This window comes from Metabacillus bambusae, from assembly GCF_017497975.1.
Lineage (GTDB): Bacteria > Bacillota > Bacilli > Bacillales > Bacillaceae > Metabacillus > Metabacillus bambusae.
On record NZ_JAGDEL010000008.1, the window covers coordinates 57,672 to 115,342 of the forward strand.

The window sequence follows — 57,671 nt, forward strand, 5'->3', positions numbered from 1 at the left end:
CACTTAAGTAATAGATGGAGCTTTGAACAGCCATCTTACCCTATATATTGCTTTACTTAATAAAAGTGTTACAGGCAATATCGTAAATGTTAAGCCAGGGAATAAGTGAAAAAGTATCATTCTCAAAGTTTATCCCTCCACATTGAAGTTTTTGGTGGAATACACCATTTTTAGTTTCTCATCGACCTAATATTTTATGTATTATAACTTTTATATGCCATGAAGAAAAAGAAGCATTGCTCGCTACAAATCAAAAGGAACAAGTGCGTAGTTTATCGTAAGTGATTTTTGAAGAGGGTAAATCTCAGAAAGGGTTTATCCTTTTTAGAATTGATGAGGGGGGATAATAGAGGTTAAATAACTGCAATAAGTGGTTCAATTCACGAGATCAGTGGTTCAATAGACAGAAAAAGTGGTTCAATCCACGAGACAGTGGTTCAATAGACAGAAAAAGTGGTTCAATCCAGTAGATCAGTGGTTAAATACTATAGAGATATTGATGAAAACGAACAATATCTCTATGTTTTCTTTCACTTCTCCCTTTTGTCCATTTCCAGTAATCATAATTCCTGTTAAGTTAGGATTTATTCCATCGCTCGTAATCGGCTGTGATAAGCTCAACAGATTTATTCAAAGTTAAAAGCTACAAAAAGTTGGTATTCGTAAATGGGGGGATGATCTTTCTTACCTTCATTTTCGCATCAGATAATTTTGTAGAACATTTATACCACGGGAAAGTCGTACTAAAATCGATCTTTCCACTATTTGAATTTATCATTCCATTTCTATTGGTGATGGTCGTTTTGATTCAACGTATTTTACGTCAACAATAATACATCTTAAATCGTAACATCTGCATTAATTGTAGGTGTTTTTATCTATGTGTTAGATTCGATTTCCTTAACCATATAGATGTATTTATTTCAATATATTTATTCATCAACATATTATTGACAAAAAATTTATAATTTTGAGATAATTATGTAAGCGGTTATAACTTAATAGTTAAGTAATGATTGATGTAAAATAAATTAACTTTAAGTTGTACATTATTAGTAATAAAAGTATAAAAATGGTCAAAATCCTAGAAAAATACTAAAAAGGGCGGAAATTACATGCTGATAAAAGAATACTTCATAAACCTTTCTATTATTGCTTTCTTAGTTAGTTTAGCCATTTTCTTTAGAGTATTCATTTTCCATAAAAATGTTAGGTTTTATCATTTGCTTGGAGGAGTTTATGCAGGCATTATTGCGGTTATCTCCATGTTTTTTCACTTTGAACATATGGGATTAATTTGTGATCTTCGTGTAGTACCGCTTATCCTTTCGTTTATTTACTTTGGCCGAACTGCTGGATGGATTACGTTCATGTTTATTGCTATTATGCGGATTTTTTATCTTGGTGATGATTGGGAACCATCTGTGATTGCTTTCTTGGGAATGTCTGTTGTATACACATTTTTAAAGACATATCTTAAAAATCTACATCCATTCAAAAGTTCAATTCTCAACCTAGTTGTTTATGCTGTATTGATTCAGATCGTTTTTTGGTTCACACCCACCTCCATTGTTTTTATCTTTGATGTTCAACTTATTATCTTAATGTTTATGGGACTATTAATTGGTTTATTTCTTATTGAATCTCATCAGAAACTGTATCACTTAACACAAGACTTATTTAGAACGAATCAAGCATTAGTAGAATCCAAACAGGAGCTGAAGGACACTGTACATGAACTCCAAGGGGGGATTTTTAAATACAAAAAAAGGAATGGTCGTTTTTTATTCACATTACTTGATGGCCAGTTTTATGATCGAATTGGCTGGAACTCTGAAGATGTAATAGAGAAAGATTTACAAGCTGTATGCCCTCCTTTACTATTTTCTGAAATATCAGAAAATTTTCAGCTGGCATGGGAAGGAAAAGAGGTCTCATTTGAGTTACCTTGGCCAGATAATGAAACAATGATTTTTATTTCACTCAGGCCGATTAAAAGGGAAGAGAAAGTGTTAGAAGTAGTTGGGTCTATTGTAGATATAACGGAAAGAAAAAAGATGGAAGAGGAATTACTAACAACGAAACAACGACTGGAATCTTTCATCAATGATAACATAGATTCTATCTATATTATTGATTTAGAAGGACAGGTTTTACAGGTTAATAAATCCTTTGAAAGGATATTTGGCTGGTCAGAACAGGAAATTTTAGGTCAGAAACTCCCTACGATTCCAAAGGATTTACTAAATGAGGCTCAACATCTTTATCAAAAGGTTGTTTCTGGAGAATCAATTACTGAAGTAGAAACCGTAAGAAAAAGAAAAGATGAGAGACTAATCGATATAAGCTTAACGTTATCACCTATTCAAGATACCAAGGGAAATGTGGTAGCGATCTCATCGATTAGCAGAGACATTTCAAAAAGAAAACAAACTGAAAGAGAACTTCATAGATTACATCAACAATTGCAAGAAAGTGAGATGAAATACCGTGCTTTAATTGAACAGGCATCTGATGCAGTATACTTAATTGAGTTGGATGAGGAACAATTTCCAACTAGATTTATTGAAGTAAACCCTGTTGGAAGTGCAAGGTTTGAGTCTAGTAGGGAGGAAATACTTTCGAGGCCATTTACCGATACTGTATCAGCAAATTCTCGAATGCTTATGAAGATTGTAGAGAATATAAGAAATGGTAAACAGTGTTTTACTTTACAGGATGAATATATATTTAAAACTGGTAAAAAAATAACGACTGAATTTAGTGTCCGTGTTTTTAAGTTGGGTGAAAAGGAAGTTTTTCTTGCCATCTCTAGAGATATCACTGAGAGGTTAAAAACAGAAGAATTATTACGAAAGTCAGAAAAGCTTGCAGTTGTAGGGCATTTAGCCACTGCAATTGCTCATGAAATTCGAAATCCACTTACGACAATTAAAGGATTTGTAAAATTACTCCAAAACAACTTAAATGAAGAAAACCAATACTACGTTGAGTTCATATCAAAAGAAATTGAACAAATTGAAGTTGTTACAAACGAATTTATGGCAGTTGCTAAACCGGAGGCTGTAAAGGTTCAACTAAATGATCTTCAATTGTTATTAAATCAAGCGATCGTACTGCTTCAACCTCAAGTACTAATGAATAATATTGAGATTAAAATAGAGATTAAAACTGATATTCAATTTATATATTGTGAAGGTATCCAATTAAAACAGGTATTTATTAATATCTTGAAAAATGCAATTGAATCAATGCCAACAGGCGGAGAAGTTACCATTGAAATCAATGAAGTAGACAATAACCGGTTAAGTATTCGTTTTATCGATCAAGGGTGTGGAATTCCGAAAGAACGTATCCCATTTCTTGGAGAACCATTTTATAGTATTAAGGAAGTGGGAATTGGTTTAGGGTTAATGTCCTGTTATAAAATTGTAGAAACACATCAAGGAACGATAGGGATCGAAAGTGAAGTAGAAAAAGGTACAATTGTAGAAATTATTCTTCCGAGCTATTATAGTCAAGCTCATGAGGGTGATCCAAGTTATTATACAGAAGTTAATTGAGTTAATAGAAGGATTCAAACTATTGGGCTGAAATGAAGGTAAGTTTACTTCCATTAAAAAGAAATAAATAAATAAATTACTACTTCCATACTTGATAATAAAGGTAAGAGGGTTCGAAATAGTAAGAAAAATCAAACAAAGGGAGGTATAAAATGCTTACATTTGTATTGGTAGTTTTAACTTTATTCATTGTACCTGGGCCTGCAGTAATGCTTACCCTTGCTCAAAGTGTTAAGGGAGGAAGAAAGAATGGGATTTTTACTGGGATAGGAATTGCTGTAGGAGATCTTATTCACACATTTGCTTCAGCACTAGGGCTTTCAGCAATTTTAATGACATCAGCTCTTGCTTTTGACTTGATAAAGTATTTGGGTGTTGCCTACTTATTGTATCTTGGGGTCCGTGCCTTTTTAGAAAAAACATCACTGCTTACGATTCCGTCAGTAGAGCAGTGTACGAATCCAACTCGTTCTTTTACACAAGCAGTCTTGACTGAGGTTCTTAATCCAAAAACGGCATTATTCTTTCTATCCTTCTTACCCCAATTTGTACATCCTGAACAAGGGTCGGTGATTTCGCAACTATTCATTTTAGGTTTAACATTTGTTGCGTTAAGTATTGCGTATACTACGTTATTAGCATTTATTGCTGGTACTGTGAGTAAATGGCTTTCTAAAAACAAAATGATTGCTAATTGGCAAGGGAAAGTGATTGCATGTGTTTACTTTGGTTTAGGTATCCATATGGCTCTGCAACATCAGAAATAATCCTACAACAAGGCTGCTTATGGCAGCTTGTTTTTATTAAAATCGATTTCCATAGTCAGTGCATGAGAAAAAAGATAGAGTGTTTTAAAAAGCAAAATAAGAGCAATAATATAGGAGGGTAAAAGTATGCGTATATTTCTTATACCAGTTTCAAAAAACACAATACCCTATTAATAGAATGGAAAATGTCTTTTGAAGGCATCGAAAAGTGGTGATGAAAATGGGTTTTTGGGACAAATTATTCAAGGGGAATTCAATCGATAAGGAGACAAATCAAATGACAAATGTGAAATTAGCGGTGATTTACTACAGTGCTAGTGGGACAAATTATCAATTAGCACAGTGGGCAGAAGCGGGAGCGAAAGAAGTTGGAGCTGAGGTAAAAGTATTAAAGGTACCAGAAACAGCTCCACAAGCAGCTATTGACTCGAATCCAGCATGGAAAGCACATGTTGAAGCTACAAGTAATGTACCTGAAGTAAAATTAGACGATTTAGAATGGGCTGACGCAATCATATTCAGTGTGCCAACTAGATTTGGTAATATGCCTTCACAAATGAAAGCATTCCTAGATACTACAGGTGGCCTCTGGTTTAACGGCAAGCTTGCAAATAAAGCAGTTAGTGCCATGTCTTCAGCACAAAACTCTCATGGTGGACAAGAAGCAACGATTTTATCATTATATACATCAATGTATCATTGGGGCGCAATTGTAGCAGCTCCTGGTTATACTGACCCAGTAATTTTTGGCTCTGGTGGAAATCCATACGGAACAAGTGTAACAGTTGATCAAAATGGAAAAATGATTGAAGATGTCGAAGGTGCAGTTAAACATCAGGCAAAACGTACTGTTACAGTCGCAGAGTGGATTAAAAAAGCGAATCAATAATCACTTTGTAAAGAGCTAACTCGGATAGATGACCGGTTAGCTTTTTTTTTTGTCTTTTTTATACCTTTGTGGTTTATTGAATATAGGATTAAACGATATAATAAAACTGTGTAAGAGTAAAAAGAAAAGTGAGGTGGAATAAAATGAATGCGCTTTCTAGAATGCTAGAAAATAAAATCATTGCTATCATTCGAGGAGCTAATCCAAATGATGTAATAAGAATCTCGCAGGCCCTTAATGATGGTGGTATAAAATTGATTGAAATTACGATGAATTCGCCAAATGCCTTATCAGTTATTAAGCAGGTATCAAGTGAACTTGGTGACAAAGTTTTAATTGGGGCAGGGACAGTACTAGACGCTGAAACCGCTAGAAGTGCCATCCTAGCAGGAGCAACGTTTATTTTATCACCTACTGTTGACATTGAAACAATTAAACTAACAAAAAGATATGGTGTAGTAAGTATTCCTGGGGCTTTTACGCCTACTGAAATTCTATCAGCCTATGAGAAGGGTGCAGATATTATAAAAGTATTTCCGGCAACTTTAGGACCTAATTACATAAAGGATATTTTAGGTCCACTCCCACAAATTCCACTTTTACCAACAGGTGGTATAGATCTAGAAAATCTCAACCAATTTATTGAAGCAGGAGCAGTTGGGTGTGGAATCGGTAGTGCATTAGTTAATACAAAACATGAAATAACAGAAGAATATTTACAACAACTAACGAAAAAAGCGAGCCAATTTGTATCAGCTATTAAATCTGATTACTAATTAGGAGAGGTTAAAATGAAAATTACAGGCTATGAATTATTTCAAGTGCCACCTCGTTGGTTATTTTTAAAGATTATGACAGATGAAGGAATTGTTGGGTGGGGAGAACCTGTTATCGAAGGAAGAGCGGAAACGGTGGGAACCGCTGTAAAAGAGCTTATGGAAAATTTAATAGGAAAAGATCCTCATAGAATCGAAGATCATTGGAACATGATGTATCGATCAGGTTTTTATCGTGGTGGTCCAATTTTAATGAGTGCAATAGCGGGAATTGATCAGGCTCTATGGGATATAAAAGGGAAGTATTTTAATGCACCAATCTATGAATTATTAGGTGGAGCATGCAGAGATTCCATACGTGTTTATTCATGGATTGGTGGCGATCGTCCAATCGATGTAGGCTTGGCTGCACAAGAAGCAGTTGAGGCCGGATTTACTGCTGTTAAAATGAATGGAACAGAGGAACTTCAAATAATCGATTCTTACGAGAAGATTGATCAGGCTATCGAACGGATTGCCGCTGTTCGAGAAGCAGTCGGACAATATATTGGAATTGGTATTGATTTTCATGGGCGTGTACATAAGCCGATGGCGAAACTATTAGCAAAAGAGTTAGAAGCATTTCGACCGATGTTTATAGAAGAACCGGTACTTTCTGACAATAATGAAGCACTAAGAGAAATAGCTAAAGCCACAAGTATCCCGATTGCAACAGGAGAAAGAATGTTTTCTAGATGGGAATATAAGAGTCTATTAAAAGATGGCTATGTTGATATTATTCAACCGGATTTATCCCATGCAGGCGGTATTACCGAATGCAAAAAAATCATCTCAATGGCAGAGGCATTTGATGTTGCAGCAGCTCCCCATTGTCCTTTAGGACCAATCGCGTTAGCTGCATGCTTACAAGTTGATGCAACTTGTCATAATGCATTTATACAGGAGCAAAGTCTTGGTATTCATTACAATCAGGGAAGTGACCTTTTAGATTATATTGTAGATAAAAATGTATTTGACTATAATGATGGGTATGTAAAGATCCCAAATGGACCTGGATTAGGCATTGAAATTGATGAGGAACATGTAAGGAAGCTTGCAAACGTGGGACATAATTGGAGAAATCCAATTTGGAGACATAGAGATGGAAGTATTGCCGAATGGTGAAAAGTGAGAGAAAACATTCTTAACTAAAATGATTTATTAGCTTTCGTTATTTCCCGTATGATCCCCAGAGGTTGATAATGTCTTTGTTTTAATATAATCAAGCTTATTTGATAGGCCGCTCTTGTTCTTAAATGGCGGCCTTAACGTAATCCTGCACCTTATATATGGCATTTATAGAGCATTTTTGAGCTTGATTTTATGATTAGATATAGTCCAGGTATCTAAAATGAAAGTTTATTAATTTAGAATTTTATAAATTATCCTTGCGATCGCTTTCATCTTAATGTAAGATACATTTATAAGAGATCCGAAACGTTTTGGAGGAAGTTCAAATATGACTACAATCAAGGATATTGCCAAAACTGCTGGCGTTTCTGTCACAACAGTATCTAGAGCATTAAACGGTTATTCAGATGTTAATGAGAAAACGAGACAAAAGATTATCAATATAGCTGAAGATCTAAAATATAGTCCAAATACTCTTGCTAGAGGACTAGTAATGAACAGATCAAAAACAATTGGATTGCTTGTTTCTGGTATGGATCGATCAAGTGTAAAAGATAATTTTACATATCAAGTTCTTTCAGGGGTAAATGAATGTATTTCTGAACGCGGCTATGATTTAGTTTTATTTAGTACTACGTCGACTAAACAACGAGAAAAAACATACTCGCAGCTTTGTAGAGAACGTCGAGTTGATGGTGCAATTCTTTCTGGAATAAAAATTGACGATCCGTACTTAAATGAGGTTGTTGAGAGTAATATTCCGTGTGTCCTCATTGATATACCTATTCAATCAGAAACTGTTGGCTTTGTCACAACAGATAATGTATTAGGAGCAAAAAAGGCTGTTAGACATTTAATTGAACAAGGACATAAAAACATTGCAATCATAAATGGACATGACCAAGCATTCGTTAGTAAACAAAGGTTAAAAGGGTATAAAGAAGCTCTTGAAGCAGCAAATTTGCCTGTTAAAGAATATTGGATTGTCAGCGGTGAATTTTCAGAGGATAGGGCCCAAGAAAAATCATTGGAATTACTAAAACAATTTCCAGAGATTACAGCCATATTTTGTGCTAGTGATTTAATGGCACTAGGGGTGCTAAAAGCTGCAAAAATATTGGGACTTGAGGTACCATCAAAATTATCTGTTATAGGATATGACAATATTTTACTTGCATCATACTCAACACCAACATTAACTACTATTGCTCAAGATATCATTGAACTTGGCTATCAAGCATCCCATTTATTAATTGATATGCTTGAAGGAGAATCAAATTCTCGAGAATGTATACTGGATACGGAGTTAATTATTCGTGAATCAACTGATAGTAAACAAAGGTCCTTAATTAAAGAATAAGATAAAACCGAACGTTAATCTAAAGTTCGTTTTATTCAATCTAAAATCCGAAACGTTTTGGAAAGTGGAGATATTATGTGGGGGATTTTTTAGGCGAAATCCGAAACGTTTTGGAAACCAAAAAATCATTAAAAGAATATTTTTAAAATCCGAAACGTTTTGGGTAAAGAGGAGGAACAACATTGGAATATCGTGTAATTAAAGAAAATGATTTATTTTTACTAACAGATGATAAAGGGAACATCCCTGAAAATCACTCTTATGGTTTAGGTCTATACAAAAAGGATACACGTTTTTTAAGTAAACTTGATTTAAGAATAAACGGGGAAGAGCCGATTTTATTATCATCAGATGCTTCAGTAAACTATATGGCAAGTATCTTGCTGACAAACCCCCATATGGAAAAAGACGGAGAGCTCATTTTATGGCGAGAATCAGTAGAAATTCAAAGAACTCGATTTATCTATGATGAGCTATTATACGAGACTATTAAAGTGAAAAACTATTTTCCAAAACCAGTTCAATTTGAACTAAGTGTTTATATGGATGTTGATTTCTCAGATATGTTTATCGTTCGTGGGTTCCAAAATGGTGAGATTGGGAAACGGACAGGTGAACGAATTGATGGAAACTCAATTGCCTTTCAATATGCTGGGGCAGATTATGTCAATCGTTCAACAATCGTAACTTGGGATACGGAAGCAAAATCCATAAGCCAAAATGGGGTGGTTACATTTGAATTTGAATTAAACCATGCAGAAGAGAAAGAGGTCACATTAATCATTCAACCACAAATTGGCGAATCTAAAAATCGTAGGATACTAAGTAAAAAGACTGCTCTAGAAAACCTAAAAACTTCTTATACTTCATGGGAAAAGGAAACGACCACAGTTAAAACTGATTTTGCACCTTTACAAAAGTTAGTTGATCGAGGTATTTCAGATTTAAGAGTACTCTTAACTGACATAGGACATGGAAGTTTTCCTGTTGCAGGATTACCGTGGTTTGGAGTGCCATTTGGACGTGATAGTTTAATAGCAGCTCTCCAAATGCTTGCTTTCAATCCAGAGGTAGCAAAAGGTACGCTCTTAACATTGGCACAATACCAAGGTAAGAATGTAGATCCTTGGCGTGATGAACAACCAGGGAAAATAATGCATGAAATTCGTTATGGAGAATTGTCAACAACAAACCAAATTCCGTTTACACCATATTACGGAACAATTGATGCAACCCCATTATTCCTTATTCTTTTAACTGAGTATGTGAAGTGGACTGGAGATTTTGATATCGTAACAAGACTTGAGGAAAATATTAATGCAGCACTAAAGTGGATTGATGAATTCGGTGATCGAGATGGTGACCTCTTTGTTGAATATCATCAAGAAGCAAGTAAAGGATTTGCAAACCAAGGTTGGAAAGACTCAGGTGATTCGATTGTTCACAGAGATGGTGATTATGCAGACTCTCCAATTGCTTTATCAGAAGTCCAAGGCTATGTCTATCAAGCAAAAATAGGAATTGCTTCAATTTTTGAACAGCTACATAGACACAAACAAGCATCGAAACTTCGTAGTCAGGCCGAACAACTAAAGAAGCGTTTTGATGAAGCATTTTGGATGCGGGATGTGAATTTTTATGCGATTGCACTTGATAGGGATAAAAAACAGGTTGGAACTGTCACATCAAATCCGGGACATGTTTTATTTTCAGGAATGTTAGACATGGATAAGATGGAAGCTGTTACAGATATGCTTATATCGCCTAAGATGTTTTCTGGTTATGGAATCCGAACAATGGGTGAAGGTGAAGCAGGCTATAATCCTATGAGTTATCATGACGGAAGTATATGGCCCCATGATAACAGTATGATATTACTTGGAATGAGCAAAGCAAGACGTCAGGATGCTGTGAATACTGTTATTAACGGATTAATTCAAGCTGCAAGTTATTTTGAATATGATCGATTACCAGAACTGTTTTGTGGATATGACCAATCAATTGGGAAAGCAGTTAAATATCCAGTGGCTTGTTCTCCCCAAGCTTGGGCTGCAGGAACACCACTTGTCTTTATCCAAACAATACTTGGCTTATTTCCAAATAGCTTACAAAAAGAAATTTATCTAGCACCACATCTTCTAGATGAGATGAATGAATTGTTAGTTGAAAATATCACCATTGGAGATGGTCATTTATCAATATACATTTCTCGTATTGAAAATGGATTGAAAATAGGGGTTTTAAAAAACACAACAGGTTATGAACTTATTTCAAATTAGCGTGATCTCGAAGGGACTCCCCTTCTTACATAGATCAAGAAAAGTAGATTAAAGGGGGAAATCAATATGAAATCAAAAAAGTTTTTAGCAACGCTTAGTCTGACAACTATGTTATTTGGTAGTATTTTAGTTGGTTGTAGCGGCGGTGAAAAGGAAACAGATAAAGGTGACAATAAAACAGACAGTGGGGAAAAGGTAGAAGTAACACTTGCTGGATGGGGGGGGAATCCAACGGAAGAAAAACTGTTAAAGCAAACGCTTGAAGATTTTGAATCACTTCATCCAAACATTGATGTAAAGCTTGAAGTGATTACAGAGCAATATATGGATGTTATTAAAACCCGGTTAATTGGTGGAGAAGGTCCTGATGTATTTTATTTAGATGCCTTTGAAGCTCCAGCACTTATTGAAACAGGTGTTATTCAACCATTAGATGAATACGTGACAGAAGAATTTGATGTTAAAGATTTTGAAAAGCCATTACTAGAGGCTTTCCAAGTTGATGGAAAAACGTATGGTTTCCCTAAAGACTATTCAACTCTTGCGTTATTTTACAATAAGAAAATGCTAGATGAGGCTGGTATAGAAGTACCTACAACAATTGAAGATTTCCGAGAGGCAGCAAAAACATTAACTAAAAATGATAAATACGGATTCGGTGTAGCTCCAGAGCTTGCTCGTATGTATTGGTTAGCGCAATCTAATGGTGGAGATGTTGTAAAAGACGATAAAGCGAATTTTGCATCAAAAGAAGTTGTAGATGGACTTCAACCAATCATTGAGATGCATAATGTTGACAAATCTGCTGTAGAGCCTAAAGAAGTTGGAGTAACTTGGGGTGGTGAAATCTTCGGTCAAGAAAAAGCAGCCATGGTTATAGAAGGAAACTGGGCAATTCCATTCTTAGCTGATACGTTCCCAGATGTTGAGTATGGTACAGCAGAGCTTCCAACAGTTAATGGGAAAAAATCAACTATGGCTTATACCGTTGCATATGTAATGAATGCTGCAACAGAAAAGAAAGAAGCATCTTGGGAACTACTTTCTTACCTAACAGGTAAAGAAGGAATGGAAACTTGGACAAGTAAAGGATATGCACTTCCAACACGTAAATCTGTTGCAGAAAAGCTAGGATTCAATAACGATGAATTGCGTGGAGCACTTGTAGACGGAGCTCCTTATGCAACGGTTTGGGCTGAAGGACCAAACCTTCCAATCATCACAAATAACTTTAATAACCAATTTATGAGTGCTTTCTTAGGAGATCGCCCTCTTGAAGAAGCGTTAAAAGAAGCACAAAAACAAGCGAATAACGAGATTAGTAACTAATCCTAAAATGGAGCTATAGGAGGGGGAGGCATAATTAGACTTCCCCCCAATACTATAGAATTCTTTCGGTCGAAGTCCAATTGTAACTTTCACAGAAAGAGTTCTAGTAGTAAACTGGAACATTGTATTTCCAAAGGGGAGTTGAAGTAAGAATGAAGAGCAAATTTTCTAGAAAAGCTCTACGGGAAGCTGGGCAAGGGTATTTTTTTATGTCACCAGCACTCTTGGTACTACTATTATTTATTCTAGGTCCCATCCTTTATATTGTGTTTCTTTCCTTTCATAAAGTTCAGCTTTTAGGAACGACTAGTTATGATTTTGTGGCTTTTGAAAACTTTAAGAGAATGTTAGATGATATGAGGGCACAAAGAGCATTATGGAATACGCTCAAGTATGTTGTGATTGTTGTGCCATGTCAAACATTACTTGCATTAGTATTAGCTGCAACCTTAAATACCGGATTAAAAGGACAAACTTTCTTCAGAATCGTTTATTTCTTACCAACATTAACATCCTCTGCCGTATTAACGTTAATTTTTATGTGGATGTATAACAAAGACGGGTTAATTAATAATGTCCTAGACTTTATTGGATTGCCTACATATAATTTTTTAGGTGACCCAACTATCGCACTAAATGCGATTATGATTATGAATATATGGTCGACTGCTCCATTCTTTATGGTTATTTATTTAGCTGCACTTCAAGATATCCCGGATTCTCTTTATGAAGCTGCGGAACTTGATGGAGCAACCGTATGGCAGAAGTTTTGGAAAATTACCGTACCTAACTTAAGACCTGTTACATCGTTTGTAGCAATTATGGGATTGATTGGAACATTCCAATTATTTGATCAATCGTATATTTTTTCAGCAGGATCAGGTGGTCCAGATAATTCAACTTTAACTGTTGTGTTATTAATCTATCAATATGCTTTTAAAAGTCTCGGAGATATGGGATATGCAGCTGCTCTTGCCTTTTTACTAGCTATCGTCATATTAGTAGCAACGTTATTGCAACGTAAGTTTTCAAAAGAAGAGTCCCTGTACTAAGCAGCAAAAGGAGGAAACGGACATGAAAAAGAAATTTGGCATTGGAAGAGGCATCCTTTATGCGATTTTGGTTATTTATGCGATAACAACATTAGTACCTTTTTTATGGGCACTATCTTCTTCATTCAAAACATTGCAGGAAATCGTAAGTGGTTCGATGAACATTTTTCCGGAGAATTTTACACTAGATAATTACAAGCAAATTTTTATCGAACAGGAGCTATTTCCACGTTGGATGCTTAATAGCATTATAATAGCAACTGTTGGTACAGTCTTAAATTTATTATTTAATTCAATGGCAGGATATGCTCTTGCACGTTTAAGCTTTCCTGGAAAAAAAGCGTTATTCATCATCGTATTAGCAGTCTTAATGATCCCTGCCCAAGTAACAATGATCCCTAACTATCTTATTTTAAAAGAATTTGGATGGTTAAACTCTTATCAAGGGATGATTGTGCCATCCATGATCAACGCAACTTTTATATTTATGATGCGTCAGTTTTTTATTAACTTCCCGAAAGAATTGGAGGAAGCAGCAGAAATTGATGGACTTAGTCGTTTAGGTACATTTTTTCGAGTTGTATTACCACTTGCAAAACCAGCATTAGCAGCACAATCAATTTTCGTATTCATGGGATTTTGGAATGACTTCATGCGTCCGCTAATTATAATGACAGATATCGAAATGTTTACACTGCCACTTGGCCTTAACACGTTTAAAGGACAATTTGTAAGCTATTGGAATTATATTATGGCTGCATCAATGGTCTTTACATTACCAGTCCTATTGATCTATGGATTCTTTAATAGATATTTTATTAAAGGAATTTCATTTACTGGAGGAAAATAAGTAACCTACTGAAAAAACGAGGCTGACTCAAAGGTCTGCCTCGTTTTATTTTGTTCTTTTTTAATTACAGTAAGTGATATTAAACATTTAAAAACTTCACACAAACCGGTTCAGGCACTGAAACATCAGACTGTATCAATGTTAGCTTCCCTGTTTCTTTATCTCTAGAGAATAAAACAAGATTGCTACTTTCCTGATTTGAAGCCACAATGAAGCTTTCTGATGGATCTAATACAAAGTCACGAGGCCAGTTGCCTTCAGTTGAAGTATACTCAACAAATGTAAGTTCACCATTTTCCTGATTAACACTGAATACAGCAATGCTGTCGTGTCCTCGATTTCCGGCATAGACGAAACGACCATCAGAAGAAATATGAATGGCACTTCCTTGACTATTATCAGTGAAATCTGCAGGAATTGTAGGTATGTATTGTAATTCCGTGAATATTCCAGTTTCAGCATTATAGCTTAGTGTGATAACTTCATTACTAAGCTCTGTCATAACATATGCAAACTTTCCATTTGGATGGAAGGTAATATGTCTTGGACCACTACCAGCTTTTACTAATAAGCTGTGAGCTTCTTCTAATTTTCCATTTTCATTTTTATATGTAATGACTTTATCAATCCCTAAGTCAACAGCAATTACATATTTCTCATCAGGTGTAAATCCTGAGAAATGAGTATGTGGTTTTTCTTGTCTTTCATGTGGACCTTTTCCTGTGTGTTCCATATTTGAAACAGCTGGATTTACTGTGCCATCTTCATCTACTAAGTAAGACTCGATCGTTCCCTTGTGATAGTTTGCAGTTACAACTTGGCGGTTTTCACTGTTAACACTCACATGGCATGGTGATGCACCTTCGCTGACTTGACTATTTACCTTGGAAAGCTCACCAGTTTGGGTGTTAATTGTGTATGAAGCGACACCCCCCTCATTACCTTCTTTCACAACTGCATAGAGAGTTTTGTTATCGTTGCTTACGTTTACGTATGTAGGGTTGTCCAATTCAGCAACTGCTTTTACATCACCTAGCTGAGAAGCTTCTGTATCTAATGTAAAGCTGTAAACCCCTTTACTCTCACCTTTTGTGTATGTACCGATATATCCAATTAATTTTGTCAAAATATTTTTACTCCTTCCAGATTTGATACCATACATTATATCGTTTGTTTGTGAGAATCTACAACATTTTGATATATCTATTTCTAATTAATGCTAATATAATATGTTTATATGATGTGAAAAAAAGGAGAAGAGTAGATGCTAAGGCGTTTTTATTCGTATTACATACCTCATAAAAGGCTTTTTATTATTGATTTTAGTAGTGCTATTATCGTTGCCCTTTTAGAATTAGCATTTCCACTTGCTGTGCAATGGTTTATTGATGCCCTACTTCCGAGTGAAGATTGGGGAGCAATTGTTTCAGTAAGTATTGGGTTATTGCTACTGTATATTATAAGTACATTTTTACAATTTATCGTGAACTATTGGGGCCATAAGCTTGGTATTAACATTGAAACCGATATGAGGAGACAGTTGTTTCAGCATGTGCAAAAGCAATCTTTTAAGTTTTTTGATAATACAAAAACCGGAAATATTATGAGTCGTGTTACAAATGACCTTATGGATATTGGTGAGCTTGCCCACCATGGGCCTGAGGATTTATTTATTTCAATCATGACATTCTTCGGTGCATTTTGGATCATGTTCACCATTAATGCAAAGCTTGCATTAGTGGCGCTTGTAATATTACCATTCCTTGGCTGGCTCATCGTGGTAAGTAATATGAAAATGAATCGCGCTTGGAAAAACATGTATAGTGAAATAGCAGATGTGAACTCTCGGGTAGAGGATAGTGTGTCAGGGGTTCGCGTAGTGCAATCATTTACAAACGAACATTTTGAAAATAACCTTTTTCAGGCAAATAACCAAAAATTTCGTAAAGCAAAGCTTGCTGGATATAAGGTTATGTCCTTTAGCCTATCTGGTATTTATATGATGACGCGATTTGTCACTTTAGCAGTGCTAGTAGTTGGAGCCTGGTTAAGTTATACGGGCCAGCTTTCATATGGAGAACTGGTTGGATTTGTTTTATATATAAACGTATTATTTAAACCGATTGATAAAATTAGTGCATTAATGGAGCTTTACCCGAAAGGAATGGCTGGCTTCAAGCGCTTTACTGAGTTGATGGATATGGATCCAGATGTTGTAGATGTTAAGGATGCTGTCGAAGTTTCCTCACTTCGAGGTGACATTAAATTTGAGGATGTGTCATTTGGTTATGATGAGCATAAACGAGTGTTAGAAGGGATCGATTTAACGATTTCTTCAGGGGAAACAATTGCCTTTGTTGGACCATCAGGTGCTGGGAAAACAACAATTTGTTCACTTATTCCTCGCTTTTACGATGTTGAGGGTGGTTCCATAAAAATTGACGGGATCGATATTCGTAACATGACGAAGCATTCCCTACGCTCACAAATAGGGATTGTACAACAAGATGTTTTTCTATTTACAGGAACGCTTAGAGAAAATATAGCCTATGGCAAATTACATGCAACACAAGAAGAAATAGAAGTAGCCGCAAAACGAGCTCATTTAGAAAGTTTTATTGAATCACTTCCATTTGGCTATGAAACACAAATTGGTGAAAGAGGACTAAAACTTTCAGGAGGTCAAAAGCAACGAATAGCAATTGCGAGAATGTTTTTGAAAAATCCACCAATATTAATATTAGATGAAGCAACCTCAGCTCTTGATACAGAGACTGAACTAATTATTCAAAAAGCATTAACCGAGCTTTCAAAAAATCGGACAACACTCGTGATTGCACATCGCTTAGCAACGATTCGCAACGCTGATCGCATTGTTGTCGTGACAGAGAACGGGATTGCTGAAGAAGGAAATCATGATGAATTAATTGAACAAGATGGGATTTTTGCGAATTTACATCGGGTGCAGTATCAGAGGTAGGTAACTCAAATGAGAAATTAACAAAAGCAGCAGTGGATATCATCCTACTGCTGCTTTTGTTTAACGTTTAGGAAATTATAAAATTCTTGAACTGTGGATAAGCGCACGACATCCAGCTCCAGCGCCTAGCCCCTCTAGGGTCTAGCTAATTTAGAATTGAAGGCAAAGAACGCCTTCTATTCTAAATCATCTTATTTGCCTTAGGCTGATCAAGGCGCTTGCGCTTTTGTTCTTAGGATAGAGGGAAATATTTAGTATCATTTTTTGAAAGGTAAAAAAGGTGTAGTCAGTTAGAAAATCTATGCTCTTTTTAGTCCTCTGAATTTTAGGTGACCATGAGGTTGTCCACCTTCTATCTTTATTGAGCAACTAAACTCAAGAAATAGTTTGACACCATTCTTTTTCTTATGTATCTTATTTAAGTATGTTTTTTTTTAGGAGGAAAGAATGGATATTCAGAATACACAACAAGTAAAAGTAACAACAGCAGATCCATCAGCATTAGGACTATTTGGACTAGCGATGGTGACTTTTGTGGCATCTTCGCAAAAGTTAGGGTTAACAGAAGGTCTTTCATTTATCTTACCTTGGGCGTTCTTTTTAGGTGGGATTGCACAATTGTTTGCTTGTGTTCAAGATGCTAAGCATAACAATATCTTTGGAACAACAGCCTTTGGGGCTTTTGGGTTATTTTGGTTTGGAGTTGGAATGTCTTGGTTAATCCAGTTAGGTTTTTTTGGTGAAAAACTAGCTGCAGATGCGGACCCGAAGCAACTTGGTGTTGCGTTTATAGGGTATTTAATTTTTAGTATCTATATGACTATCGGTGCGATGGAAACGCATAAAGTACTATTTTTTATTTTTGTCTTTATTGATTTTTTATTTATTGGTTTATCGCTAAGTACATTTGGAATTATGCACGAAGAGACACATATGCTAGCAGCTGTCTCTGAGTTTATTATTGCTTTACTTTCGTTTTATGGTTCTGCTGCAGTTGTGTTAAATACACACTTTGGCCAGGTGGTTCTGCCAGTAGGAAAACCGTTTGGTATTTATAAAAAGTAAGAAGAGTAGAATCGTTTTGATAAGGTTAGATGCATTTTTATCAAAGGGAATTACACTTCGGTTTTCGAAAAAGCCCCGTTTCTGAGCAATCAGAAATGGGGCTTTTTTATCGGTCAGCTAGGAGCCGCAGCTAGAAACAGAGTGCTCCATTTCATACGTCGCTAAACGGGATCTTGCGCTTTTGTACTTCATTAACCTTTCTCATCTTCCAGGTTTACCCAGGTTTGAGACCATTTTTCGATGTCTCTTAAAAGTGGTTCTAAGGATAATCCTTTTTCAGTTAAAGAATATTCAATTCGAACTGGAGTTTCAGGGTAAACTTCCCTACTCACAATCCCTTGATTCTCCAAGTCCTTTAATCGATCTGAAAGAACTCTTCCTGTAATTCCAATAGAAGTTTCGATGGTAGAGAAACGCTGTGGGCCATTAAGAAGTTGGTAAATTACTAGTCCAGTCCATCTCTGGCTTAATATACCCATTGCTCTTTCAAACCTTGGACAGATTAGAGATTTATTCATATTTCATCACTCCTATAAAAGATATTATACCAAATTATAAAAAATTATGTAGTTATGAATTATAAATTGGTTACTTGACATAAGTTGTTTACTAAAATATAATCACTTACATAAAGTAACTGATTTATTAATATAGTAAAGTATATAGATAAAGTAATTTACAAAAGGTATATAGGGAATATTGATGCCCAAGTAAGGATTGTGTAAAAAATATCCGTTAAAGTAAATCAAGCACCAATAAGTAGTTTGGAGGAATAATCCTATGTTAGCCAAAACAGACTTAAAGAAATCAGGATTCGAAATAGGTGTTTATACACTTGGCGATATAGGTCCTGATCCGCATACAGGAAAAGTCATTCATGCACAACAACGATTACAGGAAATAATAGCAGCGGCAAAGCTCGCTGATGAAGCAGGTCTAGATGTGTTTGGTGTTGGTGAGCATCATCGTTTAGACTATGCTGTATCTGCAACCCCTGTTGTCTTAGCTGCAATCGCCCAAGTAACAAAACAAATTAAGCTCACAAGTGCAACTACTGTTTTAAGTACAGTAGATCCGGTAAGATTGTTTGAAGACTTTGCTACATTGGATTTGCTGTCAAACGGACGTTCAGAAATAATCGCTGGTCGTGGAGCGTTTCTAGAATCCTTTCCACTTTTCGGGTATAACCTTGAAGACTATGACGACCTTTTCTTAGAAAATATTGAACTATTTCAAAAGCTCAACCAAAACGCTAAGATCTCTTGGACCGGTAATTATCGTTCAACACTACAAAATGCTGAAATTGCCCCACGTCCTTCTCAAGAACAACTTCCAATATGGGTTGGGGTTGGCGGTACACCTGAAAGTGCAGCAAGAGCTGGCAGTTTAGGGACTGGAATGGCACTTGCAATTTTAGGAGGAAATCCTTCACGATTTAAACCACTTGTTGACATCTATCGAAAAGCTGGCACCGAAGCAGGTCATAACTTAAATGAACTCAAAATCGCTGTCACAGGTCATGGGTATATCGCTAAAACTACTCAACAAGCAAAAGATGAGTTCTATCCTTATTATTCAAATTATAAACAATATGTTAACGGTCAGCTAGGTGGCAGTACGACAAAGATGTCTCGCACTGATTTTGAAGGAATGTCAAGCTCTGAAACAGCATTATTCGTAGGCAGTCCACAACAAATTATTGAAAAGATCCTCCATCAATACGAATTGTTTGGTCATCATCGCTTTATTGCACAGATTGATATTGGTGCTATACCATTTCATAAAGTTGCAGAAGGGATCGAGCTTTTAGCAACAGAGATAGCTCCAGTCGTACGAAGGGAAACGAGTAAGTAATGCTCATTTTTAACATAATGAGGATGACTCAGTAGGGAATGTCCCCGCTAAGTCATCCTCGTTTATATTTAGTATTCATCAATTGATAAACGGCTAATTTACATAGTAATAAAAGTGGAACCTTCTTATCAGACACACTCATCAGAAAACAACAAACTAGTGGATAACTTCAAACCAACTACCCTGGAGACTTGAAAAAAATTTTCAATATAAAAAATGAAAGAGATTCTTTGTTTGTTCGAGTGAAATTATACTTAAAAATTAAAAATCTATCTAATTATGCATTTATTAAGTATATATATTAGTTTTGCATAAAAGAAAATAATATTAATATACTTATTATTGTATACTTATGAATATTTATACATGATAATGTCGAGTTGAATCATCTCCCTATCGTAAGATACAATTGTGGCAACTAGCAAAGGGGGAGAATCTCAGATGAAAAAGCATATTTCAATAATTGGAGTTCCAATGGATTTAGGACAATCAAGACGTGGGGTAGATATGGGACCTAGTGCGATTCGATATGCTGGTGTTGTTGAGCGTTTAGAAAAGCTAGATTACGAGATTCATGATAAAGGTGATATAGAGATTGGTAGACCAGGTAAAGAGGAAGAAGATTCTGATGGGAATTTAAAATATTTGAAAGCGGTATCAAAAGCTAGTGAAGAGCTTGCCGTTGCTGTTAATAAAGTTGTAGAGTCTGGATCATTTCCACTTATTCTTGGTGGCGATCATAGCATTGCGATTGGGACACTTGCTGGAGTATCAAAGCATTACAAAAACCTCGGTGTGATCTGGTATGATGCCCATGGAGATTTAAATACTTGTGAAACATCACCTTCAGGCAATATTCATGGGATGCCACTAGCTGTAAGTATAGGTGTAGGGCATTCTGAATTAACTAATATTGCGAATTACATTCCAAAGGTAAAACCAGAAAACATCGTCATAATTGGAGCTCGCTCATTAGACGAGGGAGAAAAAGAGCTGATTCGTGAAAAAGGAATCAAGGTGTATACTATGCATGAAATTGATCGACTCGGTATGACGAAGGTGATGGAGGAATCTGTTGCTTATTTAAAGGATAAAACAGATGGCGTTCATTTATCTCTTGATTTAGATGGGCTTGATCCAAGTGATGCTCCGGGTGTTGGGACTCCTGTGTTAGGTGGGATTAGTTATCGAGAAAGCCATTTAGCAATGGAAATCCTTGAGGAATCAAAACTTATTACGTCCGCTGAATTTGTAGAGGTTAATCCAATTTTAGATGAAAGAAATAAAACAGCTACTGTTGCAGTCGCGTTAATGGGATCACTTTTTGGGGAAAAGTTATTATAGTAAATTGATAGAGGTTTTTGATTGAGTTTAGTCAGCCTATTTGAAAATGCATATATAACAATAATAAGGAGGTTGAAAGATGAATAATGAATCAGCAAAAGTGATTAACCAAACTGAAAAATACGGTGCAAAGAATTATCATCCACTCCCAATTGTGATCTCAAAAGCAGAAGGGATTTGGGTGGAGGATCCTGAAGGCAATACGTATTTGGATATGTTAAGTGCATATTCAGCGGTTAATCAAGGACATCGCCATCCGAAGATTATTCAGGCCCTTAAAAGTCAAGCAGATCGAGTAACCCTCACATCACGTGCTTTTCATAATGATCAGTTAGGACCATGGTACGAAAAAATTGCCCAAATTACGAAAAAAGACATGGCATTACCGATGAATACAGGTGCAGAGGCAGTTGAAACGGCGATCAAAGCGGTTAGACGTTGGGGCTACCAAGTAAAAGGAATTCCTGACAATCAAGCAGAAATTATTGCCTGTGTTGGCAACTTTCATGGTCGAACAATGACAGCAGTTTCACTGTCATCAGATGAAGAATATCGCAAAGGATTCGGTCCTATGCTACCTGGAATAAAATTGATTCCATATGGTGATATTGAAGCATTAAAATCAGCTATTACACCACAAACTGCTGGATTTCTTATTGAACCAATTCAAGGTGAAGCAGGTATTTTGCTTCCACCTAAAGGGTTCCTAAAAGAAGCGTATGATTTATGTAAAGCAAATCAAGTTCTTTTCGTTGCCGATGAAATCCAAGCAGGACTTGGTCGATCGGGAAAAATGTTTGCTTGTGATTGGGAGGATGTCATTCCTGATATGTATATTTTAGGAAAAGCACTTGGTGGCGGTGTGTTCCCAATTTCATGTGTTGTCGCAAATCGTGATATTTTAGGCGTTTTTAATCCAGGATCACATGGTTCAACTTTTGGCGGGAATCCACTTGCATGTGCAGTATCAATTGCTTCACTAGAAGTAATTGAAGAGGAAAATCTTGTAGAACGTTCATTGAAACTAGGTGAGTATTTTGTTGAACGCTTAAAACAAATCAAAAATCCAATCATTAAAGATATTAGAGGGAGAGGCTTATTTATTGGTGTTGAGCTTACCGAAGCTGCAAGACCTTATTGCGAAAGGCTGAAGGAAAACGGATTATTGTGTAAGGAAACACATGACACTGTCATTCGATTTGCCCCACCCCTCGTTATTACAGAAACAGAATTGGACTGGGCAATGGAACGGATTAAACGCGTTTTATCATAATTGCAAAACTTGATGAAGGGGAAACTACGACTCTTTAAAATAATGAAAAAGTTCAGTTGAGAGGCCATACACAATGTGTGTGGTCTTTTTCCATTTATATTAGAATCCCTTTACCAATTAACGATTCAGAATACCCACTTCCTAGATCATTTGAACCAATCTTTTTAAAATAGATGTTCTTTTTCTTAGGCACTTGTAATTAATTTCACAGGATGTAATTGACTTTGATAATCATTATCAACTATGATGACGTTATGAAATTAATTGAAAATCATTATCAATTAAAAATTAGATGTGATTTTTCAAATGATCATAAAGGAGTGAACATTATGGAAGCAATTATACCGACTCAATCAAAGAATCAAACGTTACTGGATGTGCAAGAGAGAAGAGAATCTAATGCAAGGTCGTATCCAAGAAGATTGCCTTTAGCCATTAAACGCGCAGAAGGTGTTTATATTACCGATATGGATGGTAAGAGCTATATTGATTGCCTTGCTGGTGCAGGCACACTGGCTTTAGGGCATAACCATCCTGTTGTTCGTGAAGCAATTGAAGATGTTCTTCATTCTTATTTACCGTTACACACACTTGATTTAACAACACCAGTAAAGGAAGCCTTTGTGGATGAAATATTCGACTCATTGCCACAAGCTTTTGCCGAAAAAGCAAAAATTCAATTTTGCGGCCCGACCGGTGGTGATGCGATCGAAGCAGCTTTAAAACTAGTGAAAACAGCAACTGGTAATCGAGCTATTTTATCCTTTCAGGGTGGATATCATGGGTCAACTCATGGGACCTTGAGTATTAGCGGAACAATAGGTCCGAAAAAGAAAATCCATGCACTTGTTCCAGATACACACTTTCTTCCATACCCCTATGAATATCGTTGTCCATTCGGAATTGGAAAGGAAGGACATCAAATAAGTAGTACATATATTGAGAATTTACTAGATGATCCTGAAAGCGGAATTGTATCTCCGGCAGCGATCATAGTTGAAGTTGTTCAAGGTGAAGGTGGATCAATACCTGCTCCAGTTGAGTGGTTAAAAGAGCTTCGCCGAATCACAAAAGAAAGAAAGATACCGTTAATCATTGATGAGGTACAAACAGGAATTGGTCGTACAGGCAAAATGTTTGCCTTTGAGCATGCGGGAATTGAACCAGATGTTCTTGTCTTATCAAAAGCTGTTGGAGGCAGTCTTCCACTTTCAGTTATGCTATATGACCGCAGTCTTGATCAATGGGAACCAGGTGCACATATTGGAACCTTTAGAGGAAATCAAATGGCTATGGCTACTGGACGTGCAACATTACGTTATGTGAAAGAAAATCAACTACCTAATCATGTAGAAAAAATCGGTTCATACTTAAAGAAACAATTACATTCTTTGCAAAGGGAGATGTCGTCAATAGGTGATATAAGAGGTCGAGGACTCATGCTTGGGATTGAAATTATCAACCCGAACAAACATTCAAATCACCTTGGAAGCTTTCCAGCATATCCGGAACTTGCGAGCATGATTCAACAAGAATGCTTTAAGAGGGGCCTGATTTTAGAGGTTGGTGGTCGATTTAGTACAGTTATTCGCTTACTACCTCCACTCATTATAACGAAAGAGCAAGTCGATGATGTCCTGCAACGTTTCAATGAAGCGATTAAGAGCGCAGAAACTCAACTAGGATTGCGTTTAAGGTGAAAAGAATGAATGCTAATTTTAACCAATGGTTTTTGCAACCAAATGCTCAAAGTGAAAAAACGTTCTTTGAACTAATGAATACCACCTTAACGTTAATTGCAGAGGAAACGAAAAGAACAAACAAACCGTTTTCCGGTGCAACTCGCCAAGACATCCAATCAATCGTGAAAAAGATAACGAACATCACTGGAATTGGCCAAGAGCTGGATGTTGTTATGAAAGAAATTCAAGAGGTTATCGTAAGAAACTCGTTACAGATTTCGCACCCTTCAGCAATGGCACATCTTCATTGTCCGCCATTGCTGCCATCGGTAGCAGCAGAGATACTAATCAGTGCAGGTAATCAATCGATGGATTCATGGGATCAAAGTCCAGCTGCTACTTATGTTGAGGAAGAGGTCATTCATTATTTCACAAAAAATATTGGCTATTCATCTGAAGCAGATGGAGTTTTTACAAGCGGTGGGACACAATCCAATTACATGGGGCTATTACTTGCACGAAATAAAGCGTGCCAAACGTTATTCTCAGTTCAAGTTCAAGAAGATGGACTTCCTGCTGAGGCAAATAAATTGCGAATACTATGCTCAGAACATGCCCATTTTACTGTCCAGCAATCAGCGGCACAACTTGGACTTGGCATCAATTCTGTTATAAAAGTAAAAACAAATGATTCTCAACAAATGTGTCTCAAGGATGCAAAGTACAAGGTGAATGAACTTCTTAAGCAAGGATTACTTCCCTTTATGATTGTCGCAACAGCTGGAACAACTGACTTTGGGAGTATAGACGATCTAACTGAACTTGCTAACCTAGCAAACGACTATCAATTGTGGCTGCATGTAGATGCTGCATTTGGAGGAGCCTTATTATTTTCCCATCACTATCACCATCTGCTCGAGCATATTTGCTTAGCTGATTCAATCACAATTGATTTCCATAAGCTTTATTACCAATCAATTAGCTGTGGAGCGTTTTTTGTGAAACATAAGCAATCCTTTCAACATATTGCTTACCATGCTGATTACTTAAATCCTGAAGAAGATCAGAAGGATGGAATTATCAACCTTGTTGAAAAAAGTGTCCAAACAACAAAACGATTTGATGCGCTAAAGCTGTTAATGACCTTTAAGTTAGTGGGTACAGATGTTTTTGGAGAAATGGTTGACTATACCATTCAGCTTGCAAAAAATACGGCACAGCTATTAAACCGTGACACACAGTTCGAAGTTCTAAACGAACCAACCCTTAACGCTGTATTGTTCCGTTATCTTCCCGTAAACCAGGTGGAGGATCATAGCTTTGTAGATGAATTAAACCTTGAACTTCAGCGTTATTTTTATCAAAGTGGTGACCTCATCATGGCTAAAACGAAGCAAAATGGGAAAGTGTATTTGAAATTTACGATGCTTAATCCACTAAATTCGATCAGTAACATGGAAGCTCATATTAAAAAAATCAAACAGATTGGTGAAAAAATAGCGAGTGAGAAAGGAGAGAATAGCTATGAATATTCCGTTCATTTCTAATCATCTAACTATGCAGAATCTACTTAATTGTTACATAAAGGAAACGAGGCAAGGTGTGCTGAAGGACGCTAAGGAAATAGACTTTCAATTAGAGGATGATAGTTGTAATGAAGTATATGACATTTCTTTAAAAAGTCAGTCTGTTACACTGTACGTTCCAGTTCGTTACAAATCTATAACAGGGCGCCATTTGTTATCGCCTTCAATGTACTATCAAGTGAAAAATGGGGAAGTTAAAGCTCTAGATTATTTGACATTAATTACGTATTTGCAAAAGGAGTTTGCTGAAACATCAAATAAACCTGTTCATACCGAAGAACTTATCCTTAGAACAATCTTAAGCTATCAAACAATTAAAGGAATTCTTTTACACCGTAGTAATGATCTTGATGAATGCTATCAAACGAATAAAACATTTTTGCAATCTGAGCAGTCTTTATTAATTGGTCATCAAGTTCATCCAACTCCAAAAAGTCGTCAAGGAATTGATGAGGATGAAGAGCATATTTTTGCACCTGAGAGAAAAGGATCGTTTCAGCTTCATTATTTTCATGCCAACAATGACTTCGTTGAGGAAGACTCGATTCTAGCAAAAAGTGCTACAGCACTTATAAAAGAAGAAATTAAAAAGGACTCTTCAGTATCTGAAGAATTTAAAGAAACTTATTGTCATGATGATGGCTATTCCTTGATCCCTGTTCATCCTTTACAGGCGAGAAAGCTGCTTGGCAAGGAAAACGTATGCCAGCTCATTCAATCTGGAAAACTTTCATATCTCGGTCCACAGGGGCGAAAATTTTCGCCAACCTCTTCTGTTCGAACAGTCTATAGTCAGGATACAAGGTTTATGTATAAATTCTCGATTCCAGTGAAAATCACCAATTCATTACGGATAAATAAAAGGAAAGAGCTTGATCGGGGTGTGGAGGTGAGTCGTTTATTGGAATGTTTACTAAATGACAAGCTAAACGTCCAACAAGGCTTTAAAATCATTCAAGATCCTGCTTATATCACATTAAAACTAGATGAAGAAGAATCTGGGTTTGAAGTAGTGATCCGGGAAAATCCGTTCCAACAAGGAGAAGCAGAACGGACAACGTTACTTGCAGGTCTGTGTCAGGATCATATAGCTGGCGGTTCATCCCATCTAGCAAACATCATTAATAATCTGGCTAAAATAGAGAAGCTCTCGATTAGACAAGTAAGTGAGGAGTGGTTTCGCCGTTACTTAAAGGTAAGTCTACAACCACTTTACTGGATGTATGCAACATACGGGATCGCTCTCGAAGCACACCAACAAAACTCAATTATTAAATTAGATGAGAAAGGATACCCTCAAACATTTTATTACCGTGATAATCAAGGCTATTATTTTATGGAATCAAAAGCAGAGATTCTAAAACAGATTATCCCAAATTTAAATGAAAAAAGTGACACTATTTGTGCTGATACAGTGGCAGAAGAACGCTTTCGTTATTATTTCTTTTTTAACCATTTATTTGGATTAATAAATTCTTTTGGTGTTAACCGTCTCATCGATGAGCAGCAATTACTGTTAGTCCTTAAAGATGAATTGAGGCTATTACAAGAACAATATGGTGATTCAACGAATTTATTAAACTCTTTGTTAACTGAAGAAACACTCCCTTGTAAGGCCAACCTGCTGACAAGGGTACATGATATGGATGAACTTGTTGGCTCTCTTGAAACACAATCAGTTTACACTCATGTTGCCAATCCTTTGTACAAACTAGTAGGTGAATTACATGGTGTCTAAGCTCATCATAAAGCAGTCGTTTTCTTTTCAACGATATGATTTAAATGTAAATAAAACGATTTCGTTCCGTGAGGTTCATTTTGACCGCGATGTCAAATTACTTCATTCATGGATGAATGAAAAGCATGTTGTACCATATTGGCAATTAGATCTTTCATTATCTGATTATAGCCTCCATTTACAGAATTTTTTGAAATGTGAGCATCAAACACTATTGATTGGTGAAATTGATGGAGTACCGATTAGTTATTGGGAGTCATATTGGGTAAAAGGAGATCTTATCAAAAACTATTATGAATTTGATGAATATGATCAAGGTGTTCATTTACTTATTGGGGAAAAAGACTATCTTGGTATAGGGTTGATTTATCCGTTACTAATGACGATCTTGTCTCAAAAATTTCAAGTTTCCCAAACGGAAAAAGTGATTGCAGAACCAGATGTTCGAAATGAAAAAATGATTCATGTGTTTAAAAAATGTGGTTTTACACCTATTAAAGAGGTGGAACTCCCTGATAAAACAGGACTGCTCATGTTTTGCGAACGGAGCACATTTGAAAGGAGGTGGACTGATTGGCAGCAAAACAAATTTTAGATGTCATTGGTGTAGGTATTGGTCCTTTTAATTTAGGATTAGCAGCTCTACTAGAAAAAACGGAGTGTAGCTCTTTATTCTTTGATAAAAAGCCTCGATTTGATTGGCATCCTGGAATGCTAATCGAAGGAACGACACTACAAGTCCCATTTTTGGCTGATGCTGTAACAATGGTTGATCCTACAAGTCGGTTTAGCTACTTAAATTATTTGCATATGCAAAAGCGATTGTATCATTTTTATTTTCTTGAAAAGTTCCAAATTCCACGAAATGAATACAATCACTATTGTAGATGGATAGCCGAACAGCTTCCACAGCTTCAATTTGGTTTTGAAGTAGAGAATATTGAACGAACGGAAGAAGGGTATTATTGTGTAACGGTTTTTTCTGTAGGGACTGGTGAGCGAAAAACCTATGAAACAAAGCATGTTGTGCTTGGTATCGGAACACGGCCATTTCTGCCGGAGAAATTTAATCGAGAAAGTGAACGAATCTTTCATTCATCACAATACAAAAATAAACGAAACGATGCTTTACAAGCTAAATCTGTTACGATCATAGGCTCTGGTCAAAGTGCTGCAGAAATTTTCTATGATCTTTTATCAAGGCAGACAGATCATTCCTATCAGTTGTCTTGGTTTACTAGGTCAAAAGGTTTTTATCCGATGGAATATTCGAAGCTAGGCTTAGAGCATTTCTCACCAGACTATACGAAGTATTTTTATCAGTTACCAAATGAAAAGAAAAAGGCCGCCCTAAAGAATCAGGCCTTACTTTATAAAGGGATTAGCTTTACAACGATTGCCGATATTTATGACTTATTATATGAGCGATCGATAGGAAACTGTAATTCGAATGTACATCTCCAAGCATTAACCGAGCTAGTTTCCATTGAAGAATGGAATGAAAAATTACGCTTATCACTCTATCAGCACGAGCAGGAATCAAGTAAGCAGGTTGATAGTGATGTTGTGATTCTTGCTACAGGCTACCAACCGTTTATTCCTGATTGTTTAAAAGGAATTGAAGGCTTTATTGAGTGGGATGAGAACGGCCAGTTAATGATCCAAGAAAATTATAAAGTTAAAACAAAGACGGAAAGTGAACACCATCTATTTGTCCAAAATGGTGAACTGCATACACATGGAGTCGGTGCCCCTGATTTAGGTCTTGGTGCATTTAGAAGTGCAACAATTATCAACCAACTAGTAGGAAAAGAAGTGTACAAAATATATGAACATCATAATGTGTTCCAGCAATTTGGAATGTAAGCAAATTACTATTAAAAGGAGTTGGAAAACTTGAAAATATGTGAAACACCACTAACGATGTTAACTGAAGAGAATTGGAAGCTTGCAGACAAACAATTAGTCGCTAAAATGCTTCAAGAATTTATCTATGAAGAAATTTTGGTACCTGAACTGATTACTGAAGGAAATGGAATTTATGAGTATAAATGGACAGATAAGAAAGGAATGGTATACAGATTTCAAGCAAAGAAACGTCTTTTCGATAGTGTTTCAGTTGTTTTTGATCGGATTGAAATTGATACGAAGGACAAAAATAATATGCCATTGTCACTTGCTCTATTACAAAGTATCCAAGAGGAAGGGAGTATGTCTGGTTCTACAGCAGGGCATTTAGTGAGGGAGTATTTACATACGTTGGTGGCAGACACTCATTTAAAAGAGCGCTCAAAACGATCTGAAGAGCTTGTTGAATTGGATTATGCAGAGCTAGAGGGAGAAATGACAGGACATCCATGGATTACCTATAATAAAGGACGGATCGGTTTCGGGTATGAAGATTATGTCCAATTTGCCCCAGAACAAAAAAAAGCAGTAAAGATATCGTGGATAGCTGTTCATAAAAAAATAGCGACCTTTCATGCGATAGAAGGGCTGAATTTTGATCAGGTAATTCAGCAAGAGCTTGGTGAGGAAACGCGTCAACGTTTTACTAACCGGTTGAAGGCTATGAACTTACCACATGAGCAGTATTATTTCATGCCAATCCACCTATGGCAATGGAATCATTCGATTGTGACGATGTTTGCCGCAGAGATTGCTAGAAAAGAGATCTTTCCTTTGGGAGAAGAAGAGGATCTATATCTTCCACAGCAATCAATCCGTACTTTCGTGAATGTGACCAATAAAGAGAAGTATCATGTGAAATTACCAATGAGCATTTTAAATACACTGGTCTATCGTGGTTTACCTGGTGAGAGAACCGTCATTGCTCCTGAAGTCACAACATTTATGAAGAACATTCTTAAAAATGATTCATTTTTAAAAGATGAATGTCGCCTTGGATTATTAGGGGAGGTTGCAACGATGAATGTTGACCATCCTACGTTTAAAAAGATCACCGGATCACCCTATCAATATCTTGAACTACTTGGTGTCGTTTGGCGAGAAAGCATTTATAAAGAATTACAGAATGAAGAACGTGCAATCACACTAGCAGCTCTCTTGCACGTAGATCATGAAGGGACTCCCTTTGTTACAAAATTGATTGAAAAGTCTGGGCTTACTGTAGAAGAATGGGTAAAGAAACTTGTAAACGCCATTTTACCACCATTGCTCCATTACTTATATCAATATGGAACAGTCTTTTCACCACATGGGCAAAACACAGTGCTTGTACTGAAGGATTATACACCAGAACGTACGATCATGAAGGATTTTGTTGATGATGTAAATATTAGTGATCAGCCATTTCCTGAGCTGTCAGTTCTCTCAGATGAGCTAAAGGAAGTACTAAGAAGTGAGGCACCAGAGGGATTAACTCAATTTATCTTAACAGGCTTGTTTATTTGTCACTTCAGATATTTAAGCAATATTCTTGAAGAAGAGGAACGGTTTTCTGAGATTTATTTTTGGGAGATTGTTCGTGAAGAAATCATTTCCTATCAAACGAGATTTCCTCAATTAAAAGAACGATTTGAGCTGTTTGATTTATTACGACCGACATTTACGAAACTAACGTTGAACCGTAATCGAATGTTTGATTATGGGTATGGAGATGATGAAGACCGACCACATGCAAGTGAGTATGGGGTGGTTACAAACGCCCTTCATTCCGTTTCTGTAGAAAAGATTTTTTAGAAGGTTTAAGCTGTTTATTGGAGCTTTTAAATTCTGGGAGGCATTACTTTTATCGTAATGCCTCTTGTTTTCGTCTAAAATTGCTAAGGTCATTCAGTTGTAGATATGTAAACTTTATTTAATGATAGGTTGACATACTTTTGTTTTCATAGATAAAATAGAAAATAAAAATATGTAACCTATTGGAGGCAAATGATGAAAATCCAGGAAATAACGTACATAGCAATTTTTACGGCGGTTATGGGAGTACTAGGGTTGGTCCCACCTATCATGTTATCTTTTACACCTGTTCCAATTACATTACAGACATTGGGTGTATTACTTGCAGGCGGAGTTCTAGGAGCAAGACGCGGCTGCATTAGCCAAGTTGTTTTTTTATTAATCGTTGCTGCAGGAATGCCACTATTATCTGGTGGGCGAGGTGGAATCGGTGTGTTTGTAGGACCAAGTGCCGGCTATTTAATTGCTTATCCGATAACAGCATTTTGTATTGGCTATTTCTTATCACGTATAAAAATTTTAACATTTCGCAAGATCTTACTAATCAACCTTACAGTAGGTATTTTCTTCATTTACTTAATTGGAATACCTGTGCAGGCTTTTATGATGAATATTCCTCTAATCGATGCGATAAAATTGAGTGCCGTGTATCTTCCGGGTGATGTGTTGAAGGCAATACTAGCTTCTTATCTAGTTTATCGTTTACGAAGGTCACCTGTAATTGCTCGCGGGTTATCCAAAATAGCCTAGAACGAACTCTTTTAATCTATAGTCTTAGCGGGAGTAAAATCCCACTGATGGAAGACTCACTTTGAGAGAGGAGAAAATTAATGGCAATTATTACAAAAACATATAGCCAACATGTGAGCGATTTCCCTGAAAAAATTGCCATTCATACTAAAAAAGAAAATATAACATATCGCAATTGGCATGAACGGGTTACCAAGACAGCAAATTGGTTGGATTCTTTCGACTGTTCTACTAACACGCTTGGGATTTTGCTTCCAAATGGTATCCATTTTCTACAATTGTTTACGGGAGCTTCTACTGCAGGCTGGATATGTGTACCGATGGATTTAAAATGGAAGGAATCAGAGCTTCAAAAAAGACTTACCCTTTCCAAACCGTCTATTTTGATTACAACGAGAGCTATATACCCTATGATAAAAGGACTCTATCAAAATGTATTAATATGGGAGGATTGTTTGGAGGAAATAAGCAATCAACCAGTTGAACGGAGAAGAATCATAGATGCAGACCTTCCTTTTTATATGGGATTTACCTCTGGTTCGACGGGAGAACCGAAGGCATTTATTCGCGGTCAACATTCTTGGATTAGCAGTTTTGAATGCAATCGTTTTGATTTTCACATGAATGAAAACGATCATGTACTAATACCGGGTTCGCTTATTCATTCTCATTTTCTATACGGTGCAATCAGTACATTGTTCTTGGGAGGGACCGTATATCTATTAGAAAAGTTTTCTTCGCATCAAGCATTAACATCTATACAAACACAACCTATTTCGGTGGTCTATGTTGTCCCAACTATGATCGAAGCTTTTTTGATGGAGAAATGTAAGATAGGAAAACAATTAAAAATAATCTCGTCAGGCGCGAAGTGGGAAGCACATTCTAAATCAAAGATTAGAGATATGTTTTATCACTCTACCATGTATGAATATTATGGAGCTAGTGAGCTTAGTTTTGTTACTGTTTTATCTGATCGTGAAAACAATCAAAGGCCTGGATCAGTCGGCAAACCATGTCATAACGTGGAAATTCAGATACGTAAATCAAATCATGAATTAGCTAAGGTAAATGAAATTGGCAAAATATTTGTGAGAAGTAAAATGATGTTTATAGGCTATGTAAATAATGATACTCAAGTGATTCGATCTTTTCGAGATAAAGAAGGTTGGATCACGGTTGATGATATGGGCTATGTTGATGATGAGGGATTTCTATTTATTGTTGGTCGTGAAAAGAACATGATCTTATATGGAGGAATTAATATTTACGCCGAAGAGGTTGAGGCTGTTTTAACTTCACATCCAGATGTTCATGCAGCAGCTGTTATAGGGACATATGACAAGTATTGGGGGCAAATTGTTACTGCTGTTATACAGGGAAATGCTTCTAAAATGGAATTAAGAAAGCTGTGTAAAATGATATTAGCATCCTATAAGATCCCACGTAAATGGTACTTTATGAAAGAAATCCCACTTACGACAAGTGGTAAAATAGCTCGTCCGAAAATTCAAGAAATGGTAGAAAGCAAGGTGAATGGTCATTAAAAGAGCGGTGATCGTACAAGCGAAACGTACCCCTATAGGCAGGGAAAATGGGATCCTACAAAGGTTTGGGCCACATGAATTGTTAGCACCTCTTCTCCAACAAGCAGCAAGCATGACAGAATATAAGGTTGATGATGTGATAATTGGAAATGTGGTTGGTCCTGGAGGAAATGTAGCTCGCTTATCAGCATTAGAGGCAAATCTCCCCCATACAATTCCTGGGCTCACGCTTGACCGGCAATGCAGTGCTGGTTTAGAAGCGGTACGAATGGCATGCTATCTTATTCAAGGGGAAGCGGGCAAGTGCTATATAGCCGGTGGGGTAGAAAGTACGAGCACCTCTCCTTTTCAAGCTAGAGCACAATTCTCGCCAAAAAGAATTGGAGATCCCGATATGGGTATCGCCGCAGAATCTGTTGCAAGTAAATACCGAATTACAAGAGAAATGCAGGATGAATATACACTATTGAGCTATGAACGCAGTGTAAATGCCTATAGAAAAGGGCTGTATGAGCAAGAGATCTTAGCTTTAGAGGAAATTAATCAAGATGAAGAATTTTTAAAAGTCCGTCCTATAGAGAAGCTAGTAAAACGAGCAAGACCAGCTTTTATTAAAGAAAATGGAACAGTTACAGCAGCCAACAGCTCTGGGATTAATGATGGAGCCTCTGCATTACTTGTTATGGAAGAAAATACGGCAAACGAACAAGGACTTAAACCTGTATTACGCTTTCTTGATAGTGAGGTATGTGGAGTAAACCCCTGGTATCCAGGCATTGCTCCTGTTCCGTCGATTCAACATTTAATAGAAAGAAACAAACTAACAATTGACGATCTTGATCTAATTGAAATAAATGAAGCATTTGCTGCCAAGATTGTTGCTTGTGCACAACAGCTCAAAATTCCTTATCGTAAATTAAATGTCCATGGAGGTGCACTAACCATTGGACACCCTTACGGAGCATCAGGTGCAATCTTGCTAACTCGCTTATTCCATGAGGTTCAGAGAAGAAAGAAACTCAAATATGTAGTCGCTGCGATTGGAAGTGGCGGAGGAATTGGAGTTGCAATGTTATTTGAAGTGGTGAATTGATCGAAATCCTGCTTAGGAAGTGTTCCTAGGCCTTTTTTGTGTGCATATTTTTGGGAATTGTCTCTCTTGGTTCAATTACGGTGGACATTGGTTCAATAGAAGAAAATGTGGTCTAATCTGTGTTGAATAGAGAGTGGGAAAAGTGTGAGTGGTTCAATAATGATTGAGTGAAAGAGATTCAATAAATTTAGGAAGTGGTTCAATTATCAAATTATACAAAAAAAAGGCTTAGGATTCTCCCTAAGCCTTTTTTTACAAAATCAGTAGTGTTGTTTATTAATAAAAATTAACTAGTCAACTTAAAAAATAAGATGTGCCATTAAAACAATAACCGGCAGAGATATGATCGTACGTTGTAAAAAGATCACGACCAAATCAATAAAGGAAACTGGTAATTTTGATCCTAGTAGCAAACCGCCAACCTCTGACATATAGATTAGCTGTGAAATTGAAATACAGCCAATGACAAAACGGGTCATGTCACTTTCGATTCCACTTCCGATAATGGCTGGTAGGAACATGTCGGCAAAGCCTACTACCATTGTTTGCGCAGCTTCATTTGCTTCCGGTATTTGCATGAATTCTAAGATTGGAATAAATGGTGCACCTAGTATTTTGAAAACTGGTGTGTATTCCGCGATAATTAATGCGATCGTTCCAATAGCCATTACTATCGGAAGTACGCCTAGCCACATATCGAACACATTTTGCAACCCACTTTGTAGCATATTTGCATAGTTATTATTCTTTTTCGCCTGCTTTACTGCATTCGTAAGTCCCCATTTGAAAGCAGAGACATTAGTAGGTACTACCTCATCGATTGCTTCTTTATCACCAATATAGGTATCAGGTTTTCTAGAAAGCGGAGGTATTCTTGGACTAATAAATGCACATGCAAGACCTGCTAATACAATTGTTAGATAAAAGGGAGCAAAGTAGTTATCAAGTTTTAAATAACTAATAATAACGATCGTAAATGTGATGGAAACAACTGAAAATGTTGTCCCGATAATCGCTGCTTCACGCTTTGTATAATAGCCATCTTCGTATTGTTTGTTAGTTAATAATACGCCAATTGTTCCGTCGCCAAGCCATGAAGCAAGACAATCAATCGATGATCGACCAGGAAGCTTGAACAATGGTCTCATCACCTTAGTAAATAAAGCTCCACATAATTCAAGAAGACCAAAATCAAGTAGTAAAGGTAAAAATAGTCCTGCAAAAAGGAACACTGAAAATAGAACAGGAATTAAGTCATAAAGTAATAATCCACCTGTGCTTTCAGACCAAATTGCTTCAGGCCCAACTTTAAATAAAGCCAAAATTGAGAAGATCATTCCGAGAATCCGTGCAATTTGCCAAATCCATGTTACGTGAAATAATTTATCAAGAAATGGTGAGTTAACGATATAAGCCGGTTTCACTAATTTGGCCTGTAAAGATAATAAAGCGGTGACAGTCATAATGATTGTCGCGATATAAGGTAAATAACCTGCCAAAAGACCTTCTACAAAATTTGCTAAAATCGCTACTGGAATTGTAAATTTGCCATTAATAGAAAGTGGGATGACAAATAGAAAAATACCGATTAATGAAGGAATAATGAATTGTAAATAGTCTGTTATACTAAAATACTTTTCTTGTTCTCTATTCGCAATGTGTTGCTTTTGTTTTTCCATAGTATGTACCTCGTCATTTATTAATAATAAAGTCATGATTTAAGCATTAAATATGCAACTTGAGTGTATAAGAATGCAAAAAAGACCTGAATTCAAATAATACCATAAAATGAAGATAATTATTATACATATTTATTACAATTTAGCTAAAGTTAATTAATAAGTAGATACCCTGATAGCTTATGCATAAACATAAATATCATATTAATTTTATTATGTACTTATATATCCTTAATTCTCTATAAAAGCAAAAAATATTAGATATTCAAATTGCTTGTTCTGAATAAAAAAATACCATTCTTTTTTCTGGATCAATTCGTGATGCAGATCGAATTATTGTTTTTCAAAATGGTACTTGAGTGGAAGCTGGAAGCGTTGAAGAGTTAATTAGTCATAAGGGCGAATTTTATAAGTTGAAGCAGTTACAAGCATAGTTCTAAAAAAGATAGGTTGACACGTTTAGTGTATCAATCTATCTTTTTTAATAAGGGTTTGTAAAAAAAGAAAGGTTGGTGGATAGTCCATGCCAAAGCTCTATAGAAATGGTGAGCCTTTACAAAAGGAGGTTTATCTAACACAATTACCTACAAATGCCGTTGCTTTTTGGAATTTAGGGCAGTCTGGAATTTTACTGAAGGGTAAGCAGGATGATGGTTGGATTTGCATAGATCCATATCTGACTTCAAGTATTGAAGTAACAAATCCACAATCAGAGTTTAAGAGAGCATTTTCACCACTGTTAAAACCAGCTATGTTAAAGGATATTGATGGGATTCTAGTAACACATGAACATGACGATCATCTTGATTTAGCGACATTGAAAGAACTTGCACAGGTGTCAATGGAAACAACATTTATTGTACCAGCACCAAGTGAGACTCTAATAAGTCGTGAGTTAAGTAATGCTGAAATTCATTTAGCAAAAGCAGATCAACCTTTTTCTGTCAAAGGGTTTAATATTACCCCAGTACCAGCAGCACATACATCCTACGAAATAGATGAAAAAAATGACCACCTTTATTTAGGATACTTTATAGAAGTTAATGGTATCAGGATATATCACAGTGGAGATACCGTGATCACTCCATTGCTAATTGAGAAAGTAAAAGCGTTTAAACCAGAAATTGCCTTTCTTCCAATTAATGGTGGTGACTTTTTCCGAACGTCAAGAGGTATTATTGGTAATATGAATTTCCGAGAAGCTGCTGACTTTTCTGTAGCAGTCGGAGTAGATCTGGTGATCCCTATCCATTTTGATATGTTTCCTACTAACCGGGAGAATCCGGCTTATTTTGTAGACTATTTGTTTCATCACTATCCAGCACAGAAATTTCATATGATGGTTCCAGGGGAGCGGTTTGTTTATCATAAATAATGATTGATTGATTTTTTATTTATGAACGATAAGATTTAGTATAGAGAGATAAAGTAGGGAGTAGGTGAGATAATTGAAGGTTACGATTAAGGACATAGCAAATATTTGTGGAGTTTCACTTGGAACAGTAGATCGAGCATTAAATAATCGTAAGGGAATTAGTGAAAAAACGAGGAAAAAGATACTTCAAGTTGCAGAAGAAATGAATTATAAACCGGATTTTACGGCAAGAAGCCTTGTAATGGGAAAAACGATGACGATAGGTGTTGTGCTTTTTGATTTATATAATCGGTCTTTTGCTCAGGTTTTAAATGCGATTGAATTAAAGGCTAGAGAGCTAGGGTATTTTGTTTATATTACGTTAACAGATAAAAATCCAGAAAACGAATTACAGTGTATTGATTATTTAGTTAACCGGAAGGTAGATGGAATCATTCTTTTTTCAGTAAACAAAGGGCAATTTTTCGATTCTTATTTACGGAAATTTAATATCCCAATTATTTCGATCTTTAATTATATTTCCGATGAGTGGGAATATGTTGGGATCCAAGAGCGTGAGGCAATGAAGGAAGCCATCAATTACACTACAAGTAAAAACTATAAGAATTTTATTTATATTTGTCCGCCACTTGCTTATTCAGGAAAATCGAATATTTATACACAAGAAGAAAGATTGAATGGATTTTTAGAGGCACTAGCTGAAAATAACATTAATACCACACCGAAAATAATAAAAACTAGCGAGTATCTTCGGTCATTAGAAGGCACTACGTTCAATGAAAGTGAAAAGACAGCTATTATTTGTTCCTGTGACTTATATGCACTTGAGGTAATGAATTTTTTAAAGGCAAAAGGATATGATATTCCCGGAAAAGTAGGAGTAATGGGGTTTGATGACATTGATATGCTGCAATATGTGACGCCAAGTCTTACAACTGTAAAATATCCAATTGTTGAAATTGGAATAAAAGCTGTTGAAAGTTTAGTTCATAAAATTGATAATGGACACTATTTATCAACACCATTACTGGAATATGAGATTATTAAGGGTGAATCTATCTGATAGGAAAAGATTCAGAAAAATGAAAAAGGGGATTGACTAGTCTAAAGAAACGATGTTACTATTCAGTTATCAAAAGATTACTTCTCCTTAGAACTTTTCGTGCACGTACACGTTTATCAAATAAATCAATTTTACTCCTTTGCACAAAATTCAACTTACAAGGTCATTCGACTACACTAATCACTAGATCAGTTTTGAGTAGTAACTAACGTGGTAATTCTAGAGCATTTATTACTCCATATGCTTTTTAACTTTATATTGTATATTTCGTGTACGTACACGACGCTATGTTTATGAGTGTTTCTTCCTATCAAATAGTATATAAGCTTTTTGGGGAGGTGGTAGACCTTATCTTTTCAACTTATTAAAAGTCTATTGTAAGCGCTTAAAAAAATGATGATTTTTGGGGGGAGCAAGGATGGTAAAAAGAAGTTTGCTTTTAATGCTTATGGGATTGATGGCACTAATAATGATCGCTTGTAACAATAATTCGGCATCTTCGGGGGAGGAAGCAGAGGAAACAGTCGTCATTGGTGATGATGAGGATGCAACTGAATTAAAATTTTGGACATTCGTTGAGCTACATACTGATCTATTTAAAGATTCTGTTGAACGCTGGAATAAAGAGTTTCCTGATAAAAAAATTAAACTAGTAGCTGAAACGTATCCATATGATAACATGCATAACAATTTACTTTTAGCTTTACAATCAGGAAAAGGTGCACCTGACATCGCAGATATTGAAATTTCTCGTTTTCCAAACTATTTACAAGGGGAACCACAACTAGAAAAAATGAATGACTATGTAGAACCAGTAAAAGATAAATTCGTAGAATCTCGCTTCGATATTTATGCAAAAGAAGGTAACTATTACGGCATTCCTACACATGTTGGAGCCACGGTTATGTATTACAACACAGAAATAATGGAAGCAGCTGGTGTAGACATAGACGCGATTAAAACATGGGATGATTATGTTGAAGCTGGAAAGAAAGTTGTTGCGAATACAGATGCCGCAATGACGACAGTTGAAACAGAAGGATTTAACACGTTTTGGTCGATGATTTCTCAGCAAGGTTCCGATTTCTTTGATGAGAATGGAGAAGTTATTGTTGATAATGAAACGAATATTAAGACACTACAATTCTTAAATGACATGGTTCACAAAGACAAAATTGCTGAAATGACACCTGGTGGTGAGAGCCATGCTGAGGAATACTATAAATATATGAACGAAGGTGGAGCTGCCTCTATCGCTATGCCGATGTGGTATATGGGTAGATTCACAGATTACATGGAAAATTTAAAAGGAAAGATAGCAATTCGTCCTCTACCTGCATGGGAGGAAGGTGGAAACCGTTCAGCTGGTATGGGTGGTACAGGAACAGTAGTTACAAACCAATCTGAACATGCAGAACTAGCAAAAGAGTTTCTAGCATACACTAAGCTTTCTGAAGAAGGAAATATCGCATTGTGGAAAGTTTTAGGGTTTGATCCTCCACGTTGGGATGTTTGGGAAAGTCCAGCTATGAAAGAGGATAACAAATTTTATCAATATTTCGGAACTAATATTTTCGATGTTCTTCTTGATATTAAAGATGAAATAAATGCTGTTAACGTAACTGCTAAAACTCCGCTTGTACAACAACAATTTACAACAAATGTCTTTAACAATGTCATTAGGCAACAATCACAGACTCCAGAAGAGGCACTTAAACAAGCAGCTGAAGAGATTAGAAACAATTAAGATTCTAAAATAAGAATACAAGGTGCGGTTTCATGCACCTTGTATTTCTGAAAGAGTAAGTAATAAATAAAAGGAGTTGATTGTCATGGAACCAGTCGTTTCTACTAAAAAAGAGTATTCAAAGGCTCCTAGAAAACTTAATTTTCTATTTTCTCAAAAAGCTGCACCATATGTTTTTGTATCTCCATTTATACTCTCATTTTTAATCCTATTTTTGTATCCATTGCTAAAAGGGGTTTTAATGAGTTTCCAAAGCATTTTGCCCGGACAAGTAACATTTGTTGGGCTAAGTAATTATACAAAGATATTTAATTCAACCTTTTATCAGGCCCTTTATAATACTTCGATATATGTTATTCTGACCACCGTAATTCTCGTGGCAATTCCAATGGTTTTGGCGACAATATTAAGCTCAAGATTTATTAAATTTGCTGATATCTTTAGAGCTGCGCTATTTATTCCTTCATTAACGTCAGTTATTGTTGCCGGTGTTATTTTTCGCCTTATGTTTGGAGAGTCAGAAACTGGGTTAGCAAATGCAATTATTGGTCTTTTCGGAATGGAACCTGTTAAATGGCGTTATGGTGCAGGTACTGGTATGTTTTTAATGGTTTTATTAGCTTCTTGGAAATGGATTGGTGTCAACATTATCTATTTCATGGCTGGTCTTACCAATATTCCGAAAGAATTATATGAAGCAGCAGATATTGATGGTGCTGGTAAGCTTCAGAAGTTTTTTCATATCACTTTACCATTATTAAAGCCGGTGACACTTTATGTTGCAACCTTGACGGTTATTGCAGGCTTTAGAATGTATGAAGAAAGCTTTGTATTTTGGGAAAATGGCTCACCAGGTAACATTGGCTTAACGGTAGTGGGGTATATTTATCAACAAGGTTTCCAAATGAACAATATGGGATTCGGATCGGCAATCGGTGTGGTTCTGATGCTTATTATTTTTATTATTAGCTTTATTCAACTAAAATTCTTCGGCGCACTAAAGAAGGAGGAGTAGGCAAATGACAAAAAAAGAAAAACTATTAACATGGTTTCTAATTGTAGTTATGGCGGTTATTGCATTTCTAGCCATATCTCCATTATTAAGCCTTTTGGTTTCTTCACTCCGTCCTTCAGCTGAATTAATTCGAAATGGTATTACTTTATCTATACCATGGAATGAGCTAAGTATAACAAACTATGTAAATATGTTTACGAATGCAGGTAACTATTGGACTTGGTATATAAACAGTTTATTGATTTCAGGACTTACAATTGTCTTGTCATTATTTTTCTCATCAATGGTTGGTTATGCTCTTGCTGTCTATAAATTTAAAGGGCAACAGTTCTTTTTCATTTTGGTTCTATTGATTCTAATGGTACCTTTCGAGATTCTAATGTTACCTTTATATCAATTAATGACAACGTTAGGAATGATCGATAGTTATATTGCAGTTATCTTACCGATGATTGTGGCCCCAGTTGCGATTTTCTTTTTCAGGCAGTATGCACTTGGATTACCAAAGGAGTTAATGGAATCCGCAAGAATGGATGGCTGTACAGAATATGGAATCTTTTTTAAAGTAATGGCCCCATTAATGCTACCATCCTTTGCGGCAATGGCAATACTTCAAGGGTTAGGCAGCTGGAATAACTTTTTATGGCCTTTAGTTGTTCTTCGTTCCAATACGATGTTTACGTTACCAATTGGGTTATCTACTTTACTTACACCGTATGGTAATAACTATGATGTTTTAATTGCTGGTTCAGTAATGACTGTATTACCTGTCATTGTCCTGTTCTTGTTCTTCCAACGTTATTTCATTTCAGGATTAGCTGTTGGTGGAGTTAAGGGATAACAGTAGCTTCACATCATGTTTCTACAAGTCATATGCCATAGGAGGAATAGCAGTGGAGGGGAATCAATTAATAAATAAACTCAATTCACTATTTTCGTGGGTGACCAAATTAGCATATGTAAATGGTTTATGGATGTTGTTTAGCTTAGTAGGATTCATAGTGGTTGGGTTCTTTCCTGCGACCGTTGCCATGATGACTATTTGTAGAAAGTGGTTAAATGGAGAAAGTGAAATACCTATTTTTAAAACCTTTGTAAAAACCTATAAGTCCGCGCTTATATCCTCTAATCTTTTAGGCTGGATTTTAGCTGGAGTTGGGGTTCTACTATATATTAATTTTCTTGTCCTTCAGGCGAATACAGGGCAGATTAACGTTGTAACAATTTCTGCTTATTATCTGTTTCTGTTCTTTTTCCTGATCACAGTTTCACATGCTTTACCAGTTTTCGTGTATTATCGCGTTTCATTTTTTTCTTGTATTCGGAACGCATTTATTATGGGATTACTCAATGTGCATCTTTCGATTGCGATTATCATTAGTCAATCAGCATTTTTTTATTTGATGTTTTCATACCCAAGCACAGCGGTGTTTTTCCTAGGAAGCATTCTTTCTGTCATTCAAATGTGGCTAGCTCTACTGTCCTTTAAAAGGATTGATAAAAAAGCACTGAAGAATAAATCCGTTGAAGCCATTGTTTAGAGGTATATGAGTAATCTCTATTGTGAAAAACTAAAAGGTTAAATTAAGAAAGGAAGATGGAAAATGGTAGTACAAGCAAAAATGACAATCGATAAAGAATTTAAAATTGGAGAAATCGACAAAAGAATTTATGGTTCTTTTATTGAACATTTAGGAAGAGCAGTTTATGAAGGGATTTATGAGCCAGATCATCCGTCAGCAGACGAACAAGGCTTTCGTTCAGATGTTATCGAGTTAGTAAAACAATTACAAGTTCCATTAGTAAGATACCCAGGTGGGAACTTTGTGTCAGGTTATAATTGGGAGGATGGAGTAGGTCCTGTTGCAGAGCGTCCTAGGAAATTAGATCTAGCTTGGAGAACAACTGAGACGAATCAAATTGGTACAAATGAATTTATGGATTGGGCTAAAAAGATTAATGCAGAAGTAAATATGGCGGTTAACTTAGGAACACGTGGGATTGATGCTGCTCGTAATCTAGTAGAATACTGTAACCATACATCTGGCTCTTATTGGAGTGACTTACGTATTTCACATGGATATACAGATCCCCATAAAATTAAAACATGGTGCCTTGGTAATGAAATGGATGGTCCATGGCAAATTGGCCATAGAACAGCTCATGAATATGGCCGTGTGGCAGTCGAAACAGCGAAGGCAATGAAATGGGTTGATCCAACAATTGAACTAGTAGCTTGTGGAAGCTCAAACCGACATATGCCAACCTTTGCTGAGTGGGAGGCGACTGTATTAGATCATACGTATGACCATGTCGATTATATTTCCTTACATACGTACTATGGAAATCGTGATAATGATTTAGGTAATTATTTAGCTCAATCAATGGATATGGATCAATTTATTTATTCTGTTATTTCAACTGCAGATTATATTAAAGCGAAAAAACGCAGCAAGAAAACCATTAATCTATCATTTGATGAATGGAATGTTTGGTATCATTCAAATGATGCAGATAAAAAGATCGAGCCATGGTCGATTGCGCCGCCACAGCTTGAGGATATTTATAATTTTGAGGATGCATTATTAGTTGGCAGCATGCTGATTTCAATGTTAAAACGAGCAGATCGCGTGAAGATTGCATGTCTTGCCCAACTAGTTAACGTTATAGCACCAATTATGACGGAAAAAGGTGGGGAAGCTTGGAAGCAATCAATCTTCTATCCATATATGCATGCATCAGTCTTTGGAAGAGGAACTGCCTTACATTCAACTGTTTCATCCCCTAAATATGATAGTAAGGATTTCACTGATGTTCCATACCTTGACACAGTTTCTGTTCATGATGAGGATAATGAAACGCTGACAATCTTTGCTGTGAATCGTCATCAAACTGATGTACTTAGTCTTGATGCTGATGTTAGAAGCTTTGAAGGCTATAAAGTAGTTGAGCATATTGTGCTTGAGAATGATGATGTTAAAGCAACAAATCAGCATAATCGTTCAAATGTTACTCCTCATAGTAATGGTGACGCTAGTGTGGATAACGGCCAGTTATCAGCAAATTTCTCTAAGCTTTCTTGGAATGTTATTCGCTTGGCGAAGTAAGGACATTGTTACTTTAGAGGCTAAAAAAGAAAAATACACGCTAAATTACAAGGTATTAACGATAAATCACAGTACAATTCAATCTTAAAAATGAGCTTGGAGTCTTTTTCTCCGAGCTCATTTACATGTAAAGTGTTATATGTTTTCCTCTACTCACTTCATTTTCCAAAAACACATCCTCATTCTTTTTAAATGTTGATTACATGATGTAGTGTTTGTCCTATTATGTAAAGGCTCTTTTCTAAGAGATTGTTGCTTTTAAAACGAAAACTGTTTAAGGTTGATTGGAACGGATTGCGAGACTCCTGTAGGAGGCTCACCGCTCGCCCCGCTGAAAGCGAGCAACTCTCGCTGCAATCAACCACACCGCACTTCTTGGTAAATAGTAACAAAGTTTGTGAAAACAGCCTATATAAAAGAGTGGTTCGATCTCTGTATCTGTAAATTCCAGATGCAAGATTGTACGTACAAGAGTATAATAGGTTGAACATACTAAAATAATAGCTTTTTTATACTGAATTTCCCAACTAGAGGTGATTTGCAAGTGAAAAAACTTTTAATTGTTTATGTCTTCTTATTTTCCATCTTTTTCATTTACTTGTATAACTATCACTTAAAGGAGCCTCATACAAGTCCATTTGGTCAGATTGAAGAACGATTACAAGGTGAAATTGGCGAAAAATATGTATTGGTCACATTTCAGGCTGGAATCGATTATTGGAAGAGTGCCATTAAAGGTTTTGAGGATGCGGCAAGTGAACTGAACGTTTCAGTTGAATATCGTGGTGCAACTCAGTATGATTCCCATGAACAAATAACAGTTTTAGAGCAAGTAATCGCTAAAAAACCAGCTGGTATTGCATTATCTGCGATCAATCCATATGAATTAAACACAACGATTAATAAGGCAGTTGAAGCTGGTATTCCTGTTGTTTTATTTGACTCTGATGCCCCTGCAAGTGATGCTTACTCATTTTTAGGAACTAATAATTATGCAGCTGGTGTAACGGGTGCACATAAAATGGCGGATTTACTTGATCATAAAGGGAAGCTTGCTGTTGTCACATTGCCTAATCAACTTAACCATAAAGAAAGAACGGATGGCTTTGTCGAAACAATTCGTAATGAATATCCTGACATGGAAGTAATAGCCATAGAAGATGGGAAAGGTGATCAGCTCCGTTCGGAACAAGCCGCTGCAGAAATCATAAAGCTCAATCCGGATATTAAAGGGGTATTTGCAACAGAAGCAAATGGTGGAGTTGGAATTGCGGAAGCAACCCGGTCATTAAAAAAGGAAAAGGCGATCAAAATTATTAGCTTTGATACTGACAAACAAACTCTTGATAAGATAAAGGAAGGCGTTATTTCTGCTACATTAGCTCAAGGTAGTTGGAACATGGGTTATTGGTCCTTACAATTCCTGTTCCAGCATAATCATGAAACATCTACTCAGCAACAGAGTGTCCAATCTGCTATTTTACCAAAGTATGTTGATACAGGAATTTCAATTGTAACTGATGAAAATGTCGAAGATTATTATGCAGACTGAATCTACCCGAGAACGAGAGATGAAATATAATGAAGCAACGAATCTTAAAACTAAATAATTTTCCAATTAGGCATAAAATCATTACTTTATTGCTATTAATAAGTATTTTACCTTCAATTGGTTTAGGCTTCCTTACTGGATTTACGGTTGATCGTATTATCGATAAACAAGCAACCCAACATACACTTCAACTAATCGGACAAGTTAATAAAACATTGGAATCATATGCGAGTAATATGCAGAATATTAGCTATTTGCTTTCAATGGATCCAGAAATAGAAAATTTCCTCAGTCAACAAGAGATAAGGAGTAATCAAACTGAGGAAGAGTTATATTCAATCCGTCAATTTATGCAAGGGCTTTCAACGTTATACCCATAAGTTGCAGGGATTTTAGTCGTAAATGGCCAAGGAGATTATATAAGTAATGAACTGTACTCAAGGTCTGAAACTAATCTGACAGAAGAATCCTGGTACGAAGAAGCGGTTAAAAATGAAGGGATATTTAAAATTCTTGGTCATCCTGCTAATCGAAAAATTACTAGTCATGTTAATTATAAAAATAGTGAAGTGGTTACAGTTGTTCGGGCAATCTTAGAGCCTGAAACACAGAAGGTTATGGGTGTTGTTTTAATTGATTTAAAACTACGAGTAATTGCAGAAGCAACAAAAAATGTGAAACTAGGCAAATCTGGATACTTGATAGTAATCGATGAAAATGGAGAAGAGATCTATTCTCCTGCAAAACCACTAATTAACGAAATTCCAAAGCAATTACTAAAAAGTGGTGATTCAGGTTCATATTCTGAGAAGGTTGATGGAAACACTCTGCAATTTATCTACCAAAAGCAGCCTTTTACAAATTGGACAACTGTAGGGATCTTTTCAACAAAAGAATCTGTCATTGAGGTAAGAACGATCCATTTATATGTTATATGCTTTGTCTTTTTTGTCTGTTTATTTGGAGTAACAGCCTCCTATTATCTTTCAAATTCAATGTCAAAGCCGATTGTTCAGCTGATGTCATTTATGAAAAAAGTAGAATCTGGCAATCTCTCCATTCGCTATAAAGGTGATCGAAAAGATGAAATAGGGATGCTTGGGCGTAGTTTTAATAAGATGATAGTAAAAATAAATAGTCTTATATCTCTGACAGAGAGACAAGAACGTCAAAAGAGAGAAGCTGAGCTCCGAAGTCTCCAAGCACATATTAAACCACATTTTCTATATAATACGTTAGACACCATTAGCTGGATGGCAAGGAAACGAGGAGCGGACGATGTTGCAGAAGTGGTAGCTTCCTTATCAAGATTGTTTCGTATTGGTTTAAGTAAAGGCAATGATATTATCCTTTTGACTGACGAAATAACCCATATACAAAGTTATTTAAGCATCCAAAAAGCTAGGTATCGCGATAAACTAAATTATTCAATTAATATGGAACCAGAAATTCATGATGTAATGATTTTAAAGCTAGTTTTACAACCAATTGTAGAAAACGCAATTTACCATGGAATAAAAGAAAGAAAAGGACCAGGCTTTATTACTATACAAGTAAAAGGTAACCAAGACTGTATAATCATTACCGTAACGGATGATGGCAAAGGAATCCATAGAGATAAACTTGAACTTCTTAGAGAAAAGATGGATACCTTATACAATCTAGATGTAGAAAAAGGGAAACCAGTGGACTTTGGTTATGGGATGATGAATGTTCAGGCAAGAATTAAATTAACATATGGGGACCAATATGGCTTAAGCATTGATAGTCAATTAGGCGAAGGGACAACCGTCACGATTCATCTTCCTATTCAAAGAAATAGTATCAATGCTGATAAGTCCTAAGGGGGGAATAATGTGAATAATCCATTTTGGAAAGTGTTAATAGCTGATGATGAGCCAGTGATACGGGAAGGAATCCGAGATTCTGTAAATTGGTCTTCTCTGCAGATGGAAGTAAAAGCTGAAGCTGAAGACGGGGAGGAAGCATTGGAGCTAGCATTGGAACACTCCATTGATATTTTATTAGCAGACTTAAATATGCCAATAATGAATGGAATTGCGTTAATAAAACAGATTAGAGAAAAACTACCCCAATGTAAAATAGTCATTATTACTGGACATGATGAATTCACATATGCTCAAGAAGCTGTAAGATTAAATGTGACAGATTACATCTTAAAACCAGCTGATCCAAATCAATTAAAACAAGTATTAGAGGGTGTTCGACTAGAGCTCGAAAAGACTGTAAAGCAGGATCAGTATTTAGAAATGGCGACTAACCAAATTTCTAAAAACTTGTCTATGTTACGAGAACAGTTTTGTCGAGACTGGATCGAGGGACGTTTAGAGATTACTGACATTCAAAAGCAATTACAATTTTTGGAGCTGCCTTTAAGAAGTCCAAAAGTAATCGCTGTCCTACAATGCCCAGAATACTTTGCAAATAAACCTTTAATGAAAGAAAAAGAAAAACAGATGTTTATGTTTTCAATTGAAAATATCGTTTCAGAATTACTTGATCCATACAATAAAGTGATTTTTCACGATGAAACCGGGCTGATTATTATTATTTTATGGGATTGTGTACCTGATGAAATATTTAAGAGAATAGAAAAAGTAATACAAGAGTTTTTAAAAATGACAATAAACATGTATGTTGAACTAGTTGAGGGAGAGTTGGGAGAAGTTTCAGTCGTATATAGACAATGCAAGGAGCTAATGAAAAAGGAGTCAACCATCTCTCCTATTGTTCGTCGTGCAAGACACTATATTGAAACACATTATACAGAACCTACGATTACTCTAGAGTTAGTTGCAAAAACTTTGCAAGTTTCACCTGTCTATTTAAGTAGAATGATTAAGCAGGAGCTCGGAATGTCTTTCGTTAGTTTAGTAACCAATATGAAAATGAAAAAAGCGATCCAGCTGTTAAACTCTACAGATCTGCCCATTGTAGAAATTGCTGAGCAAGTTGGTTATGATACACAGCATTATTTTAGCACAGCATTTAAAAAGGTGATGGGGGTTTCGCCGATTAAGTATCGGAAAAATTCAGGTGAAGTTAAGTGGGACAATAGTTATTAATTGACCAGTAGGTGAATAGAAATTATAATAGTCATAAATTTCATTCCTTTTTCCTTTTAAAGGGGAGTAGCTGTACAGCAAAGTCGTCAATACGGGTTTTACCTCGGCTTTGTTGGCAACGGGAGTTGTTTGCGAGACCTTTACCACTATTTGGTGAGGTCTTTTTTTATACTTTCTTTTTAAATTAAACATCTTGTTAACATATAACAATGATAGATTTGAGAAAGGAGTTGATTCGATGAATAGTAATGAATATGCAAATACCATTGTGTTTGAAGTGAAAAAAGGAATCATACGAGTAAATCAGCATCACAAGGATCTTGAATTAATCGGAACTGGTAGAAGTGCCTGTGTATTTAGAATAAAGGGTACGAACAAAGTAATAAAAATATTTCCACCACAATTTATTCATATTGCCCAAGTAGAATCTGATATTTATAGATTGTTAACACATATCGACTATTTTCCAACTATATATGAAACAGGTTCAAATTTTCTTACGATGGACTATATTAAAGGAGATACACTTTTTTCATGCTTAAATAAAGGAATTCCTATTAATGAAAACCATATTACAGAAGTTGAACATATATTAGCATTAGTTAGAAAAGCAGGGTTAAATCCTTCTGATATTCACTTGCGAAATATCATTATCACCCCTGACAACAAAATAAAGATGATTGATGTTGCCAGATTTAAACAACAAAAGCATTGCACCCAATGGGATGATCTAAAGAATGCTTATGATCGCTTTTATAAGCACCGCTTCTTTCCAAAAAGATTACCAGAATTTCTTTTGAATTTTATTGCCGCATTGTATAAAAGAAAAATACTAGTTTTAAATTTAGCTAATAAGAAGAAGGTATCAGGTTGAGATTAGTTTAGAAGTCTGCTTTCATAAAAGCAGGCTTTTTTATACTATCAGAAATTATATTTTATGGTTGATAGTATAAGAAAAACTAAGGCTTGGCGACAAGCAAGTTTTTCTAAACGTAACGAAAAATGAAAGCGGTTTAAATAAAGTTAAATTTTTATAAAAATAGTTGTTTTATTAAAAAGACCGTCTTATAAATGGGTGATATATTGTAAGTACTATCAGAGTTTAAATAAAGATAGTGTACTAAAAAAGGCACTCGCCATTAGGAATTGGTGACCCTAAGTTTTTCTAACCATTCATTTTAAAGAATTTACCACATGAGAATAAAGAAAGGGGGAAGCCCACATGAAAAAGAAACCGCTTACTATACTGCTGGTATTCGTAATTGTATTGGCTTTGACTATGACAGGATGTGGAGTCAAAGAAACAAGTGGGGAATCAAAAGGATTTATTGGGATTTCAATGCCAACAAAGTCGTCTGAAAGATGGGTTAATGATGGAGAAAATATGAAAAAGCAATTTGAAGAGCTTGGCTATGAAACTGATTTGCAATATGCAGAAGATATTATTGAAAATCAAACTGCTCAAATTGAAAATATGATTACTAAGGGTGTTGATGTGCTAGTTATTGCACCAATTGATGACAGGTCTGGGTTAACAAGCGTACTAGAGAGAGCGAACAAACGTGGGATAAAGGTTATCTCGTATGATCGTTTGATTCAGCATAGTGAATATGTTGATTACTATGCAACCTTTGATAACTTCAAGGTAGGGGTTTTACAAGGAACATATATTGAAGAAAAATTAGGGTTGAAGGAAGCAGAAGGCCCTTTTAATATCGAAATCTTTGCTGGTTCACCAGATGATAATAATGCGTACTTCTTCTTTGACGGGGCGATGTCGATTCTTATGCCTTATATTGATTCTGGTAAGTTGGTTGTTAGAAGTAATCAAATGAAGTTTAATCAAGGTGCCACATTAAGATGGGATGGAGCACTTGCCCAATCAAGAATGGATAATTTACTAAGTGCTTATTACTCATCAGAACGGGTTGATGCGGTTCTTTCACCATATGACGGTATAAGTATAGGAATTATTTCTTCCTTAAGAGGGGTTGGATATGGCAGTGGAGATAAACCGATGCCAGTAATCACCGGGCAAGATGCTGAGCTTGCTTCGATTAAATCAATCATTAACGATCGACAAACACAAACCGTGTTTAAGGATACAAGGGAGCTAGCTAAGAAGGCTGTAGAAATGGCCGACGCTCTCATCAATGGAGAAAAAGCTGAGGTAAATGATACAAAGACATATAATAATGGCAAAAAAATTGTCCCAGCGTATTTATTAAATCCAGTGTCTGTTGATAAGACAAACTATGACTCTGTATTAGTAGAAAGCGGCTATTATACAAAAGATCAGCTTGGACAATAATGTAGAAAATTCTAGAATTCTAGTGAAAAAGACGAATGTAGGTGTGGTGAAAAATGTCAAAAATAATCCTAGAAATGCGGAATATTACGAAGGAATTTCCAGGTGTTAAAGCACTTGAAAACGTAAATTTACAGGTCAAAGAAGGAGAGATTCATGCCTTATGTGGTGAAAATGGGGCAGGAAAATCTACACTAATGAAGGTGTTAAGTGGTGTATATCCACATGGCTCCTATACAGGTGACATTCTGTTTCAAAATCAAGTTTGCAGCTTTAAAAATATTAAACAAAGTGAAGAATTAGGGATCGTTATTATCCATCAAGAACTAGCTCTTATTCCTGAATTATCAATTGCTGAGAACATTTTTTTAGGCAATGAAATAGCTAATAGCGGTGTGATCAATTGGAATATGACGACAATGAAAACGAAGGATTTGCTTCAAAAGGTAGGTCTAACCGAATCTCCAAATACGAAGGTTGATAATATTGGTGTAGGTAAACAGCAATTAGTCGAAATTGCGAAGGCATTATCAAAGAAGGTGAAGCTACTTATTTTAGATGAACCTACAGCTTCCTTAAATGAAGATGACAGTGAAAACCTATTAAATCTTCTATTAGAATTTAAAAACCAAGGAATGTCAGCGATTATTATCTCGCATAAATTAAATGAGATTGAGAAGGTTGCAGATTCGATTACGATTTTACGAGATGGCCAAACAATTGAAACCTTAAATATAAAAAAAGACAATGTAACAGAGGATCGAATCATTAAAGGGATGGTAGGTAGAGATCTCACAAACCGCTATCCAGCAAGAACTCCCAAAATTGGACAAACCATTTTTGCGGTGAAAAATTGGAATGTATTCCATCCATTGCATTCAGATCGAAAAGTAATCGATGATGTCAATTTTCATATTCGTAAAGGTGAAATTGTTGGGATCGCCGGTTTAATGGGAGCGGGTCGTACCGAGCTTGCGATGAGTATTTTTGGTAAATCGTACGGAAAGAAAATCAGTGGGCAAATTATGAAGGATGGACAAGAGGTTCAATTTAATGATGTAACAACTGCAATTGATCAAGGAATGGCCTATGTTTCTGAGGATCGAAAAGGAAACGGTCTCATTTTAATGGATGACATTAAACAAAATATTACCTTAGCAAGCTTAAATAAAATTTCAAAGCAATCGATTTTAGATAAAAACAAAGAAATCATTGTTGCAGAAGAATACAAAAAGAAGTTAAGGATCAAAACACCAAGTATCTTTCAAAAAGCAGGAAATCTAAGTGGAGGAAATCAGCAGAAGATCGTGTTAAGTAAATGGATTTTCTCAGAACCTGATATTTTAATCTTAGATGAACCGACACGAGGGATTGATGTTGGGGCAAAATATGAAATTTACTCGATTATTAACGATTTAGCAATGGATGGAAAAGGAATCTTAATTATTTCATCAGAGCTTCCAGAGCTATTAGGGATGTGTGACCGAATCTATGTCATGAATGAAGGTAGCATCACAGGTGAGGTAACAAAAGCGGAAGCTAACCAAGAAAAACTTATGACCTATATGACAAAAAGTAAGGTAAGGAGGTAATTATTATGCAAACACAGGTGAAAAATAGTCAACCTAGTTTGAACAAAGAGTCTGCATTTAAATCAATGATACGGAACAATATGCGTCAATATAGTATGGTCATTGCGCTTATCTTTATTATGGTACTATTTCAAATTTTGACAAATGGTCTATTGTTGCAGCCTTTAAATATTACAAATTTAATTTTGCAAAATAGTTATATTTTAGTTTTAGCAATCGGTATGGTGTTAGTCATCATTACCGGTCATATTGATCTCTCAGTAGGCTCTATTGCAGCGTTTGTGGGTGCAATATCAGCGATCTTAATGGTGAATTATGAAATTCCAACCTTTCTAGCGGTTATTATTTCGCTACTAGTAGGTGGAATAATCGGTGCATGGCAAGGATTTTGGGTTGCCTATGTGAAAATACCAGCCTTTATTGTTACATTAGCAGGAATGCTTCTATTTCGAGGGTTAACAATGATCGTACTAGAAGGGAAATCAATCGCACCATTCCCAGAATCTTTTCAAAAAATAAGTTCAGGGTTCATTCCTGACGTTGCGAGTGGTGGTTCACTCCATTTATTAACAATCATTATCGGTCTCGTTTTATCAGTCATTATCATTTTCACTGAGGTGAAAAATAGAAGAACTCAATTAAAGTACAACTTTGAAGTTCCATCTGCAGGCATGTTTGTTTTAAAACTTATTGGTATGGTGGCATTGCTAAATGTATTTACGTATATCCTTGCTACGTATGAAGGAATTCCGAATATATTAATCATCCTAGCAGTATTAATTGTGATCTATACATTTGTCACAAATAAGACGAAAGCAGGACGACATGTTTATGCTATCGGAGGAAATGAGAAAGCAGCACAATTATCTGGTATTAAAACTAAACGAATGACATTTTGGGTATTTGTTAATATGGGCGCTCTATCTGCCCTATCTGGACTTCTCTTTGCAGCACGTTTAAATGCTGCAACACCGAAAGCAGGTAATTTATTTGAGCTTGACGCAATTGCTGCTTGTTTCATTGGTGGAGCTTCAGCATATGGTGGAATTGGCACAGTTCCTGGTGCGATAATCGGTGGATTAGTCATGGGTATTATGAATAACGGTATGTCTTTACTAGGCTTAGGAATTGACTGGCAGCAAGGAATTAAAGGGTTAGTCTTATTAGCAGCTGTTGCATTTGATATTTATAATAAAAATAAAGCTTCTTAACATCTTTAAATGAAAGTGGGCTGACTCCTAATGAGTCAGCCCATTTGTTCACATTTAGGAAATTATAAAATTCTTGAACTGTGGATAAGCGCACGACATCCAGCTCCAGCGCCTAGCCCCTCTAGGGTCTAGCTAATTTAGAATTGAAGGCAAAGAACGCCTTCTATTCTAAATCATCTTATTTGCCTTAGGGTGATCAAGGCGCTTGCGTTTTTGTTTATTTTTTCAATTGTTGCTCAGCCATTTTTACCATTTCTCGCACCATATTGCCACCGAGATTTCCACCGATTTTTCCAGCTTGTCGAGAGGTTAAGCTCCCATTGTAGCCTTTTTTAAGCGGCACGCCTAGCTCTTTTGCTATTTCATACTTGGCTTCATCAGGTGTTTTAGTGTTAGCAACCTTTGCTTTTAATTGATTTACACCTTGCTTAGCATTTGGAACAAGTATTTTATTTCTATTGGCCATGATTAATCCCTCCTTTTAATCATAGTTTCTTCAATATTAGACATTTATATGAAACTTTCAACTCTACGATTTTTTTAAAGAGATGTGCTATAGTAAAAGCAAATAGTGAGTGTAAAGGTGAGTGTAGGTACAATGACCACGGAGAAAGTTTATTACCAAGACCCATACAAACAATCAATTACAACAAAGCTTGTCATGCAAGCTCAAGATGAAAACGGTCGTTTTTACGTTGTATTAGAAAAAACAATCTTTTACCCAACAGGTGGTGGACAACCACATGATACTGGAAATATAAATGGTGTTCATGTGTATGAAGTCGAGGAAATGGATGGAGAAATAAGGCATTATGTTGAGCAACCTATTGAAATTCAGAACAAAATCGCTGGAGAAATAGCTTGGGATCGTCGATTTGACCACATGCAGCAACACTCTGGTCAACATATTTTATCAGCAGCTTTTGAAGAAGTTTATGGCTATAAAACAGTTAGTTTTCATTTAGGAAAAGAACTGTGTACGATTGACCTAGAAATTCCGAATCTTACTGAGGAAGAAGCGAATCATACAGAGGAATTGGCAAACAAGATCATTCTTGAAAATCGCCCAATTGAAACGAAGTGGATAACAGAAGCTGAGCTCTCACACTATTCTTTAAGAAAAGAGTTGTCTGTATCCGAAAATATTCGTCTTGTCATCATTCCTAATTTTGATTATAACGGTTGCGGTGGAACACACCCAAACTCAACCGGACAGGTAAGCTCTATTAAAATTTTAAATTGGGAGAAACATAAAAACTATATTCGACTACATTTTGTTTGTGGTAACAGAGTCCTTAAGCAGCTTCATGAAAAACAGAGTGTTATTCAAAGCTTGACTACAATTTTAAATTCTCCACAAGGACAAATGAAGGATGCTGCAAACCGGTTATTACAGCAGTCAAAAGAACTTGAAAAAACAGTGGTAGAATTAAAGGCCGAGCTTCTTCAGTATGAGGCTAGGTCTCATATTGCAAATGTACAAATCATACACGAAAGAAAAGTAGTTCAAGTTATTTTTAAAAACCGTCCGATTTCAGAATTGCAACAGTTAGCACGCTCAATCACAAATGTTACCAATGATATTCTAGTACTTTTAATAAGTGAAAATGAAGACAAACTACAACTTGTCTGCTCTAGAAGTAAAGAGATAAATGGAAATATGAATCAACTACTAAAAGGTGTATTGCCTGTTATAAATGGAAGAGGCGGAGGAAATGATTCGTTTGCACAAGGTGGTGGAGAACGAACGATTTCAGCTGAACAGTTAATGAGAGAACTAATGGATAAAAGTATGGATTAATGTAACTTGTTCGCACAATAGAAAGAGTTAGTTTTAAATTTGAATCTAAGTGAAAGACTCTTTTCTAAGAGATTGTTGCTTTTAAAACAAAAACTAATTCAGGTTGATTGGAACGGATTGCGAGACTCCTGCGGGAGCAGCGGGACAGGTGAGACTCATGTAGGCGTTTATGCCGAGGAGGCTCACCGCCCGCCCCGCAGAAAGCGAGCATCTGGAGTGGAAATCAACCACACCGCATTACTTGGTAAATAGCAACAAAGTTTGCGAAAACAGCCAAGTGAAAAAACTAAATCACTACATAAAATTGGTGTAATATATAGTTCCCAAGGAATTACTAATAAAAAATAAAACAATATTTTTATAAAGAAGCGGAAAGAACATTTTAAAATTGTATGTTCATAGTGTATAATTAACTTAGTTGTACGAATGAGTTAATTCGGTAGCATACAAGCTGAAAGTGGTGACATAATGGCTCAACAAACAAAAGCCAGCATGGTGAAGCAAAAAATTAAGTCCTGGATTATCGAAGGAAAAGTTTTGCCAGGTGAAAAAATATATTCAGAAAATGAGCTAGTTAAGATGTTTGAGGTTAGTAGGCATACCGTTCGTCAAGCTGTCGGCGACCTTGTTCATGAAGGATGGTTGTATAGAGAGCAGGGAGCAGGTACGTTTGTCTCAAATAAACCCGCTCAAACTCAAAGTCAGCCTGTTAGTTTAACTGGGAAAAATATAGGAGTCATTACAACCTATATATCTGATTATATCTTCCCATCAATTATTAAAGGGATAGAATCGTATTTGTCTGCTCATGGCTATTCTTTAACATTTGCTTGCACGGATAATGATCCAGAAAAAGAAAAGCAATGCTTGGAAGCGATGATAAACCGTAATATCGATGGATTAATCGTAGAACCTACAAGAAGTAGCAGTTATAATCCAAATCTTCACTATTATTTAGAAATGGAACAAAATAATACTCCTTATTTGATGATCAACCAATACTATCCACAATTAAATCCTCCAAATATTATTTTAAATGATGAAAAAGGTGGATTTATTGCAACTGACCATTTAATTAAGCTAGGTCATCAAAAAGTAATTGGTTTATTCAAAAGCGATGATATTCAGGGATTAAATCGGATGCAAGGGTTTATTAGAGCATTTAGAGAAAATAATATTCCGTTTTTCTCAGAGATGATTGTAACCTATACAACGGAAGAAAAAGAGGATACATTGCCCCATAGATTAAAAGATATTCTTTTGTCTGAAGAAAATAGACCAACTGGAATCGTTTGTTACAATGATGAAATTGCGATTAATGTATTGAATTTATTAAGAGAACTTGAAATTAAAGTACCTGATGAGATCTCTATCGTTGGTTATGATGATTCTTATTTAACTGAAGCATCTGAAACGAAGATTACCTCTGTTACCCACCCGAAAATGGATATGGGGATTGAGGCAGCAAAATGGATTGTTGCAGCTG

The 57,671-nt window shown here is 36.0% G+C and carries 45 protein-coding genes (1 of these 45 only partly in view); 41 read left to right on the top strand and 4 right to left on the bottom strand.

The annotated features are described in order from the left end of the window. Nucleotides 1-1,115 precede the first annotated feature (1,115 nt). The 10 genes from I7822_RS12530 (at nucleotide 1,116) to I7822_RS12575 (ending at nucleotide 14,035) form a co-directional block, all read left to right on the top strand. Nucleotides 1,116-3,563 carry a PAS domain S-box protein gene (locus I7822_RS12530; protein WP_207978567.1) on the top strand — a complete coding sequence of 816 codons (2,448 nt, stop codon included), beginning with the start codon at nucleotides 1,116-1,118 and terminating at the stop codon, nucleotides 3,561-3,563. Between the two features lie 152 nt (nucleotides 3,564-3,715). Beyond that, nucleotides 3,716-4,330 carry a LysE family translocator gene (locus tag I7822_RS12535; protein ID WP_207978569.1) on the top strand — a complete coding sequence of 205 codons (615 nt, stop codon included), beginning with the start codon at nucleotides 3,716-3,718 and terminating at the stop codon, nucleotides 4,328-4,330. A gap of 220 nt (nucleotides 4,331-4,550) precedes the next feature. Continuing rightward, nucleotides 4,551-5,219 carry an NAD(P)H:quinone oxidoreductase gene (gene wrbA, locus I7822_RS12540; protein ID WP_207978571.1) on the top strand — a complete coding sequence of 223 codons (669 nt, stop codon included), beginning with the start codon at nucleotides 4,551-4,553 and terminating at the stop codon, nucleotides 5,217-5,219. 143 nt (nucleotides 5,220-5,362) lie between these two features. After that, nucleotides 5,363-5,995 (top strand): bifunctional 4-hydroxy-2-oxoglutarate aldolase/2-dehydro-3-deoxy-phosphogluconate aldolase, encoded by a 633-nt coding sequence (locus tag I7822_RS12545; RefSeq protein ID WP_207978573.1) that lies wholly within the window; start codon nucleotides 5,363-5,365, stop codon nucleotides 5,993-5,995. Between the two features lie 15 nt (nucleotides 5,996-6,010). Then, nucleotides 6,011-7,159: a galactonate dehydratase gene (gene dgoD / locus I7822_RS12550; RefSeq protein WP_207978575.1), complete on the top strand. Its 1,149-nt coding sequence runs from the start codon at nucleotides 6,011-6,013 to the stop codon at nucleotides 7,157-7,159. Nucleotides 7,160-7,493: 334 nt separating this feature from the next. Beyond that, the gene (locus I7822_RS12555) at nucleotides 7,494-8,525 is read left to right on the top strand and encodes a LacI family DNA-binding transcriptional regulator (protein WP_207978577.1); all 1,032 of its coding nucleotides are present in this window, start codon (nucleotides 7,494-7,496) and stop codon (nucleotides 8,523-8,525) included. A gap of 182 nt (nucleotides 8,526-8,707) precedes the next feature. Then, on the top strand, nucleotides 8,708-10,804 hold the full coding sequence (locus tag I7822_RS12560; RefSeq protein ID WP_207978579.1) for an amylo-alpha-1,6-glucosidase: 2,097 nt from the start codon (nucleotides 8,708-8,710) through the stop codon (nucleotides 10,802-10,804). 66 nt (nucleotides 10,805-10,870) lie between these two features. After that, nucleotides 10,871-12,133: an ABC transporter substrate-binding protein gene (locus tag I7822_RS12565; RefSeq protein ID WP_207978581.1), complete on the top strand. Its 1,263-nt coding sequence runs from the start codon at nucleotides 10,871-10,873 to the stop codon at nucleotides 12,131-12,133. 152 nt (nucleotides 12,134-12,285) lie between these two features. Beyond that, nucleotides 12,286-13,185, top strand: a complete 900-nt coding sequence (locus I7822_RS12570) for a carbohydrate ABC transporter permease (RefSeq protein ID WP_207978583.1) — start codon at nucleotides 12,286-12,288, stop codon at nucleotides 13,183-13,185. Between the two features lie 22 nt (nucleotides 13,186-13,207). After that, nucleotides 13,208-14,035 (top strand): carbohydrate ABC transporter permease, encoded by an 828-nt coding sequence (locus tag I7822_RS12575; protein WP_207978585.1) that lies wholly within the window; start codon nucleotides 13,208-13,210, stop codon nucleotides 14,033-14,035. 79 nt (nucleotides 14,036-14,114) lie between these two features. Here the strand turns inward: I7822_RS12575 and I7822_RS12580 are convergent, their stop codons facing one another. Beyond that, nucleotides 14,115-15,161 carry a lactonase family protein gene (locus I7822_RS12580; RefSeq protein WP_243459438.1) on the bottom strand — a complete coding sequence of 349 codons (1,047 nt, stop codon included), beginning with the start codon at nucleotides 15,159-15,161 and terminating at the stop codon, nucleotides 14,115-14,117. Nucleotides 15,162-15,299: 138 nt separating this feature from the next. On the opposite strand from I7822_RS12580, the gene I7822_RS12585 reads away from it, so the two are divergent. Continuing rightward, complete coding sequence (locus I7822_RS12585) at nucleotides 15,300-17,015, top strand: ABC transporter ATP-binding protein (RefSeq protein WP_207978589.1); 1,716 nt, start codon at nucleotides 15,300-15,302, stop codon at nucleotides 17,013-17,015. A 447-nt stretch (nucleotides 17,016-17,462) separates the two neighbouring features. Continuing rightward, nucleotides 17,463-18,080, top strand: a complete 618-nt coding sequence (locus I7822_RS12590) for an acetate uptake transporter (RefSeq protein WP_066331417.1) — start codon at nucleotides 17,463-17,465, stop codon at nucleotides 18,078-18,080. Nucleotides 18,081-18,271: 191 nt separating this feature from the next. Here I7822_RS12590 and I7822_RS12595 read toward each other — a convergent pair whose 3' ends face one another. Further along, nucleotides 18,272-18,598 (bottom strand): winged helix-turn-helix transcriptional regulator, encoded by a 327-nt coding sequence (locus I7822_RS12595; protein ID WP_207978591.1) that lies wholly within the window; start codon nucleotides 18,596-18,598, stop codon nucleotides 18,272-18,274. A 262-nt stretch (nucleotides 18,599-18,860) separates the two neighbouring features. Between I7822_RS12595 and I7822_RS12600 the strand changes: the two genes are divergently transcribed. The 12 genes from I7822_RS12600 to I7822_RS12655 all read left to right on the top strand — a co-directional run bounded on the left by I7822_RS12600 (nucleotide 18,861) and on the right by I7822_RS12655 (nucleotide 34,649). Then, nucleotides 18,861-19,934, top strand: a complete 1,074-nt coding sequence (locus tag I7822_RS12600; protein WP_207978593.1) for an LLM class flavin-dependent oxidoreductase — start codon at nucleotides 18,861-18,863, stop codon at nucleotides 19,932-19,934. Between the two features lie 441 nt (nucleotides 19,935-20,375). Then, nucleotides 20,376-21,278: an arginase gene (rocF, locus tag I7822_RS12605; RefSeq protein WP_207978595.1), complete on the top strand. Its 903-nt coding sequence runs from the start codon at nucleotides 20,376-20,378 to the stop codon at nucleotides 21,276-21,278. Nucleotides 21,279-21,357: 79 nt separating this feature from the next. Continuing rightward, entirely contained in the window at nucleotides 21,358-22,551 is a 1,194-nt protein-coding gene (locus I7822_RS12610; RefSeq protein WP_207978597.1) for an ornithine--oxo-acid transaminase, read from the top strand. A gap of 329 nt (nucleotides 22,552-22,880) precedes the next feature. Further along, nucleotides 22,881-24,251 (top strand): aspartate aminotransferase family protein, encoded by a 1,371-nt coding sequence (locus I7822_RS12615; protein ID WP_207978817.1) that lies wholly within the window; start codon nucleotides 22,881-22,883, stop codon nucleotides 24,249-24,251. A gap of 5 nt (nucleotides 24,252-24,256) precedes the next feature. Further along, on the top strand, nucleotides 24,257-25,780 hold the full coding sequence (locus I7822_RS12620) for a pyridoxal phosphate-dependent decarboxylase family protein (RefSeq protein WP_207978599.1): 1,524 nt from the start codon (nucleotides 24,257-24,259) through the stop codon (nucleotides 25,778-25,780). After that, nucleotides 25,758-27,557 carry an IucA/IucC family protein gene (locus I7822_RS12625; protein ID WP_207978601.1) on the top strand — a complete coding sequence of 600 codons (1,800 nt, stop codon included), beginning with the start codon at nucleotides 25,758-25,760 and terminating at the stop codon, nucleotides 27,555-27,557. Before I7822_RS12620 ends, I7822_RS12625 begins: the two co-directional genes overlap by 23 nt. Next, complete coding sequence (locus tag I7822_RS12630) at nucleotides 27,547-28,152, top strand: GNAT family N-acetyltransferase (RefSeq protein WP_207978603.1); 606 nt, start codon at nucleotides 27,547-27,549, stop codon at nucleotides 28,150-28,152. Before I7822_RS12625 ends, I7822_RS12630 begins: the two co-directional genes overlap by 11 nt. Next, nucleotides 28,131-29,423 carry a lysine N(6)-hydroxylase/L-ornithine N(5)-oxygenase family protein gene (locus I7822_RS12635; protein ID WP_207978605.1) on the top strand — a complete coding sequence of 431 codons (1,293 nt, stop codon included), beginning with the start codon at nucleotides 28,131-28,133 and terminating at the stop codon, nucleotides 29,421-29,423. The genes I7822_RS12630 and I7822_RS12635 overlap by 22 nt, the downstream gene beginning before the upstream one ends. 30 nt (nucleotides 29,424-29,453) lie before the next feature. Next, on the top strand, nucleotides 29,454-31,259 hold the full coding sequence (locus I7822_RS12640; protein WP_243459439.1) for an IucA/IucC family protein: 1,806 nt from the start codon (nucleotides 29,454-29,456) through the stop codon (nucleotides 31,257-31,259). A 195-nt stretch (nucleotides 31,260-31,454) separates the two neighbouring features. Further along, nucleotides 31,455-32,009, top strand: coding sequence for a biotin transporter BioY (locus I7822_RS12645; RefSeq protein WP_207978821.1), 555 nt, complete (start codon nucleotides 31,455-31,457; stop codon nucleotides 32,007-32,009). Between the two features lie 80 nt (nucleotides 32,010-32,089). Next, nucleotides 32,090-33,556: an AMP-binding protein gene (locus tag I7822_RS12650; protein ID WP_207978607.1), complete on the top strand. Its 1,467-nt coding sequence runs from the start codon at nucleotides 32,090-32,092 to the stop codon at nucleotides 33,554-33,556. Further along, nucleotides 33,546-34,649: an acetyl-CoA C-acyltransferase gene (locus I7822_RS12655; RefSeq protein ID WP_207978608.1), complete on the top strand. Its 1,104-nt coding sequence runs from the start codon at nucleotides 33,546-33,548 to the stop codon at nucleotides 34,647-34,649. The genes I7822_RS12650 and I7822_RS12655 overlap by 11 nt, the downstream gene beginning before the upstream one ends. A gap of 299 nt (nucleotides 34,650-34,948) precedes the next feature. On the opposite strand, the gene I7822_RS12660 is transcribed toward I7822_RS12655, so the two are convergent. Then, nucleotides 34,949-36,328 (bottom strand): YjiH family protein, encoded by a 1,380-nt coding sequence (locus I7822_RS12660; RefSeq protein ID WP_207978610.1) that lies wholly within the window; start codon nucleotides 36,326-36,328, stop codon nucleotides 34,949-34,951. Between the two features lie 523 nt (nucleotides 36,329-36,851). On the opposite strand from I7822_RS12660, the gene I7822_RS12665 reads away from it, so the two are divergent. From I7822_RS12665 to mmsB, 15 genes are all read left to right on the top strand, one after another. After that, nucleotides 36,852-37,703 carry an MBL fold metallo-hydrolase gene (locus I7822_RS12665; protein ID WP_207978612.1) on the top strand — a complete coding sequence of 284 codons (852 nt, stop codon included), beginning with the start codon at nucleotides 36,852-36,854 and terminating at the stop codon, nucleotides 37,701-37,703. Nucleotides 37,704-37,776: 73 nt separating this feature from the next. Continuing rightward, on the top strand, nucleotides 37,777-38,766 hold the full coding sequence (locus I7822_RS12670; protein ID WP_207978614.1) for a LacI family DNA-binding transcriptional regulator: 990 nt from the start codon (nucleotides 37,777-37,779) through the stop codon (nucleotides 38,764-38,766). Between the two features lie 418 nt (nucleotides 38,767-39,184). Then, on the top strand, nucleotides 39,185-40,513 hold the full coding sequence (locus tag I7822_RS12675; RefSeq protein WP_207978616.1) for an ABC transporter substrate-binding protein: 1,329 nt from the start codon (nucleotides 39,185-39,187) through the stop codon (nucleotides 40,511-40,513). An 85-nt stretch (nucleotides 40,514-40,598) separates the two neighbouring features. Beyond that, a complete protein-coding gene (locus I7822_RS12680; protein ID WP_207978617.1) occupies nucleotides 40,599-41,528 on the top strand; it encodes a carbohydrate ABC transporter permease in 930 nt (309 codons plus the stop codon). A 4-nt stretch (nucleotides 41,529-41,532) separates the two neighbouring features. Then, nucleotides 41,533-42,369: a carbohydrate ABC transporter permease gene (locus tag I7822_RS12685; RefSeq protein WP_207978619.1), complete on the top strand. Its 837-nt coding sequence runs from the start codon at nucleotides 41,533-41,535 to the stop codon at nucleotides 42,367-42,369. Nucleotides 42,370-42,421: 52 nt separating this feature from the next. Next, nucleotides 42,422-43,069 (top strand): YesL family protein, encoded by a 648-nt coding sequence (locus I7822_RS12690; RefSeq protein ID WP_207978620.1) that lies wholly within the window; start codon nucleotides 42,422-42,424, stop codon nucleotides 43,067-43,069. A 63-nt stretch (nucleotides 43,070-43,132) separates the two neighbouring features. After that, nucleotides 43,133-44,635 carry an arabinosylfuranosidase ArfA gene (gene arfA, locus I7822_RS12695; protein WP_207978622.1) on the top strand — a complete coding sequence of 501 codons (1,503 nt, stop codon included), beginning with the start codon at nucleotides 43,133-43,135 and terminating at the stop codon, nucleotides 44,633-44,635. Between the two features lie 544 nt (nucleotides 44,636-45,179). Further along, on the top strand, nucleotides 45,180-46,187 hold the full coding sequence (locus tag I7822_RS12700) for a substrate-binding domain-containing protein (protein WP_207978623.1): 1,008 nt from the start codon (nucleotides 45,180-45,182) through the stop codon (nucleotides 46,185-46,187). 29 nt (nucleotides 46,188-46,216) lie between these two features. Next, nucleotides 46,217-46,567 carry a hypothetical protein gene (locus tag I7822_RS30455; protein ID WP_307847741.1) on the top strand — a complete coding sequence of 117 codons (351 nt, stop codon included), beginning with the start codon at nucleotides 46,217-46,219 and terminating at the stop codon, nucleotides 46,565-46,567. A gap of 9 nt (nucleotides 46,568-46,576) precedes the next feature. Then, nucleotides 46,577-48,031: a sensor histidine kinase gene (locus tag I7822_RS12705; protein WP_307847748.1), complete on the top strand. Its 1,455-nt coding sequence runs from the start codon at nucleotides 46,577-46,579 to the stop codon at nucleotides 48,029-48,031. Between the two features lie 12 nt (nucleotides 48,032-48,043). Then, nucleotides 48,044-49,273, top strand: coding sequence for a response regulator transcription factor (locus I7822_RS12710; protein ID WP_207978625.1), 1,230 nt, complete (start codon nucleotides 48,044-48,046; stop codon nucleotides 49,271-49,273). Between the two features lie 238 nt (nucleotides 49,274-49,511). Continuing rightward, nucleotides 49,512-50,147, top strand: a complete 636-nt coding sequence (locus I7822_RS12715; RefSeq protein ID WP_207978626.1) for a protein kinase family protein — start codon at nucleotides 49,512-49,514, stop codon at nucleotides 50,145-50,147. A gap of 348 nt (nucleotides 50,148-50,495) precedes the next feature. Further along, nucleotides 50,496-51,584: a multiple monosaccharide ABC transporter substrate-binding protein gene (gene chvE, locus I7822_RS12720; RefSeq protein WP_207978627.1), complete on the top strand. Its 1,089-nt coding sequence runs from the start codon at nucleotides 50,496-50,498 to the stop codon at nucleotides 51,582-51,584. Nucleotides 51,585-51,637: 53 nt separating this feature from the next. Further along, nucleotides 51,638-53,173: a multiple monosaccharide ABC transporter ATP-binding protein gene (gene mmsA / locus I7822_RS12725; protein ID WP_207978632.1), complete on the top strand. Its 1,536-nt coding sequence runs from the start codon at nucleotides 51,638-51,640 to the stop codon at nucleotides 53,171-53,173. Between the two features lie 65 nt (nucleotides 53,174-53,238). After that, a complete protein-coding gene (gene mmsB, locus I7822_RS12730; RefSeq protein ID WP_372442154.1) occupies nucleotides 53,239-54,384 on the top strand; it encodes a multiple monosaccharide ABC transporter permease in 1,146 nt (381 codons plus the stop codon). A gap of 217 nt (nucleotides 54,385-54,601) precedes the next feature. On the opposite strand, the gene I7822_RS12735 is transcribed toward mmsB, so the two are convergent. After that, a complete protein-coding gene (locus I7822_RS12735; RefSeq protein ID WP_207978635.1) occupies nucleotides 54,602-54,850 on the bottom strand; it encodes an alpha/beta-type small acid-soluble spore protein in 249 nt (82 codons plus the stop codon). Between the two features lie 132 nt (nucleotides 54,851-54,982). On the opposite strand from I7822_RS12735, the gene I7822_RS12740 reads away from it, so the two are divergent. Then, nucleotides 54,983-56,185 (top strand): alanyl-tRNA editing protein, encoded by a 1,203-nt coding sequence (locus I7822_RS12740; protein WP_207978637.1) that lies wholly within the window; start codon nucleotides 54,983-54,985, stop codon nucleotides 56,183-56,185. Nucleotides 56,186-56,653: 468 nt separating this feature from the next. Then, a protein-coding gene (locus tag I7822_RS12745) for a GntR family transcriptional regulator (protein WP_207978639.1) crosses the window boundary here: on the top strand, nucleotides 56,654-57,671 show its 5' portion. Its footprint extends 122 nt past the window's final position; the window shows 1,018 of its 1,140 coding nt (coding positions 1-1,018); the start codon lies at nucleotides 56,654-56,656; its stop codon lies beyond the right edge, outside the window.

Excerpts from the sequence above, each read along its gene's own strand:
- I7822_RS12625 (WP_207978601.1), top strand. The coding sequence starts at position 25,758 with ATGAATATTCCGTTCATTTCTAATCATCTAACTATGCAGAATCTACTT.
- I7822_RS12650 (WP_207978607.1), top strand. The coding sequence starts at position 32,090 with ATGGCAATTATTACAAAAACATATAGCCAACATGTGAGCGATTTCCCT.
- I7822_RS12735 (WP_207978635.1), bottom strand. The coding sequence starts at position 54,850 with ATGGCCAATAGAAATAAAATACTTGTTCCAAATGCTAAGCAAGGTGTA.
- I7822_RS12585 (WP_207978589.1), top strand. The coding sequence starts at position 15,300 with ATGCTAAGGCGTTTTTATTCGTATTACATACCTCATAAAAGGCTTTTT.
- I7822_RS12600 (WP_207978593.1), top strand. The coding sequence starts at position 18,861 with ATGTTAGCCAAAACAGACTTAAAGAAATCAGGATTCGAAATAGGTGTT.
- wrbA (WP_207978571.1), top strand. The coding sequence starts at position 4,551 with ATGGGTTTTTGGGACAAATTATTCAAGGGGAATTCAATCGATAAGGAG.
- I7822_RS12620 (WP_207978599.1), top strand. The coding sequence starts at position 24,257 with ATGAATGCTAATTTTAACCAATGGTTTTTGCAACCAAATGCTCAAAGT.
- dgoD (WP_207978575.1), top strand. The coding sequence starts at position 6,011 with ATGAAAATTACAGGCTATGAATTATTTCAAGTGCCACCTCGTTGGTTA.
- I7822_RS12665 (WP_207978612.1), top strand. The coding sequence starts at position 36,852 with ATGCCAAAGCTCTATAGAAATGGTGAGCCTTTACAAAAGGAGGTTTAT.
- I7822_RS12680 (WP_207978617.1), top strand. The coding sequence starts at position 40,599 with ATGGAACCAGTCGTTTCTACTAAAAAAGAGTATTCAAAGGCTCCTAGA.
- I7822_RS12530 (WP_207978567.1), top strand. The coding sequence starts at position 1,116 with ATGCTGATAAAAGAATACTTCATAAACCTTTCTATTATTGCTTTCTTA.
- I7822_RS12715 (WP_207978626.1), top strand. The coding sequence starts at position 49,512 with ATGAATAGTAATGAATATGCAAATACCATTGTGTTTGAAGTGAAAAAA.
- I7822_RS12555 (WP_207978577.1), top strand. The coding sequence starts at position 7,494 with ATGACTACAATCAAGGATATTGCCAAAACTGCTGGCGTTTCTGTCACA.
- I7822_RS12595 (WP_207978591.1), bottom strand. The coding sequence starts at position 18,598 with ATGAATAAATCTCTAATCTGTCCAAGGTTTGAAAGAGCAATGGGTATA.
- I7822_RS12740 (WP_207978637.1), top strand. The coding sequence starts at position 54,983 with ATGACCACGGAGAAAGTTTATTACCAAGACCCATACAAACAATCAATT.
- arfA (WP_207978622.1), top strand. The coding sequence starts at position 43,133 with ATGGTAGTACAAGCAAAAATGACAATCGATAAAGAATTTAAAATTGGA.
- I7822_RS12675 (WP_207978616.1), top strand. The coding sequence starts at position 39,185 with ATGGTAAAAAGAAGTTTGCTTTTAATGCTTATGGGATTGATGGCACTA.
- I7822_RS12545 (WP_207978573.1), top strand. The coding sequence starts at position 5,363 with ATGAATGCGCTTTCTAGAATGCTAGAAAATAAAATCATTGCTATCATT.
- I7822_RS12610 (WP_207978597.1), top strand. The coding sequence starts at position 21,358 with ATGAATAATGAATCAGCAAAAGTGATTAACCAAACTGAAAAATACGGT.
- I7822_RS12575 (WP_207978585.1), top strand. The coding sequence starts at position 13,208 with ATGAAAAAGAAATTTGGCATTGGAAGAGGCATCCTTTATGCGATTTTG.
- I7822_RS12570 (WP_207978583.1), top strand. The coding sequence starts at position 12,286 with ATGAAGAGCAAATTTTCTAGAAAAGCTCTACGGGAAGCTGGGCAAGGG.
- chvE (WP_207978627.1), top strand. The coding sequence starts at position 50,496 with ATGAAAAAGAAACCGCTTACTATACTGCTGGTATTCGTAATTGTATTG.
- I7822_RS12655 (WP_207978608.1), top strand. The coding sequence starts at position 33,546 with ATGGTCATTAAAAGAGCGGTGATCGTACAAGCGAAACGTACCCCTATA.
- rocF (WP_207978595.1), top strand. The coding sequence starts at position 20,376 with ATGAAAAAGCATATTTCAATAATTGGAGTTCCAATGGATTTAGGACAA.
- I7822_RS30455 (WP_307847741.1), top strand. The coding sequence starts at position 46,217 with ATGAAGCAACGAATCTTAAAACTAAATAATTTTCCAATTAGGCATAAA.
- mmsA (WP_207978632.1), top strand. The coding sequence starts at position 51,638 with ATGTCAAAAATAATCCTAGAAATGCGGAATATTACGAAGGAATTTCCA.
- I7822_RS12660 (WP_207978610.1), bottom strand. The coding sequence starts at position 36,328 with ATGGAAAAACAAAAGCAACACATTGCGAATAGAGAACAAGAAAAGTAT.
- I7822_RS12535 (WP_207978569.1), top strand. The coding sequence starts at position 3,716 with ATGCTTACATTTGTATTGGTAGTTTTAACTTTATTCATTGTACCTGGG.
- I7822_RS12565 (WP_207978581.1), top strand. The coding sequence starts at position 10,871 with ATGAAATCAAAAAAGTTTTTAGCAACGCTTAGTCTGACAACTATGTTA.
- I7822_RS12685 (WP_207978619.1), top strand. The coding sequence starts at position 41,533 with ATGACAAAAAAAGAAAAACTATTAACATGGTTTCTAATTGTAGTTATG.
- I7822_RS12645 (WP_207978821.1), top strand. The coding sequence starts at position 31,455 with ATGAAAATCCAGGAAATAACGTACATAGCAATTTTTACGGCGGTTATG.
- mmsB (WP_372442154.1), top strand. The coding sequence starts at position 53,239 with ATGATACGGAACAATATGCGTCAATATAGTATGGTCATTGCGCTTATC.
- I7822_RS12590 (WP_066331417.1), top strand. The coding sequence starts at position 17,463 with ATGGATATTCAGAATACACAACAAGTAAAAGTAACAACAGCAGATCCA.
- I7822_RS12615 (WP_207978817.1), top strand. The coding sequence starts at position 22,881 with ATGGAAGCAATTATACCGACTCAATCAAAGAATCAAACGTTACTGGAT.
- I7822_RS12630 (WP_207978603.1), top strand. The coding sequence starts at position 27,547 with ATGGTGTCTAAGCTCATCATAAAGCAGTCGTTTTCTTTTCAACGATAT.